42 protein-coding genes and 2 tRNA genes (1 of these 44 running past the window's edge) are annotated in these 57,671 nt (G+C 72.5%); 11 read left to right on the top strand and 33 right to left on the bottom strand.

The window, feature by feature from the left end:
* Together ABZ721_RS09665 and ABZ721_RS09660 are read left to right on the top strand one after the other, a co-directional pair.
* Positions 1–3,521: the 3' portion of a HAMP domain-containing protein gene (locus ABZ721_RS09665; RefSeq protein WP_358788181.1), read on the top strand. 622 nt of this gene lie to the left of the window's left edge; the window shows 3,521 of its 4,143 coding nt (coding positions 623–4,143); its start codon lies off the left edge, out of view; its stop codon occupies positions 3,519–3,521.
* Positions 3,518–4,132 carry a response regulator gene (locus tag ABZ721_RS09660; protein ID WP_358788060.1) on the top strand — a complete coding sequence of 205 codons (615 nt, stop codon included), beginning with the start codon at positions 3,518–3,520 and terminating at the stop codon, positions 4,130–4,132. The genes ABZ721_RS09665 and ABZ721_RS09660 overlap by 4 nt, the downstream gene beginning before the upstream one ends.
* A gap of 64 nt (positions 4,133–4,196) precedes the next feature.
* On the opposite strand, the gene ABZ721_RS09655 is transcribed toward ABZ721_RS09660, so the two are convergent.
* Positions 4,197–6,086, bottom strand: a complete 1,890-nt coding sequence (locus tag ABZ721_RS09655; protein WP_358788059.1) for an AMP-dependent synthetase/ligase — start codon at positions 6,084–6,086, stop codon at positions 4,197–4,199.
* Between the two features lie 243 nt (positions 6,087–6,329).
* On the bottom strand, positions 6,330–8,216 hold the full coding sequence (gene lepA / locus ABZ721_RS09650) for a translation elongation factor 4 (RefSeq protein WP_358788058.1): 1,887 nt from the start codon (positions 8,214–8,216) through the stop codon (positions 6,330–6,332).
* Positions 8,217–8,425: 209 nt separating this feature from the next.
* On the opposite strand from lepA, the gene rpsT reads away from it, so the two are divergent.
* Positions 8,426–8,692, top strand: coding sequence for a 30S ribosomal protein S20 (gene rpsT / locus ABZ721_RS09645; protein ID WP_277438198.1), 267 nt, complete (start codon positions 8,426–8,428; stop codon positions 8,690–8,692).
* A gap of 200 nt (positions 8,693–8,892) precedes the next feature.
* Entirely contained in the window at positions 8,893–9,732 is an 840-nt protein-coding gene (locus tag ABZ721_RS09640) for a hypothetical protein (RefSeq protein WP_358788057.1), read from the top strand.
* A gap of 106 nt (positions 9,733–9,838) precedes the next feature.
* Here ABZ721_RS09640 and holA read toward each other — a convergent pair whose 3' ends face one another.
* Entirely contained in the window at positions 9,839–10,825 is a 987-nt protein-coding gene (holA, locus tag ABZ721_RS09635) for a DNA polymerase III subunit delta (protein ID WP_358788056.1), read from the bottom strand.
* 57 nt (positions 10,826–10,882) lie between these two features.
* Between holA and ABZ721_RS09630 the strand changes: the two genes are divergently transcribed.
* Both ABZ721_RS09630 and ABZ721_RS09625 read left to right on the top strand, forming a co-directional pair.
* The gene (locus ABZ721_RS09630; RefSeq protein WP_358788055.1) at positions 10,883–11,134 is read left to right on the top strand and encodes a hypothetical protein; all 252 of its coding nucleotides are present in this window, start codon (positions 10,883–10,885) and stop codon (positions 11,132–11,134) included.
* A gap of 254 nt (positions 11,135–11,388) precedes the next feature.
* The gene (locus ABZ721_RS09625) at positions 11,389–12,837 is read left to right on the top strand and encodes an APC family permease (protein ID WP_358788054.1); all 1,449 of its coding nucleotides are present in this window, start codon (positions 11,389–11,391) and stop codon (positions 12,835–12,837) included.
* A 19-nt stretch (positions 12,838–12,856) separates the two neighbouring features.
* On the opposite strand, the gene ABZ721_RS09620 is transcribed toward ABZ721_RS09625, so the two are convergent.
* The 9 genes from ABZ721_RS09620 to ABZ721_RS09580 form a co-directional block, all read right to left on the bottom strand.
* Positions 12,857–14,140, bottom strand: coding sequence for an MFS transporter (locus ABZ721_RS09620; RefSeq protein ID WP_358788053.1), 1,284 nt, complete (start codon positions 14,138–14,140; stop codon positions 12,857–12,859).
* Positions 14,141–14,142: 2 nt separating this feature from the next.
* Entirely contained in the window at positions 14,143–14,796 is a 654-nt protein-coding gene (locus tag ABZ721_RS09615; RefSeq protein ID WP_358788052.1) for a helix-turn-helix domain-containing protein, read from the bottom strand.
* 54 nt (positions 14,797–14,850) lie between these two features.
* Positions 14,851–17,340 carry a ComEC/Rec2 family competence protein gene (locus tag ABZ721_RS09610; RefSeq protein ID WP_358788051.1) on the bottom strand — a complete coding sequence of 830 codons (2,490 nt, stop codon included), beginning with the start codon at positions 17,338–17,340 and terminating at the stop codon, positions 14,851–14,853.
* Between the two features lie 89 nt (positions 17,341–17,429).
* Complete coding sequence (locus ABZ721_RS09605; RefSeq protein ID WP_358788050.1) at positions 17,430–18,155, bottom strand: ComEA family DNA-binding protein; 726 nt, start codon at positions 18,153–18,155, stop codon at positions 17,430–17,432.
* Between the two features lie 350 nt (positions 18,156–18,505).
* Entirely contained in the window at positions 18,506–19,351 is an 846-nt protein-coding gene (locus tag ABZ721_RS09600; RefSeq protein ID WP_358788049.1) for a DegV family protein, read from the bottom strand.
* Positions 19,352–19,477: 126 nt separating this feature from the next.
* Complete coding sequence (locus tag ABZ721_RS09595; RefSeq protein WP_358788048.1) at positions 19,478–20,095, bottom strand: hypothetical protein; 618 nt, start codon at positions 20,093–20,095, stop codon at positions 19,478–19,480.
* 208 nt (positions 20,096–20,303) lie between these two features.
* Positions 20,304–23,192, bottom strand: coding sequence for a leucine--tRNA ligase (leuS, locus tag ABZ721_RS09590; protein ID WP_358788047.1), 2,889 nt, complete (start codon positions 23,190–23,192; stop codon positions 20,304–20,306).
* A gap of 272 nt (positions 23,193–23,464) precedes the next feature.
* Complete coding sequence (locus ABZ721_RS09585; RefSeq protein ID WP_358788046.1) at positions 23,465–25,426, bottom strand: S53 family peptidase; 1,962 nt, start codon at positions 25,424–25,426, stop codon at positions 23,465–23,467.
* Between the two features lie 242 nt (positions 25,427–25,668).
* Positions 25,669–25,741: transfer RNA gene (locus ABZ721_RS09580), tRNA-Ala, on the bottom strand.
* A gap of 209 nt (positions 25,742–25,950) precedes the next feature.
* On the opposite strand from ABZ721_RS09580, the gene ABZ721_RS09575 reads away from it, so the two are divergent.
* Positions 25,951–27,300 (top strand): glycosyltransferase 87 family protein, encoded by a 1,350-nt coding sequence (locus ABZ721_RS09575; RefSeq protein ID WP_358788045.1) that lies wholly within the window; start codon positions 25,951–25,953, stop codon positions 27,298–27,300.
* Between the two features lie 33 nt (positions 27,301–27,333).
* Here the strand turns inward: ABZ721_RS09575 and ABZ721_RS09570 are convergent, their stop codons facing one another.
* Entirely contained in the window at positions 27,334–27,915 is a 582-nt protein-coding gene (locus ABZ721_RS09570; protein WP_358788044.1) for a MarR family transcriptional regulator, read from the bottom strand.
* Between the two features lie 90 nt (positions 27,916–28,005).
* Between ABZ721_RS09570 and ABZ721_RS09565 the strand changes: the two genes are divergently transcribed.
* The gene (locus ABZ721_RS09565; RefSeq protein WP_358788043.1) at positions 28,006–29,067 is read left to right on the top strand and encodes an alkene reductase; all 1,062 of its coding nucleotides are present in this window, start codon (positions 28,006–28,008) and stop codon (positions 29,065–29,067) included.
* Positions 29,068–29,204: 137 nt separating this feature from the next.
* Here ABZ721_RS09565 and ABZ721_RS09560 read toward each other — a convergent pair whose 3' ends face one another.
* Entirely contained in the window at positions 29,205–30,560 is a 1,356-nt protein-coding gene (locus tag ABZ721_RS09560; RefSeq protein WP_358788180.1) for an MFS transporter, read from the bottom strand.
* A 187-nt stretch (positions 30,561–30,747) separates the two neighbouring features.
* Between ABZ721_RS09560 and ABZ721_RS09555 the strand changes: the two genes are divergently transcribed.
* Positions 30,748–31,698: a helix-turn-helix transcriptional regulator gene (locus ABZ721_RS09555; protein WP_358788042.1), complete on the top strand. Its 951-nt coding sequence runs from the start codon at positions 30,748–30,750 to the stop codon at positions 31,696–31,698.
* A 67-nt stretch (positions 31,699–31,765) separates the two neighbouring features.
* Here ABZ721_RS09555 and ABZ721_RS09550 read toward each other — a convergent pair.
* The 6 genes from ABZ721_RS09550 to ABZ721_RS09525 form a co-directional block, all read right to left on the bottom strand.
* A tRNA-Ala gene (locus tag ABZ721_RS09550) sits at positions 31,766–31,838 on the bottom strand.
* A gap of 94 nt (positions 31,839–31,932) precedes the next feature.
* On the bottom strand, positions 31,933–32,586 hold the full coding sequence (locus ABZ721_RS09545) for a histidine phosphatase family protein (protein WP_358788179.1): 654 nt from the start codon (positions 32,584–32,586) through the stop codon (positions 31,933–31,935).
* Positions 32,583–33,017 (bottom strand): ribosome silencing factor, encoded by a 435-nt coding sequence (gene rsfS, locus ABZ721_RS09540; protein WP_358788041.1) that lies wholly within the window; start codon positions 33,015–33,017, stop codon positions 32,583–32,585. The genes ABZ721_RS09545 and rsfS overlap by 4 nt, the downstream gene beginning before the upstream one ends.
* A 139-nt stretch (positions 33,018–33,156) precedes the next feature.
* Positions 33,157–34,899 carry a LytR C-terminal domain-containing protein gene (locus ABZ721_RS09535; RefSeq protein ID WP_358788040.1) on the bottom strand — a complete coding sequence of 581 codons (1,743 nt, stop codon included), beginning with the start codon at positions 34,897–34,899 and terminating at the stop codon, positions 33,157–33,159.
* A 27-nt stretch (positions 34,900–34,926) separates the two neighbouring features.
* Entirely contained in the window at positions 34,927–35,529 is a 603-nt protein-coding gene (gene nadD / locus ABZ721_RS09530) for a nicotinate-nucleotide adenylyltransferase (RefSeq protein WP_358788039.1), read from the bottom strand.
* 8 nt (positions 35,530–35,537) lie between these two features.
* Positions 35,538–35,690 carry a hypothetical protein gene (locus ABZ721_RS09525; protein ID WP_187144878.1) on the bottom strand — a complete coding sequence of 51 codons (153 nt, stop codon included), beginning with the start codon at positions 35,688–35,690 and terminating at the stop codon, positions 35,538–35,540.
* 142 nt (positions 35,691–35,832) lie between these two features.
* Here ABZ721_RS09525 and ABZ721_RS09520 point away from each other — a divergent pair, with 142 nt between their 5' ends.
* A complete protein-coding gene (locus ABZ721_RS09520) occupies positions 35,833–36,981 on the top strand; it encodes a M48 family metallopeptidase (protein WP_358788038.1) in 1,149 nt (382 codons plus the stop codon).
* Positions 36,982–37,027: 46 nt separating this feature from the next.
* Here ABZ721_RS09520 and ABZ721_RS09515 read toward each other — a convergent pair whose 3' ends face one another.
* The 6 genes from ABZ721_RS09515 to galE form a co-directional block, all read right to left on the bottom strand.
* A complete protein-coding gene (locus ABZ721_RS09515; protein ID WP_358788037.1) occupies positions 37,028–38,131 on the bottom strand; it encodes a hypothetical protein in 1,104 nt (367 codons plus the stop codon).
* A gap of 66 nt (positions 38,132–38,197) precedes the next feature.
* Entirely contained in the window at positions 38,198–38,632 is a 435-nt protein-coding gene (locus ABZ721_RS09510) for a hypothetical protein (RefSeq protein WP_358788036.1), read from the bottom strand.
* 143 nt (positions 38,633–38,775) lie between these two features.
* On the bottom strand, positions 38,776–40,083 hold the full coding sequence (locus ABZ721_RS09505) for a glutamate-5-semialdehyde dehydrogenase (RefSeq protein WP_358788035.1): 1,308 nt from the start codon (positions 40,081–40,083) through the stop codon (positions 38,776–38,778).
* Between the two features lie 115 nt (positions 40,084–40,198).
* Complete coding sequence (locus ABZ721_RS09500) at positions 40,199–40,651, bottom strand: hypothetical protein (RefSeq protein ID WP_358788034.1); 453 nt, start codon at positions 40,649–40,651, stop codon at positions 40,199–40,201.
* Positions 40,652–40,807: 156 nt separating this feature from the next.
* Positions 40,808–41,917, bottom strand: a complete 1,110-nt coding sequence (gene proB, locus ABZ721_RS09495) for a glutamate 5-kinase (protein WP_358788178.1) — start codon at positions 41,915–41,917, stop codon at positions 40,808–40,810.
* Between the two features lie 156 nt (positions 41,918–42,073).
* The gene (gene galE / locus ABZ721_RS09490; protein ID WP_358788033.1) at positions 42,074–43,054 is read right to left on the bottom strand and encodes a UDP-glucose 4-epimerase GalE; all 981 of its coding nucleotides are present in this window, start codon (positions 43,052–43,054) and stop codon (positions 42,074–42,076) included.
* A 124-nt stretch (positions 43,055–43,178) separates the two neighbouring features.
* On the opposite strand from galE, the gene ABZ721_RS09485 reads away from it, so the two are divergent.
* On the top strand, positions 43,179–46,748 hold the full coding sequence (locus ABZ721_RS09485) for a CDP-glycerol glycerophosphotransferase family protein (RefSeq protein ID WP_358788032.1): 3,570 nt from the start codon (positions 43,179–43,181) through the stop codon (positions 46,746–46,748).
* Between the two features lie 75 nt (positions 46,749–46,823).
* On the opposite strand, the gene ABZ721_RS09480 is transcribed toward ABZ721_RS09485, so the two are convergent.
* The 7 genes from ABZ721_RS09480 to ABZ721_RS09450 form a co-directional block, all read right to left on the bottom strand.
* Positions 46,824–48,410 carry a glycosyltransferase family 2 protein gene (locus ABZ721_RS09480; protein ID WP_358788031.1) on the bottom strand — a complete coding sequence of 529 codons (1,587 nt, stop codon included), beginning with the start codon at positions 48,408–48,410 and terminating at the stop codon, positions 46,824–46,826.
* A gap of 99 nt (positions 48,411–48,509) precedes the next feature.
* Positions 48,510–49,940: a GTPase ObgE gene (gene obgE / locus ABZ721_RS09475; RefSeq protein ID WP_358788030.1), complete on the bottom strand. Its 1,431-nt coding sequence runs from the start codon at positions 49,938–49,940 to the stop codon at positions 48,510–48,512.
* Between the two features lie 136 nt (positions 49,941–50,076).
* Positions 50,077–50,334 carry a 50S ribosomal protein L27 gene (rpmA, locus tag ABZ721_RS09470; protein WP_138359421.1) on the bottom strand — a complete coding sequence of 86 codons (258 nt, stop codon included), beginning with the start codon at positions 50,332–50,334 and terminating at the stop codon, positions 50,077–50,079.
* A 14-nt stretch (positions 50,335–50,348) separates the two neighbouring features.
* Complete coding sequence (gene rplU / locus ABZ721_RS09465; RefSeq protein WP_269276019.1) at positions 50,349–50,669, bottom strand: 50S ribosomal protein L21; 321 nt, start codon at positions 50,667–50,669, stop codon at positions 50,349–50,351.
* 261 nt (positions 50,670–50,930) lie between these two features.
* The gene (locus ABZ721_RS09460; protein WP_358788029.1) at positions 50,931–54,953 is read right to left on the bottom strand and encodes an Rne/Rng family ribonuclease; all 4,023 of its coding nucleotides are present in this window, start codon (positions 54,951–54,953) and stop codon (positions 50,931–50,933) included.
* 222 nt (positions 54,954–55,175) lie between these two features.
* Entirely contained in the window at positions 55,176–55,955 is a 780-nt protein-coding gene (locus ABZ721_RS09455; protein WP_358788028.1) for a TIGR03936 family radical SAM-associated protein, read from the bottom strand.
* A 162-nt stretch (positions 55,956–56,117) separates the two neighbouring features.
* On the bottom strand, positions 56,118–57,581 hold the full coding sequence (locus tag ABZ721_RS09450; protein ID WP_358788027.1) for a hypothetical protein: 1,464 nt from the start codon (positions 57,579–57,581) through the stop codon (positions 56,118–56,120).
* Positions 57,582–57,671: the final 90 nt, after the last annotated feature.

The following is a 57,671-nucleotide window of genomic DNA, read 5'->3' as shown; positions in this document are numbered from 1 at the left end:
GCGAGCTGCTGGAGCTGAAGCTCACCGTCAACACGATGGTGGACCAGCTCTCCGCGTTCGCGGACGAGGTGACCCGCGTCGCCCGCGAGGTCGGCACCGAGGGCCAGCTCGGCGGCCGCGCCCAGGTCCGCGGCGTCTCCGGCGTCTGGAAAGACCTCACCGACAACGTCAACTTCATGGCGTCCAACCTGACCTCGCAGGTGCGCAACATCGCCCAGGTCACCACCGCCGTCGCCAACGGCGACCTCTCGCAGAAGATCACCGTGGACGCGCAGGGCGAGATCCTGCAGCTCAAGTCCACCGTGAACACGATGGTGGACCAGCTCTCGGCGTTCGCCGACGAGGTCACCCGCGTCGCCCGCGAGGTCGGCACCGAGGGCCAGCTCGGCGGCCGCGCCCAGGTCCGCGGCGTCTCCGGCGTCTGGAAAGACCTCACCGACAACGTCAACTTCATGGCCGACAACCTGACGTCCCAGGTGCGCAACATCGCCCAGGTGGCGACGGCGGTGGCGCAGGGCGACCTGGGCAAGACCATCACGGTCGAGGCCAAGGGCGAGATCCTGGAGCTGAAGTCGACGCTGAACACGATGGTGGACCAGCTCTCCGCGTTCGCCGACGAGGTCACCCGCGTCGCCCGCGAGGTCGGCACGGAGGGCAACCTGGGCGGCCAGGCGCAGGTCCGGGGCGTGTCCGGGGTGTGGAAGGACCTGACGGACAACGTCAACTTCATGGCGTCCAACCTGACCTCGCAGGTGCGCAACATCGCCCAGGTCACCACCGCCGTCGCCAACGGCGACCTGTCGAAGAAGATCACTGTCGACGCGCGCGGCGAGATCCTGGAGCTCAAGGACACCGTCAACGCGATGGTGGAGCAGCTGCGGGCGTTCGCCGACGAGGTGACCCGCGTCGCCCGCGAGGTCGGCACGGACGGGCGGCTCGGCGGTCGCGCGCAGGTGCTCGGGGTGTCGGGGGTCTGGAAGGACCTGACGGACAACGTCAACTTCATGGCCGACAACCTGACCTCGCAGGTCCGCAACATCGCCCAGGTCACCACCGCCGTCGCCAACGGCGACCTGTCGAAGAAGATCGACGTGGACGCGCGCGGCGAGATCCTGGAGTTGAAGACCGCCATCAACACCATGGTGGACACGCTGTCCTCCTTCGCCTCCGAGGTCACCCGCGTCGCCCGCGAGGTGGGCAGCGAGGGCCAGCTGGGCGGGCAGGCCCGCGTCGAGGGCGTCTACGGCACGTGGAAGCGCCTCACGACCAACGTGAACGAGCTGGCGTCCAACCTCACCACCCAGGTGCGCGCGATCGCGGAGGTCGCCTCGGCCGTCGCCCAGGGCGACATGTCGCGGTCCATCACCGTGGAGACGCAAGGGGAGGTCACCGACCTCAAGGACAACATCAACCTGATGGTGGCCAACCTGCGCGAGACCACCCGCGCGAAGGACTGGCTGGAGTCGAACCTCGCCCGCCTCGCCGGCCTGATGCAGGGCCACCGGGACCTGATGGAGGTCGCCGACCTGATCCTGCGCGAACTCACCCCGCTGGTGAACGCGCAGTACGGCGCCTTCTTCCTCGCCGAGGGGGACGAGGACCGGCAGGGCCACCGCGGCACCAGCCAGAGCGACTCCTCCGCCCGGGGCCTCGCCTTCATCGCCGGGTACGGCTCCGCGCAGGGCGCGACGGTCGACACCCCGGGGATGCCCGGCCACGGGCTGGTGCGGCAGGCGGCGATGGAGAAGAAGCGGATCCTGATGGAGGAGGCGCCGCCGGACTACATCAAGATCAATTCAGGGTTGGGCGAGGCCGCCCCCGCCAGCGTCGTCATCATCCCGATCCTCTTCGAGGACCAGCTGCTCGGCGTCATCGAGCTGGCCTCGTTCTCCCGCTTCTCCGACGTGCACCTGGCCTTCTTCGACCAGTTCGTCAACACCATCGGCGTGGCGATCAACACGATCATCGCCAACTCCCGCACCGAGTCGCTGCTCAGCGAGTCGCAGCGGCTCGCCACCCAGCTCCAGGAGCGCTCCGACGAGTTGCAGCGCCAGCAGGACGAGCTGCAGCGCTCCAACGCCGAGCTGGAGGAGAAGGCGGCGCTGCTGGCGACGTCCTCCCAGTACAAGTCCGAGTTCCTGGCGAACATGTCGCACGAGCTGCGCACCCCGCTCAACTCGCTGCTGATCCTCGCCCGGCTGCTCTCCGACAACCCGGACAACCATCTGTCGGAGCAGGAGGTGCAGTTCGCCACCACCATCCACCGCTCCGGGTCCGACCTGCTCCAGTTGATCAACGACATCCTCGACCTCTCCAAGATCGAGGCGGGCCGGATGGACGTCCGGCCGAAGAAGCTCCCGCTGATCAAGCTGCTCGACTACGTGCACGCCACCTTCCGGCCGATCACGATCGACCGGGGGCTCTCCTTCGACGTCCGGGTCGGCGAGGAGGTGCCGCGCGAGATGTTCTCGGACGAGCAGCGCATCCAGCAGATCCTGCGCAACCTGCTCTCCAACGCGATCAAGTTCACCTCGCAGGGCAGCGTCGAACTGCGGGTCTCCCGGGCGGACCCGTCGGAGACCGGGACCCCGCACGGGGTCGAGAACCTGATGGCGTTCTCCGTGAAGGACACCGGCATCGGCATCGCCTCCGACAAACTCCCGGTGATCTTCGAGGCGTTCCAGCAGGCCGACGGCACCACCAACCGCAAGTACGGCGGCACCGGTCTCGGGCTCTCGATCAGCCGGGAGATCGCCGGGCTGCTGGGCGGCCGCATCGTCGCCGAGAGCGAGCCCGGCAAGGGCAGCACCTTCACCCTGTACATCCCGGCCGTCTACTCCGGCCACTCCGGCGCGGGCGAGCCCGAGCCGGAGCACGACACCTCGGACGAGGACGGCGCACGCACGCCGGAGGCGGTGCCGTACGAGATCGACCGGCGGCCGATGGATCTGAAGATCTTCAGCGCGCAGGACGGCACCTGGCCGACCACCAACCGGCTGGAGGAGTGGCGGGCGGGCCGGGGCGGCCGGGTGCTGCCCGGCAGCCGGGTGCTGATCATCGACGACGACATCCGCAACGTCTTCGCCCTCACGCACGTCCTGGGGCGGGTGGGGATGCCAGTGCTGTACGCGGAGAACGGCCGCGAGGGCATCGAGGCGCTGCAGCGCAACCCCGACGTCGCCCTCGTCCTGATGGACATCATGATGCCCGAGATGGACGGGTACGAGACGATCGAGGCGATCCGGCGGACACCGCGCTACGTGGACCTGCCGATCATCGCCCTGACCGCGAAGGCGATGCCCGGCGACCGCGAGAAGTCCATCGCCTGCGGGGCCAACGACTACGTGCCGAAGCCCGTCGACGTGGACCGGCTGCTCAGCGTCTCGTGCGACCTCCTGGACCCGCAGGGCGCCCAGGCCGCCACCGGCGATCCCGACGCTCCCGGCAACCCCGACGATCCCGATGACCCGGATGGCGATCCCGGCGCTGCGCCGGCCGATACGAAGGGCCCCACGGCATGACGGCGGCGCACGACCGGGCGGGGATCCTCCTCGTCGACGACATGGAGGACAACCTCGTCGCCCTGGAGGCGGTCCTCAGCTCGCTGAACCAGCCGCTGGTGCGGGCGCGCTCCGGCGAGGAGGCCATGAAGGCCCTGCTGCGCCAGGACTTCGCGGTCGTGCTGCTCGACGTGCTGATGCCCGGCATGGACGGCTTCGAGACGGCCGCCAACATCAAGCGGCTCGACCAGACCAAGGACATCCCGATCATCTTCCTGACCGGGAACGACCGGGACACCAGCTTCGCGTTCCGCGGCTACGCGACCGGGGCCGCGGACTACCTGACCAAGCCCTTCGATCCCTGGGTGCTGCGCGCGAAGGTCACCGTCTTCCTCGACCTGCACCACAAGACCCGGCAACTGGAGCGGCAGGCGCACCAGTTGCGGGAGCTGCTGCTGCGCGAGCTGCCGGCGTACGACCCGGCGCGGCTGGCGGACATCGAGGAGCGGCTGGCTGCGCTCGAACGGCGGCTGGCCGCGGACGGCCGGCCGGACGTGGCCGAGCTGGCCCGCCGGGTGGCGGAGCTGGAACGCTCCTTCCGCGCGGAGCCTGGGGTGGAGCCGGCCGGCTGATCACTGATCGGCCGGCCGGCTCCCGCCGGTAAGCCCGGTTACGCGCCCGGGCACGTGCCCGGCGTCACGCCTCGCGCGACCCCGCGTACATGTCGTCGATCAGCGACTGGAACTCGCGCTCGACGACCGGACGCTTGAGCTTGAGGCTCGGGGTCAGGTCGCCGTGCTCGACGTCGAGGTCGCGCGGCAGCAGCCGGAACTGCTTGATCGCCTGCCAGCGCTGCAGCCCCTCGTTGACCCGGGCCACGTAGCCCTCGATCAGCTCACGGGTCTGCGGGGCGGCGACGACGTCGGCGTAGCTCTTGCCCTCCAGCCCGTTCTCCGCGGCCCAGCCGAGGATCGTCGGCTCGTCCAGGGCGAGCAGCGCGGTGCAGAAGTTGCGGTCCGCACCGATGACCAGGACGTTGCTGACGAACGGGCAGACCGCCTTGAACTGGCCCTCCACCGCGGCGGGCGCGATGTACTTGCCGTTCGAGTTCTTGATGATGTCCTTCTTGCGGTCGGTGATCTTCAGGAAGCCGTCCGCGGACAGCTCGCCGATGTCACCGGTGTGGAACCAGCCGTCGGGCTCCAGCACCTCGGCCGTCTTCTCCGGCAGGCCGTGGTAGCCCTGCATGATGCCGGGGCCGCGCAGCATGATCTCGCCGTCCTCCGCGATCCGGACCTCGAGGCCGGGCAGCGGCTTGCCGACGGTGCCGGTGCGGTACGACTCGCCGGGGTTGACGAAGCTGGCGGCGCTGGACTCGGTGAGCCCGTACCCCTCCAGGATGTGGATGCCGACGCCGGAGAAGAAGTAGCCGATCTCGGGCGCCAGCGCGGCGGAGCCGGAGACGCAGGCGCGCAGCCGGCCGCCGAACGCCTCGCGGATCTTGGCGTAGACGAGCTTGTCGGCCAGGGCGTGCTTGGTGGAGAGCCCGAAGGGCGCGGTGGCCTTGCCGGTCAGCCGCAGGTTGTTCTGGGTGACCTTGGCGTACTCGCGGGCCACGTCCGACGCCCACTTGAAGATCTTGTACTTGGCGCCGCCGCCCGCGCGGGCCTTGGCCGCCACACCGTTGTAGACCTTCTCGAAGATCCTGGGCACGGCCGCCATGTAGGTCGGCTGGATCAGCGGGAGGTTGGTGATGATCTTGTCGACCCGGCCGTCCACGGCGGTGACGTGGCCGATGGTGATGTGGCCGGCGGTCAGCACCTTGCCGAAGACGTGGGCCAGCGGCAGCCACAGGTACTGGACGTCGTTCTCGTCGAGCAGCCCGACCGACTGGATCGCGCGGGCCATGTAGGACCAGCAGTCGTGCGGCAGACGGACGCCCTTGGGGCGGCCGGTGGTGCCCGAGGTGTAGATCAGCGTCGCGAGCTGGTCGCGGGTGATGGCGCCGACCGCGTCCCTGACCGCCTCCGGGTGCTTCTCCAGGTAGGTCGCCCCGCGCCGCTCCAGCTCGGCGAGCGAGAGCACCCAGCCGTCGCCCTCGGCGCCGTCCGCCTCCTCGACGCCGGTGGCGTCGATGACGACCACGTGGGCCAGCTCGGGGAGCTCCGCCCGCCGCTCGCGGGCCTTGGCGACCTGGACGGCGTCCTCCGCGATCAGCACCCGGCTGCCGGAGTCCGCGAGGATGAAGGCCGTCTCGTCGGCGTTGGTGCTCGGGTAGACCGTCGTGGTGGCGGCGCCCGCGCACAGCACCCCGAGGTCGGCGAGGATCCACTCGACCCGGGTCGCGGAGGCGATGGCCACCCGCTCCTCGGGACGGACCCCCAGGTCCATCAGGCCTGCCGCGATCGCGAAGACCCGGTCCGAGGCCTGGCCCCAGGTCAGCGAGCGCCAGCTGTCCGGACCACCGGCCGCGTCGATCACGGGGTAGCGGTATGCCTCCGCGTCGGGGGTCGACTCCACCCGTTCGAGGAAGAGAGTCGCCACGGATGGCGGTCGGGTCTCGATCAGCGTCTGTGTCTCTGTCACGACATCCTCCGGGCCCGCGCCTGCTCTGTTAACTCACCAGTAACCTCTGCGTCGCGATCAGAGTAGAGGCCCATCGCCCGGCGCGTAAGGGGCTTCGGGCCGCTCGTTGCAACCGTAACCAATCGAGTAGGTGCCCGGTACATGCTTCGGACCCGCCGCAGGTGGAGGTCGCGCCCGGATATACGGAGAGCGCCCCTCCGCTTTCGGGAGGGGCGCCCCGGGCACCGAATGTGACGCGAAGAACTACTTCTTGCCCTTGCTCTCGCTGCCGCCGCCGTCGGAGTCCGTGGACAGCACCGCGATGAAGGCCTCCTGCGGGACCTCCACGCTGCCGACCATCTTCATCCGCTTCTTGCCTTCCTTCTGCTTCTCCAGCAGCTTGCGCTTACGGGAGATGTCGCCGCCGTAGCACTTGGCGAGCACGTCCTTGCGGATCGCGCGCACCGTCTCACGGGCGATGACGCGGCTGCCGACCGCGGCCTGGATCGGGATCTCGAAGTTCTGCCGCGGGATGAGTTTGCGGAGCTTGTCGACCATCCGGACGCCGTACGCGTACGCCTTGTCCTTGTGCAGGATCGCGGAGAACGCGTCCACCTTGTCGTGGTGCAGCAGGATGTCGACCTTGACCAGGTCGGCGGTCTGCTCGCCCTTGGGCTCGTAGTCCAGCGACGCGTAGCCGCGGGTCTTGGACTTCAGGTTGTCGAAGAAGTCGAAGACGATCTCGGCCATGGGCAGGTCGTAGCGGAGCTCGACGCGGTCCGCCGACAGGTAGTCCATGCCGAGCAGCGAGCCGCGGCGGGACTGGCACAGCTCCATGATCGCGCCGACGAACTCGTTGGGCGCGAGGATCGTCGACTTCACCATCGGCTCGTAGACCGAGGTGATCTTGCCCTCGGGGAACTCGCTCGGGTTGGTGACGATGTGCTCGGAGCGGTCCTCCATCACCACGCGGTAGACCACGTTGGGCGCGGTCGCGATCAGCTCCAGGCCGAACTCGCGCTCCAGCCGCTCGCGGACCACGTCCAGGTGGAGCAGGCCGAGGAAGCCGACGCGGAAGCCGAAGCCCAGCGCGGCGGACGTCTCGGGCTCGTAGACCAGCGCGGCGTCGTTGAGCTGGAGCTTGTCCAGCGCCTCGCGCAGCTCCGGGTAGTCCGAGCCGTCCAGCGGGTACAGGCCGGAGAAGACCATCGGCTTGGGGTCCTTGTAGCCGCCCAGGGCCACGGTGGCGCCCTTGGACTGCGAGGTGATCGTGTCACCGACCCGGGACTGCCGGACGTCCTTCACGCCGGTGATGATGTAGCCGACCTCACCGACCCCGAGGCCGTCGGAGGGCGTCATCTCCGGACCGGAGATGCCGATCTCCAGCAGCTCGTGGGTGGCGCCGGTCGACATCATCTGGATGCGCTCGCGCTTCTTGAGCTCACCGTCGACGACCCGCACGTACGTGACCACGCCGCGGTAGGAGTCGTAGACCGAGTCGAAGATCATCGCGCGGGCCGGGGCCTCGGAGATGTTGGCCCCGACCGGGGCCGGCACCTTCTGCACGACCTCGTTGAGCAGCTCGGGCACACCGATGCCGGTCTTCGCCGAGACCTTGAGCACGTCGGCGGGGTCGCAGCCGATGATGTGCGCCAGTTCCTCGGCGAACTTCTCCGGCTGGGCGGCCGGCAGGTCGATCTTGTTGAGCACCGGGATGATCGTGAGGTCGTTCTCCAGCGCCAGGTACAGGTTGGCGAGGGTCTGGGCCTCGATCCCCTGGGCCGCGTCGACGAGCAGGACCGTGCCCTCGCAGGCCGCGAGCGAGCGCGAGACCTCGTACGTGAAGTCCACGTGGCCCGGGGTGTCGATCATGTTCAGGATGTGGGTCGGGGCCGCGGCGTCGCCGTCGGTGGGCGCCCAGGGCAGCCGGACCGCCTGGGACTTGATCGTGATGCCACGCTCACGCTCGATGTCCATGCGGTCGAGGTACTGGGCGCGCATCTGCCGCTGATCGACCACGCCGGTCAGCTGGAGCATCCGGTCGGCGAGCGTCGACTTGCCATGGTCGATGTGCGCGATGATGCAGAAGTTACGGATCAGCGCCGGGTCGGTACGGCTCGGCTGCGGAACATTGGTCGGGGTCGCGGGCACGCAGGGTCCTGTTTCTCGACGCTTGACGTCTGACGTCTGTAGGCGGATCGATACGTTGACCCCCATCGTCCCATGGCTGGAGGCCTGGGACCGGTTTGGGAGGTCATGCGGGCGGCTGGTAGCCTGGAGCACTGTGCCTCGTGCCCTGTGACCCGAGGCGCTCAGTCAAGTGTTAATGCAAAGTACCCGAACCTGAGAAGGCTCCTTTCGTGGCGAACATCAAGTCCCAGATCAAGCGGAACAAGACCAACGAGAAGGCGCGCCTGCGCAACAAGGCGGTCAAGTCCTCCCTCAAGACCGCGATCCGCAAGGCCCGCGAGGCCGCCGCTTCCGGTGACGTCGAGAAGGCCACCGCGGCCAACCGCGTGGCCGCGCAGAAGCTCGACAAGGCCGTGAGCAAGGGCGTCATCCACAAGAACCAGGCCGCGAACAAGAAGTCCGCGCTGGCTCACAAGGTCGCCTCGATCAAGGCCTGACCTGTTCCACCGGGGCCCTCGGCCCCACTCGCCGGAAACGGAACCAGCGGCCCCTCTACCGCCCGGACCGGCAACCGAAAGACATCGCGCCGCGCTCGGCCGTTCGCCACGCGGGTGCGGCGCACAGCTCCATCCGAAGGCCCCGCAGCCATCCTCACGGGACGGCAGCGGGGCCTTCGGCGTTGCCCTATCCTCACGGCATGTCGACGCCGCCTGAGCAGCCGAGCGCCTATCCGTATCCGGGCCCCCAGTCCGCCTCGCAGCCCTCGCCGGGCTTCGGGCCGCCGGTCCCGTCCCAGCAGAATCCCTACGCGCAGCCGGTGCCGCCGCCCGGCCAGCCGGGCTCCTACTACGGCCCGCAGGGCCAGCCCCCGATACCGCAGCTGCCCCCGCCGCCCGGCGGCGGCTCGGGCGCCGGGAAGGCCGTGCTGTGGGCCGCGGTCGGCGCGGTGGTCGCCTCCGCGCTCTGGGGCGGCGGGGTCTTCCTGCTCGGCGGGAAGGACGCCAAGGAGGCGACCGCCGACCTCAAGGGGTACAAGCTGCAGACCGACGTCTGCACGGCCGCCGAGGTCTCGGCCTTCAAGACCAAGTACCCGGAGACCGACACCTCCCCGACGACATACACCCTCAAGCACGACGCACTGGACGACATGTACTGCGACATGGACATGAAGGCGCCCGGGTCGTCGTACGCGGACGCCTACCTGTCCACGACGGTGCAGCTGCACAAGAAGACCGACCCGTCGGCCGAGTTCGTGGCGCGGTGGGAGAGCTATTCGCAGCGCAAGGGCGACTACCGGGCCGAGAAGATCACCGGTTTCGGTGACGCGGCCTACCTGATCACCGAGGACACCATCAGCGGCTCGTCCGGCTCGCGCTCGGTGACGCTGGCCGTGCGGGACGGCTGGATGACGTACCAGATGGCGTGGAGCATGTACCTGTCGTCGCTGGACAAGGACAAGAACCCGCCGTCGGTGAGCGAGGTCACCGGCTGGATCAAGAGCTCCACGACGGCGACGCTGGCCCGGCTGAAGAACTGACGGCCTCGGCGGGGGTTCGGGGCCGGTCGTGACGGGGCCCGGGCGTGACAGGGCCCGTCACGACCGGCCCCGACGAGGGTCCGCCGTGACGGGGCCGTCCGTGACGCTATGAGCGGGCGCGGGCGGCCCGGGCCACGGCCACGACGGCCTTCTCCAGCGCGTACGCCGGGTCCGCACTGCCGCCCTTGACCGCGGCGTCCGCCTCGGCGACCGCGCGCAGCGCGGCGGAGACCCCGTCGCCGGTCCAGCCGCGCATCTGCTGCCGGACCCGGTCGATCTTCCACGGGGGCATGCCCAGGTCGCGGGCGAGCTGGCCGGGGTTGGTGCCGCGCGGGGCGGAGGCGAGCTTGCCGATGGCGCGCACGCCCGAGGCGAGGGCGAAGGTGATGCCGGGCAGCGGCTGGCCGACCGAGAGCGCCCAGCGCAGCCGCTCCAGCGCCTCCGCCGTCCGCCCGGTGACGGCGAAGTCCGCGACCTCGAAGCCGGTGGCCTCGGCGCGGCCGGTGTAGTAGCGGGCGACGACGGCCTCGTCGATCGTGCCCTCGACGTCGGCGGTGAGCTGGGCGGCGGCGCTGGCCAGCTCGCGCAGGTCGCTGCCGATGGCGTCGACCAGCGTCTGGGTGGCCTCGGGGGTCGCGGAGCGGCCCAGGGCGCGGAACTCGTTCCGCACGAACGCCAGCCGGTCGGCCGGCTTGGTCATCTTGGGGCAGGCGACCTCGCGGGCCCCCGCCTTGCGGGCCGCGTCCAGCAGGCCCTTGCCCTTCGCGCCGCCGGCGTGCAGCAGCACCAGGGTGATCTCCTCGGCCGGCGCGTCCAGGTACGCCTTGACGTCCTTGATCGTGTCCGCGCCGAGGTCCTGGGCCTCGCGCACGATGACGACCTTGCGCTCGGCGAAGAGCGAGGGGCTGGTCAGCTCGGCGAGGGTGCCGGGCTGGAGCGTCCCGGGCGGGAGGTCGCGCACGTCGGTGTCGGCGTCGGCGGCGCGCGCCGCCACGATCACCTCGCGCACGGCGCGGTCGAGCAGCAGGTCCTCCTGGCCCACGGCGAGCGTGAGCGGAGCGAGCAGATCGTCTGGGGAAGCTTTCCTGGCCATCGCGGACCAGCATCCCACGGGGCACCGACAGCGGCGGCCATGGCGGACAATGGTCCGGTGAGCGACGTACGACATGTCCTGGTGCTGCCCGACCGCGACGCCGCGGAGGAGGCCGCCGAGGCGGCTGTGGAGCGCTTCGGCCTCCCCTTCGAGCCCCAGCTCGTCCGCGACGCCCTGGCGGGCGAGGACGACGCCGAGGACGCCCAGTGGCTGGTCGTGGTGGAGGACGAGGAGAGCCGCCTGGACGCCGCGGCCCTGCACGCCCTGGCCGAGGAGTTCGACGGCTGGCGCGAACAGCCCCGCCCGTAGGCCGCGCCGGCGGCCGGTGGGCCGGGGCCTGTGGTGGTGCTACTGGAATGCTGTCGAGTTCGGCAGAGCGAGTGATCCATTGCTTCGCATACACCATGGAACGGCGATATTGACGACGGATTTCGTTGTTCTGAATCTCTTGACGCGTTCTTGGCGGCCGGGGTTTGATGCCGGGGATGAAGCGGTCGTTCCGCTTCGGGTTTTCCTGGACCGGAGGCGGTAAGCCCCCTCAGCACCATCCGATCGGACCCCGCATGACTGACACGCTGCGTCCTCCGCACTCGCCCATCGCGCCGCCCGTCACCCCGCCGAAGGCCCTCACCCGGTCCATCGGCGTGGTCGGCGGCACGTTGCTGACGCTCTCCTGCCTGACGCCCGCCTCGTCGCTCTTCGTCATCGTGCCGGGCCTCTTCGGCGATCTGGGCACCGGAACGGCGCTGACGATCGTGATCGCGGCCGTGCTCTGCGTCGCGGTGGCCTTCTGCTACTCCGAGCTGGGGACGCTGATCCCGAGCGCAGGCGGCGAGTACGCCATGGTCGGGACGCTGATCGGGCGGCTGGCGGGCTGGATCGTCTTCATCCTGTCGCTGATCGTCGTGATGATCGTGCCGCCGATCATCGCGCTCGGCACCGGCGAGTACCTCGAACCGATCATGCACATCAACGGTCAGTGGGCGGGCGCCGGCGTCATGCTGCTCGCCACCGTCATGGGCCTGCTCGACCTGCGGGCGAACGCCTGGATCACCGGCATCTTCCTGGTCCTGGAGGTCATCGCGGCCGGCGTCGTCGCCGTCCTCGGCTTCTCGCACTCCTCCCGCCCGGCCTCCACGCTGATCCACCCGGTCGTCGAGGCGACCGGCGGCGCGCCGGGCAGCCCGGTCACCGCGGCCCTGACCGGCGGCGCGATCGTCGCGGGGCTCGCGGTCGCGCTCTTCGTGCTGCAGGGCTTCAGCACGGCGGTGTACCTGTCGGAGGAGATGGAGAACCCGCGCCGGAACGTCTCGCGGACCGTGCTGTGGACGCTGGGCATCGGCGCCGTGGTCGTCATCGTCCCCACCATCGCGATCACGCTGGGCGCCCCCGACCTGCACACCCTCACCGAGGGCAACCTGTCGGCGATGGTGAAGGCCTGGAGCAACTCCGCGGTGGGGACGTTCGTCAGCCTCTGCATCGCGCTGGCGATCATCAACGCGGGCATCGTCATGGTCATCCAGAACTCCCGGGTGCTCTACGCCTCGGCCCGCGACCGCGCCTGGCCGCGGCCGGTCAACAAGGCGTTCTCCACCCTGAGCGGCCGGTTCGGCTCCCCGTGGGTCGCCACCCTCGCGGTCGGCGTGCCGGGCGCGGCGCTCTGCTTCGCGCCGCTGGACACGCTCACCAACGTCACCGGGGTCGCGGTCGCCGGCATGTACCTGCTGGTCGCGATCGGCGCCCTCGCCTCCCGGCGCGGCAGCCACAAGGCGCGGCCCGCGTGGCGGATGCCGCTGTGGCCGGTCGTCCCGGCGGTCCTGATCCTGGTGATGGCCTACGTCCTGTACGTGCAGGAGATCAAGGACCTCGCGATCACCGGCGCCATCGTGGCCGTCGCCTGCCTGTACTGGCTGCTCTACCTGCGCCCCCGCCAGGACACCCGCTGGGTGATCACCGTCCCGGAGGAGCAACTGGGCCTGCACGACGAGCCGGTCACCCGCACCGCCGTCTGACGGCCCCGGCCGCGCCGCGTCAGGCGGCCGGCTCCATCGCGGTGGCCTCCCGGGCCGGGATCTCCTCCTGGTCCGGGAGTTCGCGTATCCGGGGTACCGGCGACGGCAGCAGCCACAGGACGCACAGCACTCCCCCGACGGTGGCGATCCACAGCGTGGGCCGCAGTCCCAGGGTCGAGCCGAGCACGCCGCCCGCGAGCGCGCCGAGCGGGCGGATGCCGTGGTTGAGCATGCGGAAGGCCCCGGTCACCCGGGCCCGCAGCCGGTCCGGGATGACGGCGCTCTGCAGGGAGCCGCTGGCGATGTCCAGCACCATCACCCCGAAGCCGGCGAAGAACTCGGCGAGGAAGAGCAGGGCGAGGATCAGCGCGGTGGGTCCGCCGGCCGACGGCACCAGGATCAGCGGGGCGGGGAACACCACGAAACCAAGAACAACCGCCGGGCCGATCCCGATCCGCCGGACGATCCGACCGCTGAGCGCCGCACCGATGAGCCCGCCGACCGCGCCGGCGCCGACCACCAGCCCCAGCACGCCCGCGTTCAGACCGAGTTCGGCGACCGCGTAGAGCACCACGATGGTGTGGAAGACGTAGTTGAAGAAGTTGACGGTCGCGGCGGCGGCCAGCAGCGGACGCAGGATGCGGGAGCGCGCGATGAACCGCAGCCCGGCGGTGAAGTGCCCCTTCTCCGCCTCGGCGGCCGGCGGTTCGACCGGGGAGATGCGCGCCAGGTAGCCCGCCGAGACGAGGTACGAGACGGCGTCGACCAACAGCGTGAGCGGCGCGGCGAGCACCTGCACCAGCAGCCCGCCCACGCTCGGCCCCGCCACGAAGGAGAACGCCCGGCTGCCGTTGACGAGCGCGTTGCCGTCCACGTACTGGCCGGGCCGCACGAGGGAGACGAAGAGCGTGGCGTTGCAGACGTCGAAGGCGACGCCGCAGGCGCCGACAGCGAAGGCGATCACGTAGAGGTGGGTGAGGGTCAGCACGCCGAAGGCATAGGCCGCGGGCAGCGAGAGCATCAGCGCGGCGCGGACCAAGTCGGAGGCGATCATGATGCGCCGCCGGTCGCCCCGCCGGTCGGCCCAGGCCCCCGCGGGCAGCGACAGCAGCAGCGCCGGCAGCAGGCCCGCCGCCGACAGCCAGCCCATCTGGGCGGCGTCCGCGTGCAGCACCAGGACGGCCGCGAGCGGTATCGCGAGGAACGACACCTGGTCGCCGAAGAGGGAGACGGTCTGGCCCGTCCAGTACCGGCGGAACGGGCGTTCGCGCAGCAGGGCCGGCACGCGCTCGGCGATGTTCACGTCTACTCCTCGACTGCGTCAGCGTCTGCGTCCTGGGATGGGGCCGGGTCGGGGGCGGGAGCCGGGTCGGGGGCGGGAGCCGGGTCGGGGGCCTCCCGGTCCAGGAAGGCGATCCGCAGGTAGGAGACGCGCTGCGCGCCCTCGGGGCGTAGCGCGGGATCCGTGTCGCGGTCCGCGAACGCCTCCAGCAGCTCGTCCACCTTCGCGCCCAGCGCCGACAGCTCCTCGGGGGTGAGGTAGAGCGTCGCGTCGCTGAACTCCTCCGCCTCCTGCCAGGCGCGCGACAGTTCGCGCCGGCTCTCCAGCGCCTTGGTCATCTTCTGGAAGTAGTTCTCGGCGACGGCGACGGTGAGCGCGTCCGCCGCCTCCGCCACCGCCGGGTCGTCCGAATAGCCGGGCCAGTCCGTGAAGCGCGCCGTGGCCCGCCACGGCTTCTGCCGGCCCTGACCGCCCTCCGCCTCCTCGACCAGCCCGAACCTGGCCAGCACCCGCAGGTGGTACGAGCAACTGGCGACGGACTCCCCCGTCAGCTCGGCGGCCCTCGTCGCGGTGAGCGGTCCCTCCCTGCGGAGTAGGCCGGTGAGCATCATCCGCGTCGGGTGGGCGTAGGCCCGCAGAGCGCGCGGGTCGGTGAGCCGTATCTGCCTCTCGGTCATGATGTAAAGATAGCTTTAGAAAGAAACCTTTACAACAGAATCTTTAGATAGCGCTCAGGGCGCTCCCACCAAGGTGGCCCGCAGCTCGTCCGCGCGGTCCCCGAGCACCGCCACCGTCCCGTCGGTGTCCGTGCGCAGGACCTTCGCGCCCTGCGCGCGCAGGGCTCGGAGCGTCCGGGGTGCCGGGTGGCCGTACGGGTTGGCCGCGCCGCAGGAGATGAGCGCCAGGCGCGGTGCCAGGCGGGCGAGCAGGACCGGGTCCTGGTGGGCCGAGCCGTGGTGCGCGACCTTCAGGACGTCCACGCGGGGCAGGTCGGGCACCGCCGCCAGCAACTGCCGCTGGGCGGGCGGCTCCAGGTCGCCGAGCAGGAGGAACGTCAGCCCCGCCGTCCGGACCAGCAGCACGACGCTGGCGTCGTTCGGGCCGCTGTCCGGCAGCGCCCCCGCGCTCGCGGGCGGCCAGAGCAGCTGCCACTCCAGGGCGCCCAGCCGGCGCCGCTCCCCCGCCGCCGCGCGGACCACGGGGATCCGCGCGGCGGCCGCCTGTCTGCGGACGAAGGCCGCCTGCGCGGGCGGTTCGTCCAGCGTCGTCGTCTCGATCGCGCCGACCGCGCGGCCGCGCAGCACGCCCGCGAGCCCGTCCACATGGTCCGCGTGGAAGTGGGTCAGGATCAGCAGCGCGACCGAGGTCACCCCCAGCGACCGCAGGCACCGGTCGACGAGGGCCGGCTCCGGCCCGGTGTCGATGACGACGGCCGAGCCGCCCGTCCCGGACAGCACCAGGGCGTCGCCCTGTCCCACGTCGCACATGGCGAGCCGCCAGCCGGGCGGCGGCCGGCCCGTGAGGACGCGCGGCAGCGGGACGGGCCGCACCACGGCGAGCAGCAGCAGGAGCGCGACCGCCGCGCAGAGCCAGGGGCGGGCGGCCTGCCTGCGGCCCACCGTCACGACCGCCGCCGTGAGCGCGGCCAGCAGCAGCGCTCCGCCCCACCCGCCGGGCCAGCCGATCCCGGCGCCGGGCAGGGCCGCGCCCCGCCGGGCGACGGCCGCGATCCAGCCGGTGGGCCAGCCGGCGAGCCGGGCCGGCCACTCGGCGGCCGGCATCGAGAACGGCGCGATGGCCAGCGCGCCGAACCCGAGCACCGTGGCCGGCCCCACCGCCGGCTCCGCGAGCAGGTTGCACGGGACCGCGACGAGGCTGACCTGCCCGGTGAGCACCACGATCACCGGGGCGCAGACCGCCTGCGCGGCACCCGCGGCGCCCAGCGCCTCGGCCGGCCCCGCCGGCACGCCGCGCCGCCGCAGGGCCGCGCTCCAGCGCGGGGCGATCGTCAGCAGCGCGCCGGTGGCCAGCACGGACAGCAGGAAGCCGTAGGAGCGGGCGAGCCAGGGATCGTGCAGGACGAGGAGCAGCACGGCCGCGGCCAGCGCCGGCAGCAGGGCGCGGCGGCGGCCGGTGGCGATGGCCAGCAGCGTGATCAGACCGCAGGCGGCGGCCCGCAGCACGCTCGGGTCGGGACGGCAGACGATGACGAACGCGACCGTCAGCACCCCGCCGACCAGGGCCGTCGCCCGCAGCGGGATCCCGAGCCGCGGGGCGAGCCCGCGCCGCTCGGCGCGGAGGGCGAGCCCCGGCGGGCCGATGAGCAGCAGCAGGACGATGGTCAGGTTCGAACCGGAGACCGCGGTCAGGTGGGTCAGGTCGGTGGCCCGGAACGCCTCGCGCAGTTCCGGCGTGAGCCGGGAGGTGTCCCCGACGACGAGCCCGGGGAGCAGCGCCCGCGCGTCGGGCGGCAGCCCGTCCGTCGCCGTGCGCAGCCCGTCCCGGAGCCGGCCCGCGAACCGCTGGGTCGCGGTGGGCGGTGCGACGACGCGCGGCGGCCCGCGCACCGACAGCACGGCGGCGGTCCGCTCCCCCGGCCGCGCGGGCGGTGCGATCCGTGCCGACACGCTGACGCGGGTGGAGGGCAGCAGCCCGAGCCACGGACCGCCGTCGGGAGCCGGCGCCGGGGCCCGCCCCGGCGGCGCGGCCGTCTCGGCGATGACCAGCACCGGCGTGCGGACCTCCGTCGTCACGCCGTGCGAGGTGACGCGGACGGCGTCCGCCTCGACGAGCACGGCCTCCGGGGCACGGGCCGCGCCCCGGACGTGCGGCCGGGTCGACCGCGGATCGCCGGTGATCCGCAACTCGACGACAGCGCGCCCGTGTTCGGCCGCCAGCCCCGGCAACGGCCCGCGACGGCTGTCCGCCGCGTGCAGCGCGGCGACGGCCGTCGCCGCGGACGCGCACAGCAGCACGGTCGCGAGAGCCGCCGCCAGGCCGGGGACAGCGCGCCGCCGTCCGACCACCAGCAGCACCGCCCCCAGCGCCGCGGTGACCCCCACGGTCCAGGCCGCCGCTCCTCCCGGCATCCCCAGCGCGACCGCCGCCGCGAGCCAGACGGCGAGGGCCGGCGGCACGAGCCGCAGATCGGCGGGCCCTTCCTGGCGCGGGTTGGACGCGCCGAGCGGCGACGCCGCCGCAGCGTGCACGGCGGAACGCACCGCACCACCCGCCCGCTCCGCGCGGCCCGCACCACCCGCCCGGCCCACCCGGCGTCCCGTTCCCGCGCCGGGGCCCGCCCCGGGACCGGTCACGGCCGGACCAGGGGCTTGAGGTCGGAGAAGCGCCGGTCGCCGATGCCGGTCACGTCGCGGAGCTGCTCGACGGAGGCGAAGCCGCCGTGCTGGGCGCGGTAGTCGAGGATGTGCCGTGCCAGGACCGGCCCGACGCCCGGCAGGGTCTCCAGTTGCTCGGCGGTCGCCGAGTTGAGGCTCACGGGGCCGGCGGACGCCCCGCCACCCGGCCCCTGCCCCGGCCCGGCGGGCGCGGGCGGCCCGCCGACGACGACCTGCTCGCCGTCGGAGAGCACCCGGGCGAGGTTCAGCGCGCTCGTGTCCGTCCCCGGCAGCGCCCCGCCGGCCGCCGCGAGCGCGTCGGCGACGCGCGACCCGGCGGGCAGCCGGAGCACCCCGGGCCGCCGGGCCCGGCCCGCGACGTCCACCGTCAGGACCGTCCTCGGCACCGCGACAGCGGCCGGCACGAACCCCGGGGGCAGGAACCCCGAGGGCCCGGAGCCGGACGGCCCGGAGCCGGACGCGGACTGCCGATCCCGGGCCGCGCTCAGTGGCGAGCCGGACGGCGGTCCGTCGATCCGCGCCGGAGCCGAGACCGTGCGCGGGCGCCCGGTCCAGAAGTGCTGCACGGCGAAGCCGACGGCGACGGCCAGCACCACCAGCAGCGCGGCGGCGGTCCTGAACTCCAGGCCGCAGCGCACGAACAGCCAGCCCCGGAAGGCGCGTAACCGAGCGAAGGGCATCGCTCGCGGTGGGACGACCGGCAGGACCGTCGGCGGCGGATCCCCGCCCGGACCGGGGCTCGGGCTCGGACCCGGACCGGGTCCCGTGCCCGGACCCGGGCCCGGACCCGGGCCCGGACCCCTGCCCGAACCCTGGCCCGGATCCGGGTCCCCTCGCCCGCCCGGCGGATCGAGGAGCGCGGCGGCGCGCTCCCCCACCGTCTCCCGGAGGCCCTGGACGTGACTGCGGCGGTGGCTGTTCGCGGTGAGCGTCGTGGTTCCCATGACGCGAAACTAAGCGGAATCACCGCCCAAAGATGATCATGATCCGCGCCTGTGGACAACTCACCGGCCGCGGCCGGACCGCCCCGTCAGAACGGCGAGATCACCACGCCCAGCAGCCCCGGCCCCGCGTGCGCCCCGATCACCGCGCCCACCTCGCTCACCACCAGCTCGTCCAGCGCCGGCACCCGCTCCCGCAGCCGTTCGGCCAGCGCCGCCGCGCGGTCGGCGGCGGCCAGGTGGTGGACCGCGATGGCGACCCGGCGGCCACCGGCCCGCTCGACGACGATCTCCTCCAGCCGCGTGATCGCCCGGGAGGCCGTGCGGACCTTCTCCAGCGGCTCGATCCTGCCGTCCACGAGTTGCAGGATCGGCTTGACGGCCAGCGCCGACCCGAAGAGCGCCTGCGCCGCCCCGATCCGGCCGCCCCGCCGCAGGTAGTCCAGGGTGTCCACGTAGAAGTACGCCTGGGTGTCCGCGGCGCGCTTCTCCGCGGCGGCGACCACCTCGTCCGCCGTTCCCCCCGCCCCGGCGGTCTCGGCGGCCGCCAGGACCGGGAAGCCCAGCGCCATCGCGACCATCCCGGTGTCGACGACCCGCACGGGCACGGGCGAGTCCCGCGCGGCGACCAGCGCCGCGTCGTGGGTGCCGGAGAACTCGGCGGACAGGTGCAGGGAGACGACGTGGTCGGCCCCCGCCTCCGCCGCGGCCCGGTAGCAGGCGGCGAACTCCGCCGGGCTGGGCCGCGAGGTGGTCACCGGGCGCCTGCGCTGCAGGGCCCGGGCGACGGCCGGCGCGGAGATTTCCGTGCCCTCTTCGAACGCCTCGTCGCCGATCACCACGGTCAGCGGAACGACCGTGATGCTGTGCCGGGCCAAGGCCTCCTGCGACAGGTAGGCCGTGGAATCCGTGACGATAGCGACATGCGGGGACATGTGCGGGAGGTTACCCGGGGCCCGGGCGCGGCGACAGTGCGGCCCGGGTCAAGATCGGCTGATCTGCCCGGAGCCGCCCGCCGGGGATCGGCGGATCCGCCCGGCGCCGTCCGCGGGATCGCCGGTTCAGGAGCGGCTGATGCGCTTGCGCTTGGGCTCGGCGACGGGCTCGCCCACCGGCTCACCGGCCGGAATCGTGCTCGGGGCCCAGTGCCGCAGCGCGCCCGCCTCGATGTCGATCTGCTGTGCCAGCGCGGTCAGATCGTCGTCCGCGAACTGCCGCGCCCGGTCCTGGGCGGCCCAGCGCAGCGCGTCGGCGGAGTGGGTGATCCGCTCGGTGCGCTCGGCCAGCGACGGCAGCCGCTCGGCGATCCGCCCCTTGTCCGGCTCGCGCTCCAGCACCTTCAGCTCGGTGTCCAGCACCCGCGCGTGGTCGTTGAGCCGGTTGAGCAGGGCGGCCGCCTCGGAGAGCGAGGCGTCATCGGCGGAGCCGGCGTCCAGCGCACGGTAGGTGCTGTCGATGGAGGTCCGCAGGTCCAGGCGGAGCTGCGCGAGCTCGCCCGCCGCCCCCATCAGCGTGTAGCGGCGCGCCTTGAGGGCGGTGTCCTCGACCACCCTGCGGGCCTGCGCGCTGCCGCGCTCCACGCCGCGCTTCACCGCGCGGACCGTCCGCACGGTGGCGACGACGCCCACCGCCACGAACGACGCGAAGAGCAGCAGCAGCACAACGACGGCGATATCCACGGGTGCTCCTCCGGTCGGACGGGCGCGGGCAGCCAGGTGGCGGGGTGGCCCACCGTCTACGGTAAACGCACCGGGCGGATCGGTGGCTCGGTCAGAACCCCCAATCCGCCCGTAAGGGAAACCCCTGGTACGCCTGGTGCGCCGCACACCCCGGTGCCCCAGGCCCCGGTTACCCGGCGCCTGCCCGCACCGGAGCGGTCCAGCCCCGTCAGCCGGTGACGATGTTCACCAGCTTCGGCGCGCGCACGATCACCTTGCGCACCGCGGCGCCGCCCAGCGCGGCGACCACGCCCGCGTCCGCCAGCGCCAGCGCCTCCAGGTCCGCGTCGGAGATCGTCGGGGAGACCTCCAGGCGGGCCTTGACCTTGCCCTTGATCTGCACGACGCAGATCACGGCCTCGTCCTGGACCAGTGCCGGGTCCGCGACCGGGAACGGCTCGTGCACCAGCGAGCCGTCGTGGCCCAGCCGGCGCCACAGCTCCTCGGCGATGTGCGGGGCCAGCGGGGCGACCAGCAGCACCAGCGGCTCCGCGACGGCGCGCGGCACGGCGCCGCCCGCCTTGGTCAGGAAGTTGTTCAGCTCGGTGACCTTGGCGATGGCGGTGTTGAAGCGCAGCCCCGCCATGTCCTGGCCGACGCCGTCGATCGCCTTGTGCAGCGCGCGCAGCGTCGCCTCGTCGGGCTCGGCGTCGGAGACGGTGACCTCGCCGGTCTCCTCGTCCACGACGTTGCGCCACAGGCGCTGCAGCAGCCGGTACTGGCCGACGACCGCGCGGGTGTCCCAGGGGCGCGAGACGTCCAGCGGGCCCATCGCCATCTCGTACAGGCGCAGGGTGTCGGCGCCGTACTCGGCGCAGATCTCGTCCGGGGTGACGGCGTTCTTCAGGGACTTGCCCATCTTGCCCAGCACGCGGCTGACGGGCTCGCCCTGGTGGAAGTACCCTCCGTCGCGCTCCTCCACCTCGGCCGCCGGCACCGGGAAGCCGCGCTGGTCGCGGTAGACGAACGCCTGGATCATGCCCTGGTTGTACAGCTTGTGGAACGGCTCGGAGGACGAGATGTGCCCCAGGTCGAACAGCACCTTGGACCAGAAGCGCGCGTACAGCAGGTGCAGCACGGCGTGCTCCGCGCCGCCGACGTACAGGTCGACGCCGCCGTGCGGCTGGCCCTCGCGCGGGCCCATCCAATACCGCTCGATCTCGGGGTCGACCAGCCGCTCGCTGTTGTTCGGGTCCAGGTAGCGCAGCTCGTACCAGCAGGAGCCGGCCCAGTTGGGCATGGTGTTGGTCTCGCGGCGGTAGCGCCGCGTCCCGTTGCCGTCGCCCAGGTCCAGCTCGACGTCGACCCAGTCCTGGTTGCGGGACAGCGGGGTCTCCGGCTGGGTGTCCGCGTCCTCGGGGTCGAAGGTGCGCGGCGAGTAGTCGTCGACCTCCGGCAGCTCCAGCGGCAGCATCGAGGCGGGCAGCGGGTGGGCCACGCCGTCCTCGTCGTAGACGATCGGGAAGGGCTCGCCCCAGTAGCGCTGCCGGCTGAACAGCCAGTCGCGCAGCCGGAAGTTGACGGTCGCCTCACCGATGCCGCGCGCGGTCAGCCACTCGGTGATCCGCGCCTTGGCGTCCGTGACGTCCAGGCCGTCCAGGGACAGCTCGTCGTTGGCGGAGTTGACCAGCTTCGCGTCGTACGAGGCGAAGGCCTCGTCCCACGTCGAGGCGTCGGTTCCGCGGTCGTCGCCGGGCTGGACGACGCAGCGCATCGGCAGCTCGAAGGCGCGGGCGAACGCGAAGTCGCGGCTGTCGTGGGCGGGGACGGCCATGATCGCGCCGGTGCCGTAGCCCATCAGCACGTAGTCGGCGATGAAGACCGGGACCTGGTCGCCGCTGACGGGGTTCACGGCGTAGGCGCCGGTGAAGACGCCGGTCTTCTCCTTGGCGTCGGCCTGCCGCTCGACGTCGGACTTGGCGGCGGCCATCTTGCGGTACGCGGCCACGGCCTCGGCGGGAGTGGCGTGCCCGTCGGTCCACACGTCATGGGTGCCCTCGGGCCAGGCGGCCGGGACGATCCTCTCGACCAGCTCGTGCTCGGGCGCCAGCACCATGTAGGTGGCGCCGAACAGCGTGTCCTGGCGGGTGGTGAAGACGGTGATCTTCTCGTCGCCGACGGCGAAGTCCACCCGGGCGCCCTCGGAGCGGCCGATCCAGTTGCGCTGCTGCAGCTTGATGGCCTCCGGCCAGTCCAGCGGCTCCAGGTCGTCAATCAGCCGGTCCGCGTAGGCCGTGATGCGCATGTTCCACTGGCGCAGCTTGGACTTGAAGACCGGGAAGTTGCCGCGCTCGGAGCGGCCGTCCGCGGTCACCTCCTCGTTCGCCAGCACGGTGCCCAGACCCGGGCACCAGTTGACGCGCGACTCCGACGCGTACGCCAGCCGGTACTCGCCCAGCAGGTCGGCGCGCTCGATGGGGCTCAGCGCGTCCCAGGCCCGGCCGTCGGGGGTGGCGCGGGTGCCGGCGGCGAACTGCTCGACCAGGGTGTCGATCGGACGGGCCCGGCCCGCCTCCTCGTCGTACCAGGAGTCGAAGATCTGCAGGAAGATCCACTGGGTCCACTTGTAGTACGCCGGGTCGATCGTCTCGACCGACCGGCGGCCGTCGTGGCCCAGGCCCAGCCGGCGCAGCTGGCGCCGCATGTTCTCGATCGCGTCCTCGGTGGAGATCCGCGGGTGCGTGCCCGTGGCGACGGCGTGCTGCTCGGCGGGCAGCCCGAAGGAGTCGAAGCCCAGCGTGTGCAGCACGTTGTGGCCGGTCATCCGCTGGTGGCGGGCGTACACGTCGGTGGCGATGTAGCCCAGCGGGTGGCCCACGTGCAGTCCCGAACCCGAGGGGTACGGGAACATGTCCATGATGAATTTCTTGGGCTTGGCGGCCAGCTCGGCGTCGCCCGCCAGGTCACCGCTGGGGTTGGGCGCCTCGTAGGTGCCCGACTCCTCCCAGAAGTCCTGCCAGCGGGCCTCGATGTCGGCGGCCAGCTGAGCGGTGTACTTGAAGGTCGGCACAGTACGGTGCGGCTCGGCTGCCTCAGTGGCGGCGTTGGTCTCGCTCATCGTCCTCGAAGCTCCATCGTGATCATGACGGGCGTACGCCGCGTCTGCTGCCTGCCTGCGGAAACGAAAAAACCCCTCGCACAGGAGGGGCCGCCGCACCGACTCGGATCGCTGTGGATCGCTGTCAGTGCGGCTTGCTAAGCAGAAGGCGTACGGCACGCATGCGGTCAGGTTACCGCAGCGCGCGAGGGGCCCGCACCGGGAATGCCCCGGTGCGGGCCCCTGCACCTGCTCGGACGCTCAGCTGTCGGGCGTCCGTGCCGACCGCGGGGTCAGCGGTGGTTCTTCTTCGGCAGGTACGAGGTCACGTAGTCGGCACCGGGGGTGCCCACGCCGGTGACATCGTCGAAGCCGACCGTGGCGTGCAGCGACGCGTCCTTGCCGAGGCTGCGCAGCGACGTGATCGTGCCGTCCGCCGCGTCCACGCCGTTGACGTAGTCGACGCGGACGACCGCCTGGTCACGGCCCTGGCCCAGCGGGTGGTCCGTGACGTCGTGGTAGGCCGAGGTGGCGTACCGGTCGTAGATCAGCGGGTTGGCGAAGCCGACCGGGATCCCGTGCCGCGCCTGCTGCACGAGGGCCTGGACGCCGGCGATCACCGGGGCGGCGAGCGAGGTGCCGCCGATCCGGTACTCGCTGTACGCCAGCGACCCGTCCGCGAGGGACTGGGTCTGGCCGACCAGGAAGCCGGTGTTCGGGTCGGCGACCGCCGAGATGTCCGGCTCGACGCGCTGCTTCACGCCGCCGCCGTTGGCGAGGGCGAGCGAGTCCGGAACCACGTTGCGCTGGTAGAACGGCTGCGCGTAGAGGTTGCTGGTGCCGCCGCCCGCGCCCGAGGTGTAGGCGCCGGGGAAGCCCGTCCAGCTGTTGCCGTCGGCCGACAGCACGGCCTTCTGGGTGCCCCAGCCGGTCTCCCACTGGTACTTCTCGCCCTTGCCGACGGCCAGCGAGGTGCCGCCGACCGAGGTGGCCCACGGGGAGTTCCCGGGAGTGTCGACCTGCTTCACACCGGTCTTGGCGACGTTGTCGCCGGAGTCACCGGAGGAGAAGTAGAAGCCGATGCCCTCGACAGCGCCCTGCAGGAAGGTCTGGTCGTAGGCCGCGGCCACGTCCGGCGTCTCGTTGGCCTCGACGTCGCCCCACGAGTTGGAGACGATGTCGGCCAGCCGGCCGTCGACGATCTTGTTCAGGGCGTCCAGCAGGTCGTTGTCCTGGCAGGACGCGCCACCGACGTAGACGATGTCGGCGTCGGGGGCCACGGCGTGCACGGCCTCGACGTCGAGCGTCTCCTCGCCGTACCAGCCACCCGCGTCGCAGGCCTCGGTCGAGTTGTAGTCGGCGGGCAGCACCTGGGAGAGCTGGCCCTTGCGGTACGCCTGGTCACCGTTGTTCCTGGCGTACTTCTTCGCGTCCTGGACGATGTACGGCGAGGCGTACGCGTCCGTGATCGCGACCGTGACGTTCTTGCCGGTGTAGCCCTTCGCGCCGTAGGCGGCGCGCAGGTCCTTGCCGGTGTAGCCCTTGATCGCGTACGGCGCCTTGGTGCCGTAGGCGGAGGGGAGCTTCTTGTTGGTGTTCGAGCCGTAGTAGCTCGAGAACGGTCCGGCGTTCTTGAACACCGCACCGGGAGGCGGCAGCGCCTCGTCGTGCTTGGCGATCTTGGGAGCGTTGTCGAGGCCGACGACCGTCAGCACCGCGCCGTTGAGCTCGGCCGGCGCGGAGGCCGTCGTCGCCGGGGCGTGGTAGGTCTTGCCGTCCTTGGTGAAGTTGTGCAGCTGGGTGCCGAACGTCTTCTCCGCGGCGGCCACGTCACCGCTGACGGTGATGTAGTGCTGGTTGGAGCCGGTCACCTTCAGGCCCGAGGACTTCAGCCACGCGGTGACCGCGGCTATCTGCTCCTTGGTCGCACCGAACCGCGCCTGCGTCTGCGCCGGGGTCAGGTACTTGCCGTAGGAGGCCGAGTTCGGGTCGGACACCGCGGTCGCATAGGCCGTCAGGCCCTTCGCGTCCCGACCCGCGAGGTAGACGCGGGCGGTGACGCCGCCGGCGTCCGCCGTGTCGCCCTTGTCCGCCTTGGCAGTTGCCCACAGCGGCTTGGTGCCGGCGAGCAGCTGCCGGCCGTGCGGCTGGTCGGCCTGCGCGGCAGGTGTGCCCAGCGCGAGCGCTCCGGCCATCAGCGGCAGCGCTGCGGCCACCGCCAGCCCGGCACGCGTTCTTTTGCGCTCAAATCTCATGAAACCCCCATGCGAAGCGAGTTGACGCCGATTACGGTGTCGCCGCTATGCGTACGGCTCGTACCGCAGAGCGCCACTCTGTCGCCGAAAAGCTCATGTCAGGGGCATGCAATTGCCAAGAGCAGGCCAAGGAAGCACCCGTGAACGGCGTGCGGCGTGAGCGCGATTCGAAGGGGCAGACGTCGCGGAGGGGAACAAAAGAAGGCCCGGTCGCCGGTGCGGCGATCGGACCTTCCTGATTGTGGAGCTACGGAGAATTGAACTCCGGACCTCTTGCATGCCATGCAAGCGCTCTACCAACTGAGCTACAGCCCCGCGTTGTGCTCCGCCGGGTTCCCCCGGCGACTCGGCATACATTACACGGCCCTGGGGGTGTTTCGCCAAATCGTTTGGCCCGGCCCCGGGGGCTCGCCCGGGGTGGCGTGCACCCCTGCTTTCACGGGCCCGGCCAGGTACTGTCGGGATTCCGTGCCAGGTTCACCGGCGCCCCGTGCCCCCCACCAGTACCCCTGGAGAAGAGCACTGTGACAGCGACGCAGCTGACGGCCGACACCCGCGTCCTCGCGGCCAGGACGTTCATCCTGCGGCGACCGACGCTGCTCGCGGCGGCGGTCTGCCTGGCCTCCTTCGTCGGATTCTGGGTGGCGCAGCGCGCCTCCCACGTGTCCATGATCGACCTCATGGTCTACCGGGCCGAGGGCGCGACCGCGCGCGGCGGCGGTGACCTGTACGACATGCGGGCCACGTACGCGAAGCTGCCGAACACCTACCCGCCCTTCGCCGCGCTGCTGTTCATGCCGCTGACCTGGATCGGCGTGGGCACGATGCGCGCGGCCGCGACGCTGGCCAACCTGGGCCTGCTGGTGGCGCTGGTGCACCTGTCGCTGCGGCTGACCGGGCGGCCGGTCAAGCTGCCGCCCGCCGCCGTGACGCTGGCCGTCGCGTCGGTCGCCGTGTGGTGCGAGCCGGTCTGGACGACCCTGCGGTACGGGCAGATCAACCTGCTGCTGGCCGTGCTGGTGCTGTGGGACCTGACCCGCCGCGCGGGCCACCGCTGGGCCGGGTTCGGCACCGGGATCGCGGCGGGCGTCAAGCTGACGCCCGCGCTGTTCGCCGTGCTGCTGGCGCTGGCCGGGGTGGCCCTGGGCTGGCGGCGGCTGCGCGGGGGCCACAACCCGTGGAACCCGCATCTGCGGCGGGCCGCGGTGGCCGTCATGACGTTCCTCGGGACGGTGGTCATGGCGGCGGTGGTGCTGCCGCACGACTCCCGGCGGTTCTGGACCGAGATGCTCTTCGCGGCGGACCGGGTCGGCTACGGCGAGGACACCGCCAACCAGTCGCTGCGCGGGATCTTCGCCCGCGCCCTGCACACCGCCGACCCGGGCGGCGGCTGGCTGCTGGCGGCGGCCCTCGTCGGCTGCGCGGGCCTGGCGATCTCGGTCGCCGCGCTGCTCGCCGGGGACCGGCTCCCGTACAACGTGGCGTGGGCGGCGCTCTCCTGCGCGGTGACCGCGCTGCTGGTCAGCCCGATCTCCTGGTCGCACCACTGGGTGTGGGGGGTGCCGATGGTGATCCTGCTCGGCACCGAGGCGCTGCGCCGCAGGGACCCGCTGTGGGGGGCGGGGACGGTCCTGGCGGGCGGGCTGTTCTGCTCGTTCATGCTGTGGCTGGTCCCGCACGGCGCCCAGCGGTTCGAACTGGGGCAGAACGGCGGCCAGATGGCGCTGTCCGCGGTCTATCCGGTGATGGGTGCCGCGTTCCTGGCAGTGACGGGCGCGGTGGCGTTCCAGGCCTTCCGCAACGATCCGCGGCGTCGTCGTTCCACGCCCGTGGCGTCGTCGCGGCGGCCGGTGTACGACTACGCCGACCGCTGACCGCCGCCCACCGCCACGTGGCCCCGGGTCCGGTCAGTCGTCCGCCGGTCCGGCCGCCGCCGCGCACAGGCTGCCCTCGACCCGGGCCAGCAGCCGGGCCAGCTCCCGCTGCTCGTCCGGTGAGAGCCGGGCGACGGTGATCTCCTCCAGCGACCGCCACGCGTCCTCCACGGGGGCGCGCAGCGCGTGGCCCGCCCCGGTCGCCTCGACGAGGACCGCGCGCCCGTCGTCGGGGTCGGGGCGCCGGGTGACCAGGCCGGACTGTTCGAGGCGCTGCACCATCCTGGTCACCGTCGAGGGGTCGAGCTCCAGCACCTTGATCAGTTCCGCCTGCCGCTGCGGCCCCGCGTCCCACAGCCGCATCATCAGCAGCTCCTGCCCCGCGTAGAGGCCGGCGCCGCGCAGCAGCCGCCCGGCGGCCATGCGGTGGGCGCGGGCGGTGCGGAACACCGCGTGGCTGACGTCGGTACCGCCGCCCGGTGCCGCGGGGTCCGAGGCCACGAGGTCCGGGGACACGGTGTCCGGAGTCACGGCGTCCGGGGACACGGTGTCCGGTGCCGCCGGCGGACAGGCGGGGTCTTCGGTGGCCGGCTCGGGACGGCTCGTCTGGGTCATGCACCCATTATGTTGGCCGGCCAAGGAATGTGCCGGGAGGGTGCGCGGTTGATTTTGTTGGCCGACCATATAACTCCCGGGGAGACCCTCATGCCCAACGCCTTCGACCCCATCGACCTCGCCGGCCTCCGGCTGCCCAACCGCATAGTGATGGCCCCGATGACCCGCAGCCGGGCCTACGGCACCATCCCGACCCCCGCGATGGCCGAGTACTACGCCCAGCGGGCGTCCGCCGGGCTGATCATCACCGAGGGGGTCCAGCCCAGCGCCGTCGGCCAGGGCTACCCCGACACCCCCGGGCTGCACAGCGCCGAGCAGATCGCCGGCTGGCGGACGGTGACCGACGCCGTGCACGCGGCGGGCGGCCGGATCTTCGCCCAGCTGATGCACGCCGGCCGGATCGGCCACCCGGACCTGCTGCCGGACGGGCTCGTCCCGGTCGGCGCGTCGCCGGTGGCCGCCGCGGGCCAGGTGTACCTGCACGAGGGGCCGAAGGCCTTCATCGCGCCGCGCGAGCTGGAGGAGGCGGAGATCCTGGCCACCGTCGCCGACTTCGCGACCGCCGCCCGCAACGCGATCGAGGCCGGTTTCGACGGTGTCGAGATCCACGGCGCCAACGGCTACCTGGTCCACCAGTTCCTGGCCCCCAACACCAACCACCGCACCGACGGCTGGGGCGGCGGCGCCGAGGAGCGCATCCGGTTCGCCGTCGAGGTCACCCGCGCGGTGGTCGAGGCGGTCGGCGCCGACCGGACCGGCCTGCGGATCTCCCCCGGGAACCCGTACAACGACATCGCCGAGCCCGACCCCGAGGCCGTCTACAGCGCCCTGGTGCGCGCGGTCGAACCGCTCGGCCTGGCCTATCTGCACCTGGTCGAGGGGGCCGACCGCGACCTGACGCTGCGGCTGCGCAAGCAGTACGCCGGCACCCTCGTCCTCAACGTCTGGTCCGAGCGCCGCCCCACGCCGCCCGAGGCGGTCGCCCTGATCGAGGACGGCACCGCGGACCTGCTCTCCTACGGCGCCCTGTTCCTCGCCAACCCCGACCTGCCGCGCCGCCTCGCGGCCGGGGGGCCGTTCAACGCCCCCGACTCCGCCACGTTCTTCGGCGGGGACGAGCGCGGTTTCACGGACTACCCCGCGCTGGCCTGAACGCGGCGGGGGCGGAGCCGACCGGTCTCCCGGACGCCTCCGCCCCGCGTCCCGCCGGGCCCCGTGCCCCGCCGGATCCCGTGTCCCGCCGGATCCCGTGTCCCACCGGGCCGTCTCCCGCCGGGCCCCGTCCCCCGCTACGCCCGGTCGCGCCGCAGCCCCAGCAGCGCCCCGGCCAGCGCGACGACGGTCAGCGCCGCGGCCGTCACCGCGAACGCGTGGGCCGCCGGGTGCGGACCCGCGACGTCGAGGCGGTTGAGGAACAGGGTGCCGAACGTGGCCACGCCCACCAGCATCCCGAGCTGGGTGACGGTCGCCAGCAGCCCGCTGGCGTCGGCCGCGTCCTGCGGCGCCACCTTCCCCAGCGCGCGGGTGAGGGTCGGGCTGAACGCCGCGCCCAGCCCCGCGCCGATCCCCGCCAGACCGGCGAAGAGCGCGAACCCGCCGTGCCCGCCGCCGCGCAGCGCCAGGCCGAGCCCGGAGAACGACAGGGCCGCGACGGCGAAGCCGGCCGGGGCCAGCCACCGGTGCAGGCCCGGCGGCAGCCGGCGCCAGTTGAGGCCCACCGCGCCGAAGAAGACCGCCGCGACGGCGAACGTCAGGCCGGTGCGCAGCGCGCTGTCCCCCAGGCCCGTCTGCAGGTGCAGGGCGATGCTGAACAGGAAGCCCGCGTTGACCGCCATGGCCAGGCCGATCATCGTGGCCGCCCGTGCCATCCCCGGCGCCCGCAGCACCCGCCCGGACACCAGCGGGGCGCCGCCGCGCCGGGCCAGCCGCGCCTCCAACACCGTGAACAGGCCGAACAGGGCCACGCTCAGCCCCAGGCAGACCCAGCCCCACAGCGGCCAGCCCTCCTCCTGCCCGAGCACCAGCGGCACGGTGAACAGCGTCACCGCGGCGCCGAGCGTCAGCAGCCCCGGCAGGTCCAGGCCGCGGCGCCGTTCGGGGGCGCCGCCGGCGTCCGCCGGGATCACCCGCGGCGCGACGACCAGCATGGCCACCCCGATCGGCACGTTCACCAGGAACACCGGCCGCCAGCCGGTGCCGAACAGGTCCGCGCTGACCAGCACCCCGCCCAGCGACTGGCCGATCGCGGCACCCGAGGCAAGCACCGCCGCATAGACGCTGAGCGCCTTCGACCGCGCCTCGCCGGTGAACGTCAGCTGGATCAGGCTGAGCACCTGGGGAATCATCAGCGCGGACCCGGCGCCCTGGAGGAACCGGAAGCCGATCAGCTGCCCCGTGGACGGCGCCAGCCCGCAGGCCAGCGAGGAGGCGGTGAACAGGGCCAGCCCGGCGAGGAAGACCCGCCGGTGGCCGAGCAGGTCGCCGATCCGGGCGCCGGTGATCAGCAGCACGGCGTACGCGATCGTGTAGCCGGCGACGATCAGCTGCAGTCCGGCGCCCGAGGCGTGCAGATCGGTGCGGATGGTGGGCGCGGCGACGTTCACGATGAAGACGTCGAGCAGGGCCATGAACTGGCCCGTCAGGATGATGCCGAGCAGCAGGCCGTTGCGCGGGCGCCGGACCGCGCCGGCGGTGGTCTCCTTGTCGGTGACGGGGATCGGAAGCACGGAATTCGTCATGCAGACCAGCCTGGGCGCGGCGCACTACTGGTAACGAGAGCCCTGTGATGCTGGTACTGGCAGCACCTGGCAAGCGGACCGGGCCCGGTGGAGGATGGGGAGCATGCCCCAGCGCCGCACCGAGTTGGCCGCCTTCCTGCGCAGTCGCCGCGCCCGCATCACCCCCGCGGACGTGGGCATGCCGCCCGGGCTGCGGCGCCGGACGCCCGGGCTGCGCCGCGAGGAGGTCGCGCAGCTCGCCGGGGTCGGGATCACCTGGTACACGTGGCTGGAGCAGGGCCGCCCCATCAACGCGAGCGTGCAGGTGCTGGACGCGGTCGGCCGGGTGCTCCAGCTCGACGTGACCGAGCGCGAGCACCTCTACCGGCTGGCCGGGGTGCCGTTCGTGCGCCAGGACGCCTCCGACGCGGAGGTGGTGGGCGTCGAGGTGCAGGGGATCCTGGACGCGCTGGACCCGCTGCCCGCGGTCGTCTACAGCGCCCGCTACGACGTCCAGGCCTCCAACGGCGCCTACCGCGACATCTGGCCCGCCACCGCGTTCGTGCCGCGCTCGGAGCGGAACGTGCTGCTGAAGCTGTTCACCGTCCCGGAGTGCTGCTCGACGATGGTCAACAGCGACGAGGAGCTGCCCCGCATGGTCGGGCAGCTGCGCGCCGCGTACGGGCGGCACGTCGGGGAGCCGGCGTGGGAGGCGTTCATCGAGCGCCTGATCCGGGAGAGCCCGCAGTTCGCCCAGATGTGGGCCCGCGGTGACGTCGCCTCGCCGGGATCGCGGCTCAAGGTGTTCCGGCACGCGTCGGTCGGGCTGATCAACCTGACGTCGGTGTCGCTGGCCATCGACGGCATGACCGAGCACCGCATCGTCGTCTACACCCCGGCCGATGACGCGAGCCGCGCCCGGATCGAGCGGCTGCGCGTGCTGGAGGACCCGATGGTCGGCTGCCCCGTGCACCGCCGCAAGGTCTCGGAGATCGTGGCCGAGCGGGCAGCGGAACTGGTCGCGGAGCGCTCCGCCGACCGGACGGCGGCGCTGGTGAGGGACTGACGAGGGGCTGACCTGCGCCAACGCAAAGATCCCGCCCGATCGTGACGATCGGGCGGGATCTTGATTGTGGAGCTACGGAGAATTGAACTCCGGACCTCTTGCATGCCATGCAAGCGCTCTACCAACTGAGCTACAGCCCCGCCGTTGCCAGCGATTCGCGCTGGGAACGAGAAGAAGCTTAACCGGTCTCCCGGGCAGATGCGAAATCCGCCCGGCGATCCACCGGGAAGTGGATCAGTTGTCGTCGCCGAGCACCGGTTCCGGCAGCGTGCCGGCGTTGTGCTCCAGCAGGCGCCAGCCGCGCGCGCCCTCGCCCAGCACCGACCAGCAGCAGTTCGACAGGCCGCCGAGGGCCTCCCAGTGGCCGGAGTCGAGCCCCAGCAGCCGGCCGATCGTGGTGCGGATCGTGCCGCCGTGGCTGACCACCACCAGCGTGCCGCCGTCGGCCAGCTTGTCCGCCTCGCGCAGCACCACGGGGGCCGCCCGGTCCGCGACCTCGGTCTCCAGCTCACCGCCGCCGCGCCGCACCGGCTCGCCGCGCTTCCAGGCGGCGTACTGCTCGCCGTAGGCCGCGACGATCTCCGGGTGGGTCAGTCCCTGCCACTCCCCCGCGTACGTCTCGCGCAGCGCCTCGTAGTGCGTCACGGCGAGGCCGGTCACGGCGGCCAGCTCGGCGGCCGTGGCGGCGGCCCGCCGCAGGTCGGACGCGATGATCGCGTCCGGTTCCAGGGCGCCGAGCAGCCTGGCCGCGCGCCGGGCCTGGGCGACACCGTCCGCGGTCAGCGGGATGTCGGTACTGCCCTGGAAGCGCTGCTCCAGGTTCCACTCGGTCTGACCGTGCCGCCAGAGGACGACGCGGCGGCCGCGGCCGGTCTGGTGCCCGTTCAGCTCAGGTCTCCGTCCGCTTCGGCTGCGTACAGCTTCGCGTGCTCCTCGCCCTTGCCGCGGGTGGCGACGGCGTCGGCCGGCAGCTCGATCTCGGGGCAGTCCTTCCAGAGCCGCTCCAGGGCGTAGAAGACACGCTCCTCGGAGTGCTGCACGTGGACCACGATGTCGATGTAGTCGAGCAGCACCCAGCGGCCGTCGCGCTCGCCCTCGCGGCGCACCGGCTTGGTGCCGAGCTCCTTGAGGAGCGCCTCCTCGATACCGTCGACGATGCCCTTGACCTGCCGGTCGTTCGGGGCCGAGGCCACCAGGAACGCGTCGGTGATGGAGAGGACGTCGCTGACGTCGTAGGCGATGATGTCGTGCGCGAGCTTGTCGGCGGCCGCCTGCGCGGCGGTCTTGATGAGCTCGATGGAGTGGTCAGTGGCGGTCACAGGTGAGGCTTTCGGGTCGAGGAATGTCTCTCCAGGGTCTCACGCCCCGCGGACAGCCCCCGACCCGTTATCCATCGGGCCTGGTCAGGCCCCCCGAGCGGGGTTCCGGCCGGCGCCGGGACCCCCCTTCGGGGGGAGGTCAGCCCTTGTAGTCCTTGCCGAGGACGACCGTGATGTCCGCATTGGCGGCGACCGTGCCCTTCTTCACCGCGCCCGCCGGCAGCCCCAGGGTCTTCGCCACGTCGTCCGCCGCCGCCTTGCGGGCGTCGTCGGCGTACAGCACCTCGGAGGCCGCCTGCGGCTTCGGCGCCGTGCCGCCCGCCACGTAGGTGTACGAGCCGCCGTTCAGGATCGCGGCCTGGGCCATCGCCGCCGCCTTCTTGGCACCGGTGGCGTCCTTGATCAGCACCCGGGCCTGGGCCGCGGCCCCGGAGTTCTTGACGGTGCCGCCCAGCACGTCCTTCACGACGCTCTCGGTCGCCTGCTCGCTCAGCGTTCCGTTCGGCTGCACCGGCAGCAGCGCCGTGCTGTAGGCGCCCTTCTTGGCCTGGTCCGCGAGCTGCGCCAGCGAGGCGCCGAGCGCGTTGGCGGGCAGCGAGGGGTCCGGGATCGAGTTCAGCGCCTCGACGGTCTTCGTCGCGGCGGCCGCGTCGCTCGGCATCTTCACCAGGACGGCCTGCATCACCTGGCCGAAGCGCGTGAGCTGCTTGGCCTGCGGCTCGCCGGCGCCGCGGTGGGTGGCGTACGCGACGGCCGCCTGGCCGTTCAGCTCCTGCGCCTTGCCCTGGTTGACCAGGACCTTGGCCGCGTCCTTCTGCGTCCCGTTCACCGCGGTGTCGGTGTCCACGGTGACCCCGCCGAGGGACTCGACGAGGATCTCCAGGTACGGGGTGTCCAGCCGCCAGCTGCCCTTGATGTCCGACCCGAGCAGCGTGTTCAGCGCCTGCCGGGTGGGCTCCTGGCCCTGGTCGATCTGCTTGCCCAGGGTGGTCGTGCCGCCGTCGTCGGTGCTGAGCGCGAGCGCGTTCGGCAGCAGCACCGTGGTGCCCTTGCCGGTGGTCTGGTTGGCGACCAGCAGCGCCGTGGAGGACTCCGAGCCGTCGACGGGCCGCAGGTTCACCACGATGACGTCGCGCTTCTGGCCGGCCCCGCCGGTCGCCGACGCGTTCTTGCCGGGGGCGTCGAGGCCGGGGATCCGGCCGGTCTTCCACAGGTAGCCCACGCCGCCGACCAGCGCCACCACGACGAGCAGGATCAGCGCGACCTTGCGCTTGCGGCCGCGCCGCTTGCGCTCGTCGCGGCGCTCGGTGCGGGACTCCGAGAACTTGAGCCAGTCGATGACCTCTTCCGACTCCTCGTCGTCCTCGTCGACGAAGGCGAACTGCTCGGTGCGGTAGTCCTCCCCCGGCTGCTGCCGGGGCGGCGGCACGGCGCCGGGGCCGGGGGCCTGCGCGGGCTTCGGGGCGGCGGCCGGAGGCGCGGCGGCCGGGGCGGGCGCCGCGTAGTACGGCTGGGCGGCCGGCGCGCCGTACTGCGGCTGCTGGTACTGCGGCGCCTCCTGGTACGGCTGCTGCAGGGGCTGCGGCTGCGCGTACTGGGGATCGGGGTACGGCTGCTGCTGCGGGATCCAGCCCTGCTGCTGGCCGGCGTACGTCTGCGCCGGGTCCGCGTAGTACGGGTCGGCGTACCCCGGCTGCTGCTGTTGCTGCTGTTGCTGCTGTTGCTGGGGCTGCTGCGGCGGCTGCTGTGCGTACGGGTCGTATCCGTACTGCTGCTGGTAGTAAGGGTCCTGGGGCGCGGGCGGGTCCTGCGGGGCGTACGGGTCCTGACCGTTCTCAGGACCACCCTCGGCGTGTTGCCAACGGGGGTTTGCGTCGTTCACGAGGACCCCTTCACTGCGCTGCGTCCGCTACCCGTCGTCCCGGTAGAGCTTGCGTTTGTCGATGTAGCGGACCACCCCGTCCGGTACCAAGTACCAGACCGGGTCGCCCTTGGCGACTCTCTGGCGGCAGTCCGTGGACGAGATCGCCAGCGCGGGGATCTCGACCAGCGAGACCCCGCCCTCCGGGAAGCCCGGGTCCGCCAGGGTATGCCCGGGACGTGTCACCCCGATGAAGTGCGCCAGGGAGAAGAGCTCTTCGGCGTTCCGCCAGGACAGGATCTGGTTGAGCGCGTCCGCCCCGGTGATGAAGAACAGGTCGGCGTCGCGGTGCTCGTCGCGCAGGTCCCGCAGGGTGTCGATGGTGTACGTCCGGCCGCCGCGGTCGATGTCGATGCGGCTCACCGAGAACTGCGGGTTGGAGGCGGTGGCGATCACCGTCATCAGGTAGCGGTCCTCGGGGGGCGAGACCGGCTTGTCGGCCTTCTGCCACGGCCGCCCGGTCGGCACGAACACGACCTCGTCGAGCTGGAACAGGCTCGCCACCTCGCTTGCGGCGACCAGGTGACCGTGGTGGACGGGATCGAACGTCCCGCCCATCACGCCGATCCGCTTCCTCACGCTCTCAGGCATCGCGGAGACTAGTCCCGGTTGAAGCGGGTCGTGATCCACAGCAGGAGCAGCAGCGCGAACAGCGCGCCACCGCCCGTGAGATACGGGCTGAGGCTCTCGTGGTTCCCCCCGCCCGACTCCTCGGCAAGGGTGGTCAGTGCGGCGGCTGCGTATGACGTCATGGTCGGCAGGACCTTTGCGGTTTCGGGGGCGGACGGGAAGACTCACGCACATCGTACGGGCGGGCCCAGTGGAACTTAGCGCAGGCTCCGCGCGTCCAGAGTATGTACCGGTTGGCTATCTGGGGGTTGGGTCACTATGTCCGTGCCGAACGATCCGAGCGACTCCACGGAGTCCAGTGGCGGTGCCGAGAAGGTGCCCAGCCGCACGCGAAAGCGCTTCCCCGGAATCTCCTCCCGGGCGTACGAGCACCCCGCCGACCGGTCCGCGCTGGTCGCGCTCCGCAAGCTGACCGGGTTCGACACCGCCTTCAAGGCGCTCAGCGGTCTGCTCCCCGAACGGTCGCTGAGACTGCTCTTCCTCTCGGACTCCGTCCGGGTGAGCGACCAGCAGTTCGCGCACCTGCACGCCATGCTGCTCGACGCCTGCTACATCCTGGACCTGGAGAAGGTCCCGTCGATGTACGTCACGCAGGACCCGCAGCCGAACGCGATGTGCATCGGCATGGACGCCCCGATCATCGTGGTCACCACCGGCCTGGTCGAGCTGCTCGACGAGGAGGAGATGCGGGCGGTCGTCGGCCACGAGGTGGGCCACGCGCTCTCCGGCCACGCGGTCTACCGCACCATCCTGCTCTTCCTGACCAACCTGGCCGTGCGGGTGTCGTGGATCCCGCTGGGCAACCTGGCGATCCTGGCGATCGTCACGGCGCTGCGCGAGTGGTTCCGCAAGTCCGAGCTGTCGGCCGACCGGGCGGGGCTGCTGGTCGGGCAGGACCTGCAGGCGTCGATGCGCGGGCTGATGAAGATCGCCGGCGGCAACCACCTGCACGAGATGAACGTGGACGCGTTCCTGGAGCAGGCCGACGAGTACGAGGCCGCGGGCGACCTGCGCGACTCCGTCCTGAAGATCATGAACGTGCTGCCGCGCAGCCACCCCTTCACCACGGTGCGCGCCGCCGAGCTGAAGAAGTGGGCCGCCAGCCGCGACTACCAGCGGCTGATGGACGGGCACTACCCGCGCCGGACCGAGGACAAGGACACCTCGGTCTACGACTCCTTCAAGGAGTCGGCGAACCACTACGCGGAGAACGTCAAGACCAGCAAGGACCCGCTGATGGGCCTGATACGCGACATCTCGACGGGCGCGGGCGACATCGGCGGCAAGCTCCGCAACAAGTTCACCGGTCCGGGCGGCACCCAGACCAGCACCCAGGAGCGGCCGGCCGACACGGAGCGGGACGGGCCCGAGGACGGTCAGGACCGCCCGGGGAACGGCCCGCGCGCGGAGTGACGCCGGACGGCCGCCGGGTCCCTCAGGCCCAGCGAGCCCCGAAGGTCTAGGGAGCCGCCGAGGACGGGGTGGAGGGCGTCGCCGGGGAACCGGCGGCGCCGTTCTTCAGCGCCGCGCAGACCGCGCCGGCCGGCCGCTCGCGGTCGTGCGGGTCGGCGGCGGTCGGCCCCTGCGGCGCCTGGCCGGCGAGCAGCGGCCGGAAGTAGTCGGCGTCCCCGGCGGCGCAGGACAGCGGCCCGGCGGCGATATCCGCCTCCACGAGCTCCATGTGGTGGTCCCGCAGGTCGTCCCGGTCGAACCGGAACCGCATCTCGCGCCGCACGGTGAACAGCGAGGTGGCGCCGGGCGCCGGCCCGGTCCCGGCGGCGCTCTGCACGGCGTACACGAAGGTGTGGTCGGCGACGACCTCCAGCCGGTCGTCGGACACCTGGGCGACCGTGACCGTCCCGGCCACCCGTACGTTCTGGTCGGCCAGCCGCACCACGGCCGGGTCCAGCCGCACCAGCCAGCCGGTCGCCGCGTGCAGCCCGTCGTCGGCCGGGGCGCTCAGGCTGCGGTCGAACTGGTCGACCTGGCCCGGGTCGACCAGGTCCCGGACCGCGCGCACCCCGCCGCCCGTCAACGCTTCCGGGTCGAGCCCCGAGGCGACCAGGTACTCCTGCGTGATGCCGAGCGCCTGCATGACCTGGCCCTCGGTGAAGTCCCCGACGCGGCGCGCGGTCGGCAGCGGAACCCCGCCCGCGCCCGCCCGGTAGCGCGCGGCTGGGTCGTTCGCGTACGGTGCCGTCGCGTTCACGGCCGGTACCGGGCCCGGGGGCACCAGGCGTATCAGGGTGCTCCGCAGCGGCTCCACGGCCGTCGGCGCCGAACTGCTGTACGGGTGACGTATGCCCAGGTAGATCGCGGTGCCGAAGGCGACGGCGATGAGCACGACGAGGACCAGGACCTGGCGCGGAGCGCCGGCGACCGGCCACATGTGCCGGACCCGCACCGCCCGCGAGGTGCCCTCCAGGCGCTCGCGGGCCGAGTACTCCTGGATCCGGGCAGCACGGACGAACGATTCGTCGAAGACGACGGATCGGTACTCGTCCTCACCACCTCCCGGGACTCCCTCAGGGGCGCCCTCAGGAGGGTCTCCAGGACCGGCCATACCACAAGGTTAAGTCTCCGCAGGCACATATAAACGCCGCGATACCCGACAACTTCTGATGGCCGCTCAGGGAAGCGGGGTGGCGGCCACCGGAGGGAGCGTCTGGCTGCCGACCCGGCCGCTCGACGGCGGCGCCGGCACGGCCGGCTGGCGGCCGCCCCCGGCCCCCCGGTACACGGCCGCGAACGTCAGCGCCACCACGCCCACGCCCATCAGCACGGCCAGCAGCCAGGCCAGCGAGCGGTGCCAGCGGACGCTGCCGCCGCGGTACGGGCGGCCCTCGGCCATCCGGACATGCTGCAGATACAGCTCGTCCGACGCGTCGGTGTCGTACCGGACGGGTTCGGCCGGCACGGCGCCGGCACCCGACATGGTCTCGGCCTCGGCACGGGCCCGCGCGGCGGCGAGCATGCGCTGGCGCGCGGTGGGCTCGTGCACGGGCGCGGCGCGCACGAAGTCGTCGTCGAAGACCAGGGATGCGAACTCGTCATCATCCGGCATCCGACCAGCGTAGTCCCGGCGGCGACGCTTTGGGCAGGGAGCGGATGAAATACGCTGCCCCGCCCGCCCAGTTGGCCCCGCCCACTTGGCCCTGTGGATATCGACCGGCCTGTGGATACCGGCCGGGCGGGCGGACCGCCGCGCTACCGGACGTGACCGTCGCCGGTCACGATGTACTTGGTCGACGTCAGCTCCGGCAGGCCCATCGGGCCGCGCGCGTGCAGCTTCTGGGTGGAGATGCCGATCTCCGCGCCGAAACCGAACTCACCGCCGTCGGTGAACCGCGTCGAGGCGTTGACGACGACCGCGGCCGCGTCCACCAGCTGGGTGAAGCGGCGGGCCGCCGGCTGCGAGGTGGTGACGATCGCCTCGGTGTGGCCGGACGACCAGAGCCGGATGTGGTGGACGGCCGCGTCCAGCGAGTCGACGACACCCGCCGCGATGTCGTAGCTCAGGTACTCCGTCTCCCAGTCCTCCACGGTCGCCGGGACCACGGTGGCCTTGGAGCCGGTCCGCTCCGCGAGCGACACCACCCGCTCGTCGCCGTGCACGGTCACCCCGGCCTCGGCCAGCGCCGCCAGGGCCAGCGGCAGGAACGCCTCCGCGATGTCCTGGTGCACCAGCAGGGTCTCGGCGGAGTTGCAGACGCTGGGACGCTGCGCCTTGGAGTTGATGAGCACCTCCACCGCCATCGGGAGGTCGGCCTGCGCGTCCACGTAGACGTGGCAGTTCCCGGTACCGGTCTCGATGACCGGCACCGTCGACTGCTCGACGACGGTCCTGATCAGCGCGGCTCCGCCACGCGGGATGAGGACGTCGACCATGCCGCGGGCCCGCATCAGCTCCGTGACGGACTCCCGGCTCTCGCCCGGGACCAGCTGGACCGCGTCGGCCGGCAGCCCGGCGCCGCCGACGGCGTCCCGCAGGACCTTCACCAGCGCCTCGTTGGAGGCGTAGGCGGAGGACGAGCCGCGCAGCAGCACCGCGTTCCCGGACTTCAGGCAGAGCGCCGCCGCGTCCACGGTCACGTTCGGCCGGGCCTCGTAGATGATGCCGACCACGCCGAGCGGCACCCGCACCTGGCGCAGGTCGAGCCCGTTGGGCAGCGTCGAGCCGCGCACGACCTCGCCGACCGGGTCCGGCAGGCCCGCCACGTCGCGCACGTCGGCGGCGATGGCCGCGACCCGCTCGCGGGTCAGCGTCAGCCGGTCCACGACCGTGTCGCTGCTGCCGGCCGCCCGCGCCCGCGCCACGTCCAGCGCGTTCGCCTCGACGATCTCCTTGGTGCGCACCACCAGCGCGTCGGCGATGGCGAGCAGCGCGTCGTCCTTCGCCGAGCGCGGCAGCGGCGCCAGGTCGGCGGCGGCGGCTTTGGCCCGGTAGGCGGCCCGCAGCACGGCGGACTCGGGCAGGGGGGACGGCAGGGAGGGGGCGTCGTGGCTGCTGCTCATACCGGCAGCCTACGGCGACCGCCCCGGCCGGCGGGACGCGATTCCGGCCGTTGAGACACCGCCCGGCGCGGTCCCGCCCGACCGGGGCGGGACCGGGCAGGGCCGGGAGCGCCGCCTAGAACGGATGGACCCCCACCGGAACGGCCGGCGCCGGACCGTACCCCTCGGAGATGCGCTGGTGGTAGGTCTCGCGGTCGATCACTTCGAGGCCGACCGTCTCCCACGGCGGCAGTTTGGCCGTCGAGCGGTGCTCTCCCCACAGCCGCAGCGCGATGGCCGCGGCGTCATGGAGGTCACGGGCCTCCTCCCAGTACCTGATCTCGGCATGGTCCTCGGCATATCTGCTGGTCAGCAGGAACGGATGGTCGTGCGCGAGCTGTTCCAGCGCACGTCTGACCTCCGGCAGCGGGGCCTCGGGCCCGGAGACGCTGAGTGTGACGTGCCAGAGCCGGGAGCTGGTACGCGCTTCCGGCTGATGGTCCGCACTGGCATCCACTCCGCTGTCGACGCTGACCAGTGCCCGTTCGGTCGTCCCCCGGGGGAGCGAACCTGGGCGCCCTCGTCTCACCGGCGGCCTCCCTGTGGCGTTCTGCTTTGCGAGCGCCGCCCGTCCCCGCGGCGGTATTGGCGACTCCTCCGCTTCAAAGTTGACCAGGGTGCGGGCTGGCGCGGGGGCGTTTTCGACAAGAAGTCCCCGACTGGGTTCGCCGAACCGGCCCTCGGCTCAGTGCCGGTGCAGCACGACGAGGTCGTCGCGGTGCACGACCTCGCGCTCGTACGCGGGTCCGAGTTCGCGCGCCAGGTCGTGCGTCGAGCGGCCGAGCAGCCGCGGCAGTTCCCTGGCGTCGAAGTTGACGAGCCCCCGGGCGACGGCCGTGCCGGACTCGTCGAGCAGGTCGACCGGGTCGCCGGCCGTGAACTGCCCCTCGACCCCCGTCAGTCCGGCCGGCAGCAGCGACATGCGGCGCTCCGTGACGGCCTTGACCGCCCCCGGGTCCAGGCGCAGCGCGCCGCGCGGGGTGGAGGCGTGGGCGAGCCACAGCAGCCGGTCCGCGGACCGCTTGCCGGTGCGGTGGAACAGCGTGCCGGTGGTCCGTCCGGCGAGGGCGTCGGCGGCGTGGCTGGCGGAGGTGAGGACGACGGGGATGCCGGCGGCGGCCGCGATCCGGGCCGCCTCGACCTTGGTGACCATGCCGCCGGTGCCGACCCCGGCCTTGCCCGCGCTGCCGATCGTGACGCCTTCGAGGTCGGCGGGGCCCGCCACCTCCTCGATGCGGGTCGTGCCCGGGGTGCGCGGGTCGCCGTCGTAGAGCCCGTCCACGTCGGACAGCAGCACCAGCAGGTCGGCGCGGACCAGGTGGGCGACGAGCGACGCCAGCCGGTCGTTGTCGCCGAAGCGGATCTCGTCGGTGGCCACGGTGTCGTTCTCGTTGACGACCGGCACCGCGCCCATGACGAGCAGCTGGTCCAGCGTGCGGTAGGCGTTGCGGTAGTGGGCGCGGCGGCTGATGTCGTCCGAGGTCAGCAGCACCTGCCCGACGCGGACGCCGTAGCGGGCGAACGACGCGGTGTACCGCGCCACCAGCAGGCCCTGGCCGACGCTGGCGGCGGCCTGCTGGCGGGCCAGGTCGCGCGGGCGCCGGTCGAGGCCGAGCGGGGCGAGGCCCGCGGCGATGGCGCCGGAGGAGACCAGCACGATCTCCCGCGCCCCGTCGCCCCGGACCGCGGCCAGCACGTCCACCAGCGCGTCGACGCGGTCGGCGTCCAGCCCGCCGGAGGCCGTCGTCAGCGAGGACGACCCGACCTTGACCACGACCCTGCGGGCCTCCACCACGTCCTGCCGCGCCGCTGCCACGTACGTCCCCTGTGCTCGCCTGTTCCTGTCGGTCCACCTGCCCCGATCCCGTGCAATCTACGTGATCGGGGCATCGCGCGACCGGGCGTACCGCACCCTGGACACCGCACCGCCGGCCCGCGGGCGGCGGTGGGATCAGGCCTGCGGCGCGGGGTGCCGCAGCCGCCAGCCGGCCCAGGCCGAGGTGACCATCTGGCGGACGTCGTACCGCGCGGACCAGCCCAGTTCCTTGCTGATCAGCTCGGCCGAGGCGACGACCCTGGCCGGGTCGCCGGCGCGGCGCGGGACGATCTCGGCCTCCAGGTCGGTGCGGCCCGAGACCTCGCGGATGAGGTCGATCATCTCCGCCACCGACACGCCCTCGCCGGTGCCGATGTTGAGCTTGAGGGACGCCGAGGGGTCGGCGGTCAGCCGCCGGGCCGCGGCGACGTGCGCGGAGGCGACGTCCTCGATGTGAATGTAGTCACGCACGCAGGTGCCGTCCGGGGTCGGGTAGTCGTCGCCGAAGATCAGCGGGGACCGGCCCTGGTCCAGCCGCTCGAAGACCATCGGCACCAGGTTGAAGATCCCCGGGTCGCCGAGTTCGGCGGTGGCGGCGCCCGCCACGTTGAAGTAGCGGAGCGAGGCGGTGGCCATGCCGTGCGCCCGGCCCACCGCGGCGACCATCCACTCGCCCGTGAGCTTGGTCTCGCCGTACGGGCTCATCGGGTCGCAGGGCGTCCGCTCGGTGACCAGGTCGACGTCCGGCATGCCGTAGACCGCGGCGGAGGAGGAGAAGAGGAAGCGGCTCACCCCGGCGTCGGCGGCGGCCTCCAGGACCGTCTGCAGACCGACGACGTTCTCGCGGTAGTAGTGCAGCGGGCGCTCGACGGACTCCCCGACCTGCTTCTTCGCCGCGATGTGCACGACCCCGGTGACCGCGTGGCGGCTCAGGACGTCGTCCAGCACCGCCCGGTCCAGCACGGAGCCCCGCTCCAGGGCCACCGAGGCGGGCAGCCGCGCGGGGTCACCGGTGCTGAGATCGTCGAGGACGACCACCTGTTCACCGCTCTCGACGAGCGCCTTGACGACATGCGATCCGATATATCCGGCACCGCCGGTGATCATCCAGGTCATCCGGTCAGTCTAAGTCGGTGAGTAGCCATGCGATAAACTCGGAGTGAACCCTCAGCAGGCTGCGCTCCCCTCGGAGCAGGACCTCGGTTCGTTGTTTCCCGCCACGGAAAGGTTGTTCTGACCCATGGTCCCTCGGCTCTCGGTGGTAGTGCCGATTTACAACGTCGAGACGTTTCTCGAGGAGTGCCTCGAATCTCTCGCCGGTCAGACGCTCCGTGAGCTCGAAGTCATCATGGTCAACGACGGTTCGACGGACGGAAGTGGCGCGATCGCCACCGCCTTCGCCGCCCGCGACCCGCGGTTCCGCCTCATCGAACAGCCCAACGGCGGCCTCGGCCACGCCCGCAACACCGGCGTGCGCAACTGCACTCCGGGGGTGGAGTACCTCACATTCGTCGACAGCGACGACATCATCCCGGACTACGCGTACGAGCACTTCCTGTCGACGCTGGACGAGACGGGGTCGGACTTCGCGTCGGGCAACGTGTTCACGCTGGACTCGAAGGGCACCGCCCAGTCGGCCATGCACCGCAAGGCCACGGCGACGACCCGGCTGAAGACGCACATCACGCGCGACCCGGAGCTCATCGCCGACCGGCTCGCCCCCAACAAGGTGTTCCGCCGCACCTTCTGGGACCAGTACAAGATGGAATTCCCCGAAGGGGTGCTCTACGAGGACACCCCGCTGACGGTCCCGGCGCACTTCCGGGCCCGCAGCGTCGACATCCTCGGCGAGCCCACGTACTACTGGCGCCAGCGCGAGGGCGGCGCGGCGCCGTCCATCACCCAGCGCCGCACCGAGCTCAAGTCGGTCCGCGACCGGGTGGCGGCGGTCGACTCCGTCAGCCGGTTCCTGGCCGCGCAGCCGGGCAAGGAGTACCGCAAGTACAAGCGCTGGTACGACGAGACGGCGCTCGCCAGCGACATCCGCATCTTCATCAACGTGCTGCCGGACGCCGACCAGGAGTTCCGCGAGCTGTTCATGAAGGTCGCCTCGGACTTCCTGAGCCGGGTGGACCCGCACGCGCTGGACGCGCTGCCGGCCCTCATGCGGCTGAAGTGGCACCTGATCCGGCACGGCAAGCTGGACGAGCTGCTCGAGGTCCTGTCGTACGAGAAGAAGGAGACCGGGGCGTCGCTGCCGGTCGTCCGGCGCTTCCGCCGCTACGGCAAGTTCCCGTTCTTCGGCAACCGCACCGTGGGCGTGCCGAAGCACGTGTACCGCCTCAAGCAGGAACTGGCGCTGCGCACCAAGGTCTCCTCGATCACCTGGCAGGGCGACGAGCTGAAGATCGAGGGCTTCTCGTACGTCAGCAACCTCAACGTGCACAAGCGGCGCATGTCGCTCAAGGTCATCGCGCTGCGCAACAGCAAGTCCAAGCGCACGCTGGTCATTCCGGCGCGCACGGTCTTCCGCCCCGAGGCCACGTCGACCTCGGGCCAGAACCGCTACTCGTACGACTGGTCCGGCTTCGAGCTGTCGGTCAACGCGCAGAAGCTCAAGCAGCGCGGCCAGTGGAACGAGTCCACGTGGCGCTTCGCGATCGGCAACCTCAGCCGCGGCCTGCTGCGCAAGGGCGCCCTGAACCCCGGTGCCTTCGGCTCCGGCACGCACCCGCCGGTGCACTACGTCGACGCCGAGACCCGCATCGTCCCGCTGTTCATCGGCGGCCGGCTGCGGCTGCGGGTGGAGAAGGTCCGCGCCCGCGTCACCGGGCACGAGCTGACCGACGGGTTCATCGAGATCCGCGGGACCGCGGCCGGCAAGCTCCCCGAGGGCAGCCTGCTGCGCATGCAGCACCTCAAGACCCCCAGCTCGCACGAGTACCCGCTGCGGACCACCGGCACCGGCGCCAAGGGGCAGACGGTCTTCACCGTCCGCGTCCCGCTGGCGGACATCGTCGACGGCCGTATGACGGAGGCCGCGCTGACCTCGGTCAAGGCGCCGGACAGCGAGACCTGGCGCACCGAGATCGTGGTCCCCGGTGAGCCCAAGTCGCGCCAGCTGATCGCCGACGACGATCTGGCGCCGGGCCGCTACCCGCTGGCGCCCTCCGCCTCCGGGCTCCCCCGCGAGCTGGCCCTGCACCGCAACGCGCCGGGCTACCTGCTGCTGAGCGACCGGATCGTGCGGCCCGTCGTGGACCGTCTGACCTGGCAGTCGGACGGCTCGCTGCTGGTCGAGGGCGAGTGCCCGACCAGCGCCACCGACCCGGCCAACCTGGTGCTGATGCACCGGGCGCACCACGAGGAGAAGGTCTTCCCCGTGACGGTGGCGGACAACCGGTTCTCCGCCACGCTCACCGTGCACGCCGTTCCGGGCATGGCCGGCACCCTGCCGCTGCGCCCCGGCCGCTGGAACCTGGTGTTCCAGAACTCGGTGCAGGGCAGCGAGCGCACCCCGGTGGTGATCAGCCCCGCGCTGATCGACGAGCTGCCCGCCGAGACCATGGTCGCCGGCCGCAAGTACGTCGCGGCCGCGCACTCCTACGACCGGCTGGCCCTGGAGGTCACCGCGTCGCTGCGGACCGACGAGCAGGGCCCGTACCGGCAGCGCCAGCTGCGGACGCAGTTCTACCCCGAGGCCCGCAACCAGCCGCTGCGCGAGTCGGTGCTGTACGACAGCTACACCGGCAAGCAGTTCTCCGACTCGCCGCGCGCGGTGTTCGAGGAGCTGGTGCGGCGCGGTGACGACCTGGAGCACCTGTGGGTCGTCCGCGACGAGCAGGTGGAGCTGCCGCCGGGCGCCAAGGCCGTCCGCATGTGGGGCCGCGAGTGGTTCGAGGCGCTGGCCCGCAGCCGGTACATCGTCACCAACGCGCACCTGCCGTACTGGCTGAAGCGGCGTCCGGGCCAGGTCGTCGTCCAGGCCTGGCACGGCACGCCGTTGAAGAAGATCGGCCACGACATCGAGGACGTCCAGTTCACCAACGGGCGCTACCTGGAGAACGTGGCGAAGGAGTCGAAGAGCTGGAGCTTCATCGTCTCCCCCAACCGTTTCAGCACGCCGATCCTCAAGCGCGCCTTCGCGTTCGACGGTGAGCTGCTGGAGGCGGGCTACCCGCGCAACGACATGCTCTACGCGCCGGAGCGCGAGGAGATCGCCCAGCGGGTGCGGGAGCGGATCGGGCTCCCCGCCGGCAAGAAGGTCGTGCTCTACGCCCCGACGTGGCGCGACGACCAGTACTACGGCCCCGGCCGCTACAAGCTCGACCTCCAGGTCGACCTGGTGAAGGCCAAGCAGGAGCTCGGGGACGACTTCGTGCTCCTGGTCCGCCGCCACCCGAACGTGGTGGACACGGTGCCGGGCGCGGGCGAGGGCTTCGTCTGGGACGTCTCGGAGTACCCGGAGATCGGCGAGCTGTTCCTGGCCGCCGACGTCCTGATCACGGACTACTCGTCGCTGATGTTCGACTACGCGAACACCGGCCGCCCGATGCTGTTCTTCACCTACGACCTGGCGCACTACCGCGACCAGCTGCGCGGCTTCTACTTCGACTTCGAGAAGGAGGCCCCCGGGCCGCTGATCTCGACGTCGGACGAGCTGATCGCGTCGCTCAAGGACCTGGACGCGGTGACGGACCGGTACAAGGACGCCTACCAGAAGTTCCAGGACGTCTTCTGCGACCTGGACGACGGCCATGCCGCGGGCCGGGTCATCGACCGGATGAAGGAGCTGTCCAAGGAGGACTGACCTCCCGCCACAGCCGCGAAAGGGCGGCCACCCCCTCGGGGGTGGCCGCCCTTTCGGGTGAATCCGGCGGGGGCGTCAGCGGCCGAGCAGCCGGCGCACCCGGGCCTCGGCGACCCGGCGGGCGCCCTGCAGCCCGTCGGCGACCCGCAGGACCAGCGCCCGGCCGCCGGTGACGTGCGTCTGCACCAGCAGCACCCGGCCGGTGGGGCGCACCACGATGCCGCGCCGGGCCGCCTGGGTGCCGGCGGCGCGCACCTCCACCGGGGTCGCGGCGCCGTCGGCGTACCGGATCTCGGCCCGGACGTTCCACACGCCGAGCTGCCCGGGGCAGGCCAGCGCGCCGGTCGCGAGCCGCACCTCGGCGGTCCAGCCGTCGCCGTCCGCGACCAGCGGCGCCTCCACGGCGACCGCGGGGCGGCCGCCGGTGCGCTCCTCCAGCTCCACGCGGACGGTGCGCGGGCCGAGCTCCGCGAGCCGCCCGTACAGCTCGTGCACCCGCAGGCTCAGCCGGGTGCTGCCGCCCGCCCTGACCCGCCCGTCGACGGCCACCGGCAGCTCGGCGGTGGTCAGCAGCCCCAGGCCCGCGGGGGGCGCGGCGGGGTCGTACGGCGGGATCAGCCGGGGCGGGCGGGCGGTCAGCTCCACCAGCCGGCCGGTGTCCGACGGCTCGGGCGCGGCCAGGATCGCGTCGGCGATCCAGCGGGAGACGACGCTCGCGCAGGCGATCCCCTCCGGGTCGAACCCGGTCAGGTACTCGCGGGTGATCCGCCACCACTCGGCCACGTACTCCGGGTCGCGCTGCGGCAGTTCCCGCAGGTACAGGGGCAGGTCGTAGTCGCAGAACTTGGCCTGCGCGTGCAGCGCCAGCTCCTCGCGCCCGGCGGAGCGCAGCACTTCGACGACGCCGCGGTGGGCGGTCACCCGGGACTGCCAGTTCCGGACGGCGCCGCGGCTCAGCGAGATCGACAGCTTCGCGGCCTGCCGGCGCACGTGCCAGAGGTAGACGGGCTCGTCGGTGTAGGCCAGCCGCGGGTCGGCGGCGTACACCCGCGCGGTGAAGACGAAGTCCTCGTAGTGGAAGGCGCCGTCGGGGAACGTGATGTCGTGCTTCTCCAGGAACGCCCGGCGGTAGAGCTTGTTCACCGAGAGGGTGTCCCACAGCACGCGCGGCCGGTCCTCGATGCCCTCGATCACGGTGCCGGGCAGGTCGGCGCCCGCCGAGCGGTCGTAGAGCTGCGGGGCCCAGACGGTCCGCGCGCCGCCCGGCAGCTCCACGCGCAGGCACTGCCCGGCGACCACGTCGGCCCGCCGCTCCTCGGCGATCGGCAGCAGCGCGCCGATCGCCCCCGGCGGCAGGACGTCGTCGCTGTCCAGGAACATCACGTACGGGAGGGTGGCGGCGGCCGTGCCGTCGTTGCGCGGTGTCCCGCAGCCGCCGCTGTTCGTCTCCCGGGCGATGATCCGCAGCCGCGGGTCCGCGGCGAGCGGTGCGAGCGCGTCGACCGTGCCGTCCGTCGAGCAGTCGTCGACGACGATCACCTCGCCGACGTCCGGCCCCTGCGCGAGCGCGGACTCCACGGCGTCCACGATGCGGGAGGCGTCGTTGTAGGCGATCACCACGATGCTGACGTGTCCCATACCCGACCCCAAGTCGCTGACCATCAGGAGATCATCTCATCCGGCACGGCCGAACGGCCCCCTCGGAGCGCTGGTGCGCGCTCCGAGGGGGCCGTTCGGAAGTACTGCTCGCAGGGCAGCCGCTCAGAAGGCTTCGAAGTCGTCGAACTCCTGCTGCGCGTCGTCCTTGTCGCTCTTGTCGCGGCGGCGGTTGACGGCCGGACGCGGCGGGTCGAAGCGGTGGTCCTCGCCGCGGCGGCCCAGCATCTCGGCACCGGCGGCCATGGTGGGCTCCCAGTCGAAGACGACCGCGTTCTCCTCCTCGCCGATGATGATCTCGTCGCCCGCCTGGGCGCCGGCCTTCACCAGCCGCTCCTCGACACCGAGGCGCGAGAGCCGGTCCGCGAGGTAGCCGACGGCCTCGTCGTTGGAGAAGTCCGTCTGCCGCACCCAGCGCTCGGGCTTCTCGCCGCGCACGCGGTAGGAGCCGTCCTCCTCGGTGACGGTGAAGCCGGCGTCGTCCACCGCGACCGGGCGGATGACGACCCGGGTCGACTCCTGCGCGGGCTTGGCGGCGCGGGTCTCGGCGACGATCTTCGCCAGGGCGAAGGACAGCTCGCGCAGGCCCAGCCGGGAGACGGCCGAGACCTCGTAGACCTGGTAGCCGCGGGACTCCAGCTCGGGGCGGATGATGTCGGCGAGGTCCTTGCCGTCCGGCACGTCGATCTTGTTCAGCACGACGATGCGCGGCCGGTCGCCCAGGCCGCCGTACTCGGCCAGCTCGGCCTCGATGACGTCCAGGTCGGTGACCGGGTCGCGGTCGGACTCCAGGGTGGCAGTGTCCAGGATGTGCACCAGCACCGAGCAGCGCTCGACGTGCCGCAGGAACTCCAGGCCCAGGCCGCGGCCCTGGCTGGCGCCGGGGATCAGGCCGGGGACGTCGGCGATCGTGTAGACGACCTCGCCCGCGGTGACCACGCCCAGGTTCGGGACCAGGGTGGTGAAGGGGTAGTCGGCGATCTTCGGCTTGGCGGCCGAGAGCACCGAGATGAGCGAGGACTTGCCCGCGCTCGGGTAGCCGACCAGCGCCACGTCGGCGACGGTCTTCAGCTCCAGGACGATGTCCCGGGCCTTGCCGGGCTCGCCGAGCAGCGCGAAGCCGGGGGCCTTGCGGCGGGCCGAGGCCAGCGCCGCGTTGCCGAGGCCGCCGCGGCCGCCCTGGCCCGCCACGAAGGTGGTGCCCTGGCCGACGAGGTCGGCGAGCACGTTGCCGTCCCGGTCCAGCACGACGGTGCCGTCCGGCACCGGCAGGACCAGGTCCTGGCCCTCGGAGCCGGTGCGGTTGCCGCCCGCGCCGCCCTTGCCGTTGGTGGCCTTGCGGTGCGGCGTGTGGTGGTAGTCGAGGAGGGTCGTGACGTCCTGGTCCACGACCAGGATCACGTCGCCGCCACGGCCGCCGTTGCCGCCGTCCGGACCGCCGAGCGGCTTGAACTTCTCCCGGTGAACGGAGGCGCAGCCGTGGCCTCCGTTACCCGCGGCGACATGCAGCTCGACGCGGTCCACGAAGGTGGTCATACGGATTGCCTCCAGATAAATACGGGATTGTCTCAGTACTAACGCACCGAGGGCGGACCCTCTTCCCGCGCGCGGTGCGCGTCGGGGAAGGGGAATCCGCCCTCAGTGGTGTGCTGTGTTCGTTGCGGAGCCGTGCTTAGACGGCGGCCGGAACGATGTTCACTACCCTGCGGCCACGCGCGGTGCCGAACTCGACCACACCGGCGGCGAGGGCGAACAGCGTGTCGTCCTTGCCGCGGCCCATGTTCGAGCCGGGGTGGAAGTGCGTGCCACGCTGGCGGACGATGATCTCGCCGGCGTTGACGACCTGGCCGCCGAAACGCTTCACGCCGAGAAACTGAGCGTTGGAGTCACGTCCGTTACGAGTGGACGATGCACCCTTCTTGTGTGCCATGTCTTCTCAGTCCCTTACTTCGCAGCCGTGGGGATACCGGTGATCTTGATCGCCGTGTACTGCTGACGGTGACCCTGACGACGGCGGTAACCGGTCTTGTTCTTGTACCGCAGGATGTCGATCTTGACACCCTTGTGGTGGTCCACGATCTCAGCCGCGACCTTGATCCCGGCCAGGACCCACGGGTCGCTGGTCACGGAGTCGCCATCGACGACGAGGAGCGTCGAGAGCTCGACCGCGTCGCCCACCTTGCCGGTGGAAATCTTGTCAACCTCGACGACATCGCCAACGGCCACCTTGTGCTGGCGGCCGCCGCTGCGCACGATTGCGTACACGCGGAACTCACTCTCAAGCTAGATCGGGTACTCCTGAAGCCAGCCATCCCTGTCGAACATTGGGGGGCCTCTCCCGGCGGACCGGGAGGGATTTGCTCAGGAGCGGGCGCAAAAACGCCGAAGGCCAAGGCTACGGGGCCCGTGGCGCAGGGTCAAACCGGGTGGCCGGGCGCCCTTTCGTGGTAGTGCGGAGGGGCGGGCCCGAACCTTCCGGACCCGCCCCTCACCGCGTCAAGGCGGCCTGTCGCACCGGCAGTCGGACTACTCGGCGTCGGCCGCGCCGGCGGCCTTCTTGGTCGCCGCCTTCTTGGCCGGGGCCTTCTTCGCGGTGGTCTTCTTGGCCGCCGTCTTCTTCGCCACGGCCTTCTTCGCCGCCGGCGCCTTCTTCGCGGCCGCCTTGCGCGGCGCCCGCTTCTTGGGCTCCACGACCGCCTCGGCGGCCTCAGCGGCCTCCTGGACGGCCTCGGCGGGCTCGGTGACGGCCTCGGCGGCCGGCTCCGTGACAACCACCACAGCGGCGCCCTCGGCGGCCGGAGCGGTCACCTCACGGGTCGCCCGGCGGCGGGCCCGCGGCGGCGCGGCGGAGGGGGCGGGCTGCGCCGCCTCCACGGCCTCCACGACCGGCTCCGGCTCCGGCGCGACGACGGGGGCCGTCTCGACCACCGTGACGGACCCGGCCTCGGAGGAGGCCGGGGAACCCGCCGGGGCGCTCACCTTGCGGGTGGCACGGCGGCGCGTACGGCCCGGGGCCTGCGCCTCGACGGCCGGCTCGGCCACGGGCGCCGCCTCGGCGACCGCGACGGGCTCCGGCACGGGCTCGGGCTCGACGACCGGTGCCGGGACCTCGGCGGCCGGCTCGATCGCGAACTCGATCACCTCGGCGGCCGGCGCCTGCCGGTCACCGTAGGGCGCGCCCGCCGGGGCGGTGGCCTTGCGGCTCGCCCGGCGGCGGCCACGGCCGCGGGTCGCCGCGGCCTCGGCCTCGGCGGCGCTGCTGAACCACTCGTCGTCGGTCGCGACCGTCGGCACCAGTTCGGCCTCGGTCACCGCGACGGGCTCCAGCTCCGGGTACTCGTCCGCGTCCTCGTGCGCCTCGTACTCGTCGTTCTCGCTCTCGTCGTTCTCGTTCTCGATGTCGTGCGTGTGCTCGTGCTCGTCGCCCGAACCGTTCCCGCCCTTGCCGCGGCGCTTGCGCTTGCCGCCGCCACCGGTGGTCGTGGCCTGGTCCATGTGGACGATGACGCCGCGCCCGTTGCAGTGCACGCAGACCTCGGAGAACGACTCCAGCAGGCCCTGGCCGACCCGCTTGCGGGTCATCTGCACCAGACCGAGCGAGGTGACCTCGGCGACCTGGTGCTTGGTCCGGTCCCGGCCCAGGCACTCCAGCAGGCGGCGCATGACGAGGTCGCGGTTGGACTCCAGGACCATGTCGATGAAGTCGATGACGACGATGCCGCCCAGGTCGCGCAGCCGCAGCTGGCGCACGATCTCCTCGGCCGCCTCCAGGTTGTTCCTGGTGACGGTCTCCTCGAGGTTGCCGCCCTGACCGGTGAACTTCCCGGTGTTGACGTCGACGACGATCATCGCCTCGGTCTTGTCGATCACCAGCGAACCGCCGGACGGCAGCCAGACCTTGCGGTCCAGCGCCTTCAGCAGCTGCTCGTCGATCCGGTACGTCGCGAAGACGTCGACCTCGGAGGTCCAGCGGGTGAGCCGGTCCGTCAGGTCCGGGGCGACCGAGTGGACGTACTCGTGGATGGTGCTCCACGCCTCGTCGCCGCTGACGATGACCTTGGTGAAGTCCTCGTTGAAGATGTCGCGGACGACGCGGACCGTCATGTCCGGCTCGCCGTAGAGCAGCGTCGGGGCGTTGCCGCCCTTGGCGCGCTTCTGGATGTCGTCCCACTGGCCCTGCAGGCGCTCGACGTCGCGGCGCAGTTCGTCCTCGCTCGCGCCCTCGGCGGCGGTGCGCACGATGACGCCCGCGTCCTCGGGGACGATCTTCTTGAGGATGGTCTTGAGCCGGGCGCGCTCGGTGTCGGGCAGCTTGCGGCTGATGCCGGTCATCGAGCCCTCGGGCACGTAGACCAGGTAGCGGCCGGGCAGCGAGACCTGGCTGGTGAGGCGGGCGCCCTTGTGGCCGATCGGGTCCTTGGTGACCTGCACCAGGACCGACTGGCCGGACTTGAGGGCGCTCTCGATCCGGCGCGGGCCGTTGGCCATGCCGAGCGCCTCGAAGTTGACCTCACCGGCGTACAGCACCGCGTTGCGGCCCTTGCCGATGTCGACGAAGGCGGCCTCCATCGACGGCAGCACGTTCTGGACCTTGCCCAGGTAGACGTTGCCGACGTACGAGGTGGCCTGCTCCTTGTTCACGTAGTGCTCGACGAGGACGTCGTCCTCCAGCACGCCGATCTGGGTGCGCTCACCGCTCTGCCGCACGACCATGACGCGCTCGACGGCCTCGCGGCGGGCCAGGAACTCGGCCTCGGTGATGATCGGGACGCGGCGGCGGCCCTGCTCGCGGCCCTCACGGCGGCGCTGCTTCTTCGCCTCCATGCGGGTGGAGCCCTTGATGGACGTCACCTCGTCGAAGCCGGTGCCCAGGCTCGGCTCGGCCTTGGCGCGCGGCTCGCGGACCTTGACGACGGTGCGCTCCGGGTCGTCGGCGACCGTGTTGTCGTCGCCGCCCGAGTCGCCGCTGCGGCGCCGGCGGCGCCGCCGGCGACGGCTGCTGGTGGAGCCGTGGTCGTCGTCGTCCGAGCCGCCGTCCGATGCCTCGGACTCGTCCTCGGCGTCGTCCTCGTGCTCCTCGTCCTCGGCGGACTGCTCGTCGCCGTCGGCGGACTCGCCGCGACGGCGGCGGCGGCCACCCCGGCGGCGGCGGCGCGACGGGCGGTCGTCCGACTCGTCGTCGTCCTCGTCGGTCACGTTCTCGTCGGAGACCGCGTCGGCGGGCTCCTCCTCTGCCGGGGCGGGCGCGGCTTCCACCTCGACGTCCTCGGCCGGGGCGCCGCGGCGACGACGGCGGCGGCGCGAACCGCCCTCCTGCTCGTCGTCCTCGTCACGGGAGCGGACGGCCGGGGCCGGCGGCTCCTCCTGGAGCGGCTCGGCCTCGACGGGCGCGGTGACGGGCTCGGCGGCCTGGAAGACCGGCGGCTGGAAGACCATCGTCGGCGGGCGCACCGCGCGGCGGCGGCCACGGGTCGGCGCCGGCTCGGCCGGGGCCTCCTCGGGCTCGGCGGCCACCGGCGCGGGGGCCTGGACGGGCTCTGCGGGCTCGATGGCGGACTCGACGGGGCGCGAGGCCTCGACGGCCTGCTCGGCGGCGACGGCGCGCTTGCGGGTGCGGCGGCTGCGGGCCGGGGCCTCCACCTCGGGTGCCTCGGCCACGGCCTCCTCGACGGGGGCGGGCTGCGGGGCGGCCTCGGCGGTGCCCTTGCGGGTCGCCCGGCGGGCTGCACGCGGCGCCACGGGCGCCTCGAACTCCTCCTCTTCCTCGTCGGCGACGAGGGGCTGGACGGGCTGCGCGAGGACGTCGTCCTTCGGCGCCAGCGCGCCCGGCTTCAGCCGGCGGGCGCCGTCGCCACCGGCCGAGGAGGCCGACGGAGCGGAGGGGGTGGCGCGCTTGCGGGAGGAGCGGCGGCCACGGGCCGGGGCCTCGGCCTCGACGGGGGCGGCGGCGACGGGCGCCGGGGCCTCGACGGGCGCCGGAGCGGGCGTCTCCTCGATGAACTGGGGGGCCTGTGCGGGCGCGGCGACCTTGCGGGTCGCACGGCGGCGGGCACGCGGCGGCGCGGCGGGGTCGACGGCCGGCTCGGCCGCCGCTTCGACGGGCGCCGGAGCCTCGGCAGCGGCCACGGGGGCCTCGGACGGCGCGGTGACCTTGCGGGTGGCACGGCGACGGGCGCGCGGCGGCGCGGCTGCGTTGTCAGGGGCGGCAGGGGCCTCGGCGGCCTCGGCGGGGGCCGCGGCAGGCGCTTCGGGGGCCGCGGCCACAGGGGTCTCGGCAGCCTCGGGAGCGCCGGCCGGGGCCGTCACCTTGCGGGTGGCACGGCGGCGGGCGCGCGGCGGCGCGGCGGAGTCGTCAGGGGCGGTGGTGTCGGCGGGCGCCGGGCTCTCGGCCGGGGCGGCCTCGTCGGCGGAAGCGGCCGGTATGGCCGGCGCGGCGGGCGGGCCCGCCGGGCGGGACACCGCGCGGCGGCGACGGCGGGGGGCCGTCGCTTCTTCGCTGGATGCGGCGCCGTTCTCCGGCGCCTCGCTGGGCTCGTTGTGATCGAGCATTCGGGCAGTGCTCCCGTCATGCTCCCGGGCGCCGCGCTCTGTTCCGGTGGCGGCGGGCCGCGACGTCGGTCGCGGTGCCGCTGTCCGGGGGCGCGGGCGCCGCACGGGAGCTGTTGTCTCGCTCGTCCGCACGCCTGTGGCGGGCCGACGAAAGTCTTATGAGGTCAGCGTCGCCGGGCCCGGGTGGCTCCCTGGCGCGTCGGCAACACGTCGACTTCGTTCCTACGCGGAAGCTTCCCCAGCCTTCGGCGGGGAGTCCCCACTCGGTACCGCCGCGGCGTCGCGATCTGGCGCGAGCGGGTCGGTGACCGTCCCGGACTCTTCGTGGAGCGGCCCCTGCGCCAGCCTGGTCACCGCTGCCGGGACCGGCGGCGCGAGGTCGGCCGTCACACGGAGGCCGGACAGGACGTCGTCGGGTCGCACGGCAGGTGTCAAGTGCCGAACAACTAGCCGCAGTATCGCACAGGCGACAGGCGCGGGCCTATCGGCACCCTGTTCGAGCGCGTCGGCGGGCATGACTTCGAGCCGGGTCACGGCGTCGCGCGCGTCGAAAGCACGCATGCCGTTCTTGGTCTTCCGTTCGACCTCGACGGTCTCGGCGGCCAGGAAGAGCGCGACCGCGCGCTCCGCCTCGGCCGGCTCGACGCCGTCGAGCCGCAGCTGCCAGACGGAGGCCTGCAGCCGCTCGGCGAGGCCGGAGGTACGGGCCTCCACCGCGTCGGTGATGTCGAGCCCGGCGGGCAGCGACTCGTCGAGCAGCAGTCGCAGCTTCTCGGGGTCGCGGACCTCGGTGAGGCCGATCTCCAGGTACTCCGCCTCGCTGCCGACGCCGGTGGGCGCGGCGTTCGCGTAGGAGACCTTGGGGTGCGGGGTGAAGCCCGCCGAGTACGCCATGGGCACCTCTGCGCGGCGCAGGGCCCGCTCGAAGGCGCGCTGGAAGTCGCGGTGACTGGTGAACCGGAGGCGGCCGCGCTTGGTGTAGCGCAGGCGGATGCGCTGCACCGTCGGTGCGGGCGGTGGGCCTTCGGGCTGTCGCTTGCCCAGTGTCGTTCAGTCCCTCGTACGTCTGCGGGGGCCTTGTGAGGGCCCGTTTGTCATACCCAAGGTTACGCCGCGTCGCACTCAGGTCATGACGGCCTGGCCGGAGCGCGTGCGCGGCCCGGCTCAGCGGTGCCGCGTGGGGGTGCGCTTGACGAGGTCCGGGGCCGGGGCGGGGGCAGGGGCCGGCTGCTGCTCCGGAAGCCGCGCGGCGGCCTTCGGCGCCCCGAACAGCATCCGGCGGGCGTCCGCCCTGGCCTCGCGCACGGTCACCCGCACGGTGTGCAGCGCGTCCTGGACCGTACGGCGGGCGTCGCCGGCGATCCGTCCGACGGGCGCGAGGATCTCGCGCCGCGTCCAGCGGCCGACCGCGCGCGCCGCGTCGGCGGCCGGTACGACGACGGTGTGCCAGACCCAGCGCGCGGGATCGGCGATCAGCGTCCGCCCCAGCCACTTCAGCCCGCGCCCCACCGCCCGCGATATGTACCCCGCGACCCGCCAGGCGTGGCCGAGGGCGGCGGCGATCTCCCGTCCCACGGGCGCCAGCACGTACCGGCAGAGGGCCACCACCGGCACCACCAGCAGGTACCGCACCAGCCAGCCGGCGGCCGTGCCCAGCGCCCGCGCCGACCAGACGGCGGCCCGGCCCAGCGGCGTCAGCACGTACCGGTACAGCGCCTTCACGGACCAGACGGCGGCCCGCCCGAGCGGCGTCAGCACGTACCGGTAGAACGCGACGACGGGCACCACCAGCAGGTACCGCGCGAGCCACCGCACGGCGACGAGCGACGACCGTGCCGTCCAGGCGGCGGCGTGCCCGAACGGCGTCAGCACGTACCGGTAGAGGGCCACCACCGGCACCACCAGCAGGTACCGCACCAGCCATCCGACGCCCGTGCCCAGCGCCCGCGCCGACCAGGCGGCGGCCCGGCCCAGCGGCGTCAGGACGTACCGGTACAGGAGCACCAGCGGGGCGACGAGGAGGACGCGCACCAGCCAGCGGGCGGCGGCGCCGGTGCCGTGGCCGGTGGCCTTGAGGGCCGCGGCCAGGGCGCGGGCGGCGGGGGCCAGGACATGGGTGTGGAGCAGCCGCAGCGGCAGGACGACGAGGTACGCCAGGAGCCGGCCGGCCCCGTTGCCGAGCCCCCTGACCAGCGCGACCGCGCCCGATCCGAGGGCGCGCAGCGACCACGTCACGCCGCGCCCGACCGGCGTCAGGACGTAGCGGTACAGGGCGGAGAGCGGCACGACGATCAGGGCGCGCAGCAGCCAGTGGACCGCGGTGGCGGCACCCCGGCCGGCCGGGGCGATCACCGCCGTCCAGAGCCACACCAGCGGGGCGACGACCAGCACGCGCACCAGCCGGCGGAGCGCGCGGCCGGTGCCGCGCGCGACGGCTCCGAGCGGTTCGACGACCAGGCGCCGCCACAGCCAGCCGAGGCCCGCGCCCAGTCCGCGCCCCAGTGCGGCGAGGGCGTCCCACGCCATCCGCACCGGGAGGACCACGACGAGTGCGAAGATCCGCACCGGCATCCGGATGGCGACCGTCAAGCAGCCCTGGTTGGTGTCCCGTTCCCCCGTCACGCTCATGCGCGCACGGTACGTGACCCGGGCGGGGGCCCAGAAGTAAGCACACAAGCCCTACGAGACGCCGAGAGGAGGCGAAGACCCGTGACCATC

Source organism: Streptomyces sp. NPDC006733 (assembly GCF_040636125.1).
In the GTDB taxonomy this organism is placed as follows: domain Bacteria; phylum Actinomycetota; class Actinomycetes; order Streptomycetales; family Streptomycetaceae; genus Actinacidiphila.
This window is presented reverse-complemented; position numbering and strand designations above follow the sequence as displayed.

What these genes read in the sequence shown, in the direction of transcription:
- leuS (WP_358788047.1), bottom strand. Translation starts at nt 23,192, where the DNA reads ATGAGCGAGACCAACGCCGCCACTGAGGCAGCCGAGCCGCACCGTACT.
- ABZ721_RS09565 (WP_358788043.1), top strand. Translation starts at nt 28,006, where the DNA reads ATGCCCAACGCCTTCGACCCCATCGACCTCGCCGGCCTCCGGCTGCCC.
- ABZ721_RS09505 (WP_358788035.1), bottom strand. Translation starts at nt 40,083, where the DNA reads ATGAGCAGCAGCCACGACGCCCCCTCCCTGCCGTCCCCCCTGCCCGAG.
- holA (WP_358788056.1), bottom strand. Translation starts at nt 10,825, where the DNA reads ATGGCCAGGAAAGCTTCCCCAGACGATCTGCTCGCTCCGCTCACGCTC.
- ABZ721_RS09640 (WP_358788057.1), top strand. Translation starts at nt 8,893, where the DNA reads ATGTCGACGCCGCCTGAGCAGCCGAGCGCCTATCCGTATCCGGGCCCC.
- rpmA (WP_138359421.1), bottom strand. Translation starts at nt 50,334, where the DNA reads ATGGCACACAAGAAGGGTGCATCGTCCACTCGTAACGGACGTGACTCC.
- ABZ721_RS09615 (WP_358788052.1), bottom strand. Translation starts at nt 14,796, where the DNA reads ATGACCGAGAGGCAGATACGGCTCACCGACCCGCGCGCTCTGCGGGCC.
- ABZ721_RS09460 (WP_358788029.1), bottom strand. Translation starts at nt 54,953, where the DNA reads ATGCTCGATCACAACGAGCCCAGCGAGGCGCCGGAGAACGGCGCCGCA.
- ABZ721_RS09625 (WP_358788054.1), top strand. Translation starts at nt 11,389, where the DNA reads ATGACTGACACGCTGCGTCCTCCGCACTCGCCCATCGCGCCGCCCGTC.
- ABZ721_RS09480 (WP_358788031.1), bottom strand. Translation starts at nt 48,410, where the DNA reads ATGGTCAGCGACTTGGGGTCGGGTATGGGACACGTCAGCATCGTGGTG.
- galE (WP_358788033.1), bottom strand. Translation starts at nt 43,054, where the DNA reads ATGACCTGGATGATCACCGGCGGTGCCGGATATATCGGATCGCATGTC.
- ABZ721_RS09660 (WP_358788060.1), top strand. Translation starts at nt 3,518, where the DNA reads ATGACGGCGGCGCACGACCGGGCGGGGATCCTCCTCGTCGACGACATG.
- ABZ721_RS09570 (WP_358788044.1), bottom strand. Translation starts at nt 27,915, where the DNA reads ATGACCCAGACGAGCCGTCCCGAGCCGGCCACCGAAGACCCCGCCTGT.
- ABZ721_RS09515 (WP_358788037.1), bottom strand. Translation starts at nt 38,131, where the DNA reads ATGGCCGGTCCTGGAGACCCTCCTGAGGGCGCCCCTGAGGGAGTCCCG.
- ABZ721_RS09600 (WP_358788049.1), bottom strand. Translation starts at nt 19,351, where the DNA reads ATGTCCCCGCATGTCGCTATCGTCACGGATTCCACGGCCTACCTGTCG.
- ABZ721_RS09485 (WP_358788032.1), top strand. Translation starts at nt 43,179, where the DNA reads ATGGTCCCTCGGCTCTCGGTGGTAGTGCCGATTTACAACGTCGAGACG.
- ABZ721_RS09450 (WP_358788027.1), bottom strand. Translation starts at nt 57,581, where the DNA reads ATGAGCGTGACGGGGGAACGGGACACCAACCAGGGCTGCTTGACGGTC.
- ABZ721_RS09585 (WP_358788046.1), bottom strand. Translation starts at nt 25,426, where the DNA reads ATGAGATTTGAGCGCAAAAGAACGCGTGCCGGGCTGGCGGTGGCCGCA.
- ABZ721_RS09555 (WP_358788042.1), top strand. Translation starts at nt 30,748, where the DNA reads ATGGGGAGCATGCCCCAGCGCCGCACCGAGTTGGCCGCCTTCCTGCGC.
- obgE (WP_358788030.1), bottom strand. Translation starts at nt 49,940, where the DNA reads ATGACCACCTTCGTGGACCGCGTCGAGCTGCATGTCGCCGCGGGTAAC.
- nadD (WP_358788039.1), bottom strand. Translation starts at nt 35,529, where the DNA reads ATGCCTGAGAGCGTGAGGAAGCGGATCGGCGTGATGGGCGGGACGTTC.
- ABZ721_RS09605 (WP_358788050.1), bottom strand. Translation starts at nt 18,155, where the DNA reads ATGCCCTTCGCTCGGTTACGCGCCTTCCGGGGCTGGCTGTTCGTGCGC.
- ABZ721_RS09510 (WP_358788036.1), bottom strand. Translation starts at nt 38,632, where the DNA reads ATGCCGGATGATGACGAGTTCGCATCCCTGGTCTTCGACGACGACTTC.
- ABZ721_RS09525 (WP_187144878.1), bottom strand. Translation starts at nt 35,690, where the DNA reads ATGACGTCATACGCAGCCGCCGCACTGACCACCCTTGCCGAGGAGTCG.